This window comes from Acidisarcina polymorpha, from assembly GCF_003330725.1.
Classification (GTDB): Bacteria; Acidobacteriota; Terriglobia; order Terriglobales; family Acidobacteriaceae; genus Acidisarcina; species Acidisarcina polymorpha.
The window spans coordinates 1-57,671 of sequence record NZ_CP030844.1 but is presented as its reverse complement, the minus strand read 5'-3'; the positions used below and the strand labels follow the sequence as shown (position 1 = coordinate 57,671).

The window sequence follows — 57,671 nt, the reverse complement described above, 5'->3', positions numbered from 1 at the left end:
TCTCCTCGGTTCTTGGATTCACTCCGATGGCGATGACCGCCGTATATTCCTCTACAAAGGCCGCGCTTCATTCCTATTCCCAGTCACTGCGCTTCAAGCTCAGGCACACTTCGGTGCGCGTGCTTGAGGTTATCCCTCCCTGGGTCCGGACTGAGCTGCTTAACAGCAGCGAGGAGCCACGTGCCATGCCGCTCGACGACTTCATTCGAGACACAGTCGTCGCCCTAGCGACGGATGCCGACGAGATTCTGGTTCCTCGCGCCAAGTTCCTGCGCGACCAGCAAGGCTCTCAAGAGGCCTCCTTCGTAAATTCGTTCAATGAACAGTTGGAGCAACCTCCAGTCCTCGCATGAATGCAACGCTCCTCAGGATGTTCTACGTTCGATGCGCATCGCACCCCGCTCTGGAAGTACAAACTTAGTCAACGATTAACAGGGAGAAATCATGAATGACCTATTAACGACGGCAGTCAACGCACACGGCGGCTTGGAGCGGTGGAGTGAGATCAAGTCAATTCAGGTGGCCGCTCAAATAACAGGCGCAATCTGGTTTGTAAAGGGCCAGGGAGACTACCTGAAAGACATCGTCATGTCGGTCGACACTCGCAAGGAGCGAGTGGTCACTGACTTTCCGGGCCAGGATAAGCGAATCAAATTCGAACCGAGCCGAATCGTCATGGAAAAAGCAAATGGAACGCTCATTCAAGTGCGAGACGATCCCGAGGCGTCTTTCGTGGGCCAACAACATGAAACACCGTGGGATGACTTTCATGTTGCCTATTTTCAGGGCGAGGCTCTGTGGACCTACTTGAACACTCCTTTTCTGTACACCCATGAAGGCTTCGTCAGCGAGGAGATTGCATCGATTGAGGTGGACGGAGAAACATGGCGCAGGCTCAAGGTCACCTTTCCTGACAATGTAAAGAGTCACACCCGAGAGCAGATCTCCTGCTTCGGCCCTGACGGATTGCTTCGGCGGCACGATTACACCGTTGACATTCTGGGTGGAGCAACCGGCCTCAACTATGCCTCCGAATATCGAGACGTGGGTGGCATTATCATTCCCACGAAGCGACGGATTTATGCATATGAGAGTGACTACAAGCCCGTAATGGATCCGCTTTTGGTGAAGATTGATATGGGCGAAATCAAGGTTTCGTAGTCCCCTAATTGCTTCAACTCCAACCCCTTGCTTGATTACGGCTTTAAGGAACGCAGACGGGAAAATCTGATGAATCACGACGCTCTATTCGCTCCATTGCAACTCGGTACCATCAAAGTGCAAAATCGGATCATCATGGCACCCTTGACTAGAATGAGGGCAGGCACCGGGAACGTTCCGACGGCACTCAATGCAAAATACTATGCACAGCGTGCGTCGGCTGGTCTCATAATCGCCGAGGGCACAGCTGTAAGTCATCAAGGACAGGGCTATCCTGGCGCACCGGGGATTTATACGGAGGATCAAATCAACGGATGGCGCTCGGTAACGGACGCGGTTCACTCCAAAAGGGGAAGGATATTTCTGCAGATTGCTCACAACGGTCGGAATTCGCATTCCTCCTTATTACCCCAGAACAGCCTTCCGGTTGCTCCGTCCGCTATCCCACCGGACCTGCCCGCGTTTACGAATGAATTCAAGCAGGTTCCAACCGAAACTCCGCGAGCTCTTGAGACGGACGAGATTTCGACGATCGTTGATACTTTTGTTCAGGCCGCTCTGAATGCAATAGAGGCCGGCTTCGACGGTGTCGAGGTTCAGGCGGCCAATAGCCATCTCATCGATCAGTTTCTGCAGGATGGTACGAACAAACGCACAGATGAATATGGTGGCATTGCCGAAAACCGCGTTCGCTTTCTTCTCGAAGTGGTCGACAAGGTGAGCGCAGCTGTCGGCATAAACCGTTTGGGTGTGCGTCTGTCTCCGTTTGGACAATACGGTGGTATTCACGATAGCAATCCATTGCATCTATATGGAATCGCGATCAGTGCCCTCGACAAACGACAAATCGCCTATCTTCACCTCATCGAGGGCCGGGGCTCCGAGATTGGACTTGGAGACGGATTGCATGAAGAGGCTCTCAACAATGCGCAACTCTTCCGGTCCAATTTCCGAGGCCCCCTAATCTCGGCTGCAGCTTACACGCCGTCATCAGCTACCCAAACAGTCTCTAAGGGAGAAGCGGATGGCATCGCCTTCGGACGACTGTTTATAGCCAACCCTGACCTCGTGGAGCGCATACGAGATGGACTTCCAATGAACAAATACGACCGATCTACATTTTATGGAGGCGGGGAACACGGCTACACCGACTATCCCGTCGCCATATGAATGCGGCTAGTCGTTCTTCGATAGAACCAAAAGACCGCGAGGAGCACCTCCTCACTTAGGAGAAACAATGCTCGCTACATCAATTCCGCAAGGCCCGGCGCGCCTGCTGTCGGCGCAGACCTCATAGGCTCATGGAGCCTTGAGAGCTACACGGATACCGCTGAAGAGGCAGAAGCCGTGCTTCCCCTTGGCGTTAATCCTACACGCCTGGTGGCCTCATGTCCGATCTACTGATGAGTGTCCGTCGTTCGTCGCATGTTGTCGGTGATTGGAATTCAAACCCCCAAAGTGATGATGAGAAAGAATCAGAGAACTTCATCGGCTACTCCGGTGAATATCAATTCGATGAGGTCACAGCGACCGTAACTCATATTCCCAGCGTCTCCTTTGTTCCTGCACTGATAGGACAGCGATTGAAGCGTCAGGTGAAACTAGATGGCGATCGACTGACATTGACGGTCGTGACTTCGAAAGCTGGAGGGGGGTCAGTCACGTCGACTCCGCTGGTTGAAGCAGCATCGCTAAGCTCCATGACGCTGGGAGCGCTGTGCGCACTCGGCTGAAGAAAGAACTGGAAAGATCTGAGAATCAGGATTTGCTAGCACAACGAGCTAACGCTTCCCTCGATTGACCGAACTGGAGGTTCAACTTGAACGCACAGGACGTCTTGAAAGTGCATCACGAACACTTCTACGGTGCCCTTCTGTCGGGCGACCTTAATGCTCTCTCCGCGCTTTATTCTGACGACTACAGACTAGTGCGTTCCGACGGTTCTATGCTGAACAAGGAAGAGGTACTCCGTGACCTTCGGGAGGGTGGACTGGCCTTCACTTCGATCATGCTGTGTATCGAGGATGTCCGCGTCTTTGAGACGACAGCGATGGTAATAGGCGAGAGTCATGCGACCGCAGTCCGACGAGGGTTCACGACATCCACGAAGTTTCGGCTTGTTGCAGTTTACGAGCAGGTAGACTCAGCTTTGCGGCTTTCTTACTTTCAGAGTACTCAGTTGCCCGACAACATCCCCATCGAGAGCTGAAGTGGGTCTGAAATCATGAAGAAGAGAACCAAAAGGACTGGGTCCGATTCACTCCTTTGAGTCTGGCTGATCTCGGGTCCTCAAGTTACGGTAGATTCATCTTGACCATTTCATGATCACGACGGAGGCGTCCATGCAATCAGATCCGATCGAAGAGATCTCCGAAGCAGGTGAAGCCTACTGGCGTCACCGCGCCGTGATATTACAGATTTTGGTAGCTCAACTCTTAGAGAAGAATCAAAACATGCGCTTCAACCTGGAGGCGATTGATCGCCAGAGATCGAAAGTGGAAAACCCAGATAGTTAAAAAAAATAAACAACTTACCTAGTTGCAAAGCTAACTGTGCGTCGTGTGTTGACGACACCAGGGCAGCGCGCTCATTGAGCCGATCGGATCGACCAAGCACAGGCACGTTGCCGTATAACCGGCTTTCCGGGCAAGTCGGGCGCACGTATCGTAGCCGATCTCTCACCGCCTCATAAATCGCCGACGCACTCACACAGACCCCCTCAGAGCGCGTTGCGCAAACGAACGTTTACGCAAGCCGATGCCTGCTCGTTGGATCTCAGCATTCCGTGATGCAACCCCTGAAAAGATACCCCATGCGGAGGAGAACTCCTTCTAGAAAGGTGGCGTTCCGCTTGACGGAGCAGCAGGTGCTATAGGGGAGAAGTTTTGAGAGTTAACCGGCAGGGTGGGCCCCACCCTGCCGGCGGGATTCACTCTTTTTCTGGGAAGTAGAAGGCCATTGCAGCGGTGAGTACCGGAGTAATTAGACCAACGAGGATGGGAAGCATCTCCTTGGCGCTGTCGAATTGGTCCTTGGTGCCGAAGAGCGCCACGATGACCAGCAAGGGCAAGGGGCGGCATTCTCGGGGGGACCGAAGAAATGTGCGAAGCAAGGCCGGGAGGCCGTTATTTCTTTGGGGGAGCCGGGAAAGCAGAGGCCCTGAAGACCGCAGCGGCGCGACCCGTTTCGATGCCGACAGGCCCACACGTCAGAACGAACGGGGGAGGCAACAACGACATGTACTTTCAACCTGGATATAGGTCGATAGCAACCGGTAGCATTGTGTAGCTACCGGACTGCGGGAGCAGGCTGTTAGTTCTGAATTTTGTTTGGGCTTACGATGCGGGGCGGCTCCGCGAAGGGTGCCCCCCGCAACGGGGTTGTTGAAAACGTTAGGGCGGCAAAGCGGGCGGTTCCCGGCACGGGCTTTTGGCCCTGTGCCGCGCCGCATAGGGTTGATGGGTGAAGTCTGCAGGCAGGTCACTCGCCGTCGCCGCTGTATTCCGGTTTGAACTTCAGCGAGGCGTAGACATCGGGTGAGTGCTTGTCGAACCGTGGGCCTTTGTAGACGGGCTGGAAGAGCGCTCCTGCCGCGTAGGCATACAAGTACTCGACTTCGATGAGGCTGCCGACCGGGGGCAGCGGTGCGCTTCCGGGAATGGTGACGTTGCCGATTTCGACGAAACGTTGAAAGGTTGAAGAGGGCGAGGCGTCGTGCGAGGCCGCGATCTGAACGCTGCGTTTGCCCGGATTGTGCGAGAGCACGGCGCAGGTCGCGCTGGCCTTGAATTTATGCTTCAGGGCATCGCCGCCAGAGCCAGGCCGTCCTGGGGTGTAAGGGGCGTGGGCGTTCTTGAAGACGACACCCTCCCCGCGTTCGGCTCGAATCGTTTCGAGCAAGGCGCGTTTGTCGCGTTCCACAAACGCGACCGCGACACGGCCAATCGCTTTCGAAGGTCTTGCCTTGAGGATCGCCATAAGGAGCTGGAGGCGGTAGGTGGCGGAGCGGCGGGTGATGTCGCTGCCGTCGAAGCTGAGCAGATCGAAGGGCCAGTAGACATCGCCGATAGCTTCTCCATCCAAGACGCAATCGTGGCCGAGCGCAAGGACGGCCTCGGGGATGGCGGTGGAGATTGCGACCGCGAGACCGCGGCGGTTTCCCGCCGTGACAACGTTCCCGCAAGATTCGACGATCAGGCGAACGCCGTCCATCTTTTCCTGCATAAGCCAATCAGGACTGCGGAGATAGTCGGGCAAGACGGATTCGTCGACGGAGTTGAGCAATTGCGGCGTATAGACAAAGCGGCGGTTGGCGAGCTCGCCCCCGGCATAGGGGGTTCCTTGCTCGCCCTCGGTGTAGCCCATGGCCTTTTTCTCGCGCACGAGTTTCTCGAAGACTTTTCGGGCCTGGTCGAGCGGGAGCGGGGCGTCGGTTTTCACACCGGTCTGGAGGGTGGAACCGCGCCGTCCATATTGAAACTCGACGATGTAGAGATCACTCCCTTTGGGAGTGATCTGGGCGTGGTAGACCTTATCGGAGCTGCCTTCGCGGTAATAAAGCGAGACGGCGGCGGTGGACGCGGATACGGCTAGAGTGCTCATAACAGTGTTCTCCTTATGGATCGGTGTGGGGTGGTGCGCGGGGAGTCCGAAGGGACTCCCCGCCTCCGGGCTAGGCTGCGACTTTCTTTTTCGGGGCGGTCTTTTTAGGCGTAGCCTTGGCGCGGGGCGTCTGCGCCTTCTTCGGCTTGCTGGCTTTCTGGGGTTGCGGTGGAGCGAAGGCGGCTGCAGCTGCGGCCAGGAAGTCGGTTTCGCCTTGACGGGGAAGAGCGGTGTGGGCGGTGAAGCCGAGACGGAGGGCGAAGCCTGTAAGCTTGTCGTCGGGCAGTTTGGCAAGGGTGCTGGCTAGAACCTCCTCCGCGCTCTGCTGGTTGTTTTCATCGTCGCCAACGATGGCTGCCGCCACATCTTCATCGAAATAGAGGTTGAGGTCGATGAGCGCGGAAAGGAAGAGCCTCAATTGCGCCGCGCTGAACATGGCGGGCGCATTCTCGATCATCCGGTTGAGCGTGGCCAGCCGTTCTTGATGTAAGGCCGCTTTCCGGGCGCGTTCGGCCTCGTACTCCTCATGCTGCCTTTGGGACTCCCTGCGGCGCTCCTCGGCTTGGTGCTCCTGCTTTTCCTTGAACTCTTGTCTGAGCCGTTCGGCCTCCTGCTGGCGCTGGGCGGCTTGCTCTTCGGCCTCGTCCTCACCTTCGGTCTCCTCTTCTGTATTGCTTAGAGGAGCGGGCGTGGCGAGAGATATAACGGTCGGGGCCGCTGCGAGGCGCTGCGCCACGTCGGGGTTGTGGACAGGGCAGTCGTCGTCCTCGGTGCAAACGCTGACGGTGGTGCCAACGTGTTTGCCGTAGACGATCAGAGCGGTGCGGGTGAACGGGCAGGGTGGCTCGGCATCCGGGTTCTCGGGGGTGTCGAGGATTTCGTACTCACTAGGGTCTAGGACTCCAGGGCGCTGTTCACTGCGGCTGCGCCACGAGGTCTCGATCTGGATGTACTCGGGATGAGCGACAATCTCACGGTCTACATGTGCTGAGATTTTCAACCTGTAGCAATTTCCGTCTAGGCACTCATCCGATGCCACGTCGGGAAAGAGTGCGGTGTTGTATCCGCTGCGGCGGGGGCAGGTGGTGCAAGCTCCGGCAGCGGGATTGAGGGTTGCATCTTCGCGGTCGAAGGGCGCGTCGGCAAGGGGGAGATAAAGGTTGTTCTGTATCCACGAAGAAAGGAATTTCGCGGGTAGGAGATGGGCTTCGGTATCACTCCAGTCTTTGCGCCAGCACTGCTCGAAAGCCTCGGCCTGGTGTTCCTGCGGCAGGCGAGCGATCAGGTTGGCATGGCTGGCGGTGATACGCTCTTGCACGAACGCCTCGGCCACTTCGGGAATCAGTTGCAAGAGGGAGAGACGGCCATAGATATGGCTTGCGCTCTTGCCGGACTTCTCGACCAAAGCGGCCACATCGTAGCCGGGCATGTCGAGCAAGCGCTGGAAGCCCTGCGCCTCCTCGTAAGGGTGAACGTCCAAACGTTGCGAATTCTCGACCAAAGCCCATTCGAGACTCGCGGCATCGTCGAGGTCGACGATACGGGCGGGAACGGAAAACAACTCGGCGATCTGGGCGGCGCGGAAACGTCTCTCCCCGGCGACGATCTCGAAGCCCTGATGGTTCGGCCTGACGGTGATGGGCTGAATCATGCCGTTGTGCTTGATGGACTCAGCAAGCTCATAAAGCTTGGCTTCGTCGAAGGTCTTGCGGGGGTTGGTCTTGGACGCGTGGATGGTGTTGATGGCGAGAAACTGGAATGCGCTGGAATCCTGCATGATGGCCCTCCTTTGGGCGGGTTGGATCGTGCGGTCAAAGCGGCGCGGACGGGTGGGCCGTCCGCCCATAGAAAGGGGAAACTCGGGGTCTAGCTCGCCTGGGCGAGTTCGGCTTCTGCGGGTGCCTCGGCGTCTTCGACCGGGGCGGATTCGATGGCGGAGAGGATGATGGCTGAGGCCCGCTGAATGACCTCCAGGCTCTCGGCTAAGAGCGCGGCATTGCCGTTATAGAGCGAGATGTAATCGGCGCTGGTGTGTCCAGCGTCAAGTCCGATGGTGGTCGAGACAACAAAGGCGATGGCCTCGGCTTCGGTCTCGCGAACAGTCTTGGTAGTTGCGGTTCTGCGCTCGGCTTTGTGGAGAAGCTCATGCGCGACTTCGTGAACCAAGGTGCTGAACTCCTCGGCTGGCTCCTGACCGGGTAAGAGGACGATGCGTCCCCCATAGCTCACGCCCATTGCAGGGCTGATGGAATTGTCGTACTCAAGCTCGATGCCCTGCACGGCAACGAACGCGAAAAGCCTTTCGCGGTACTCGCCCACGGAACCTTTGACCTTGCTTGAAAGCTCGGGAAGCGGTGCGCCGTCGGTCTGGGAGACATCGAAGACGTACACCGCGCGAAAGCCAACCAAAGCAGGCTTCTTCTGTTCGGGTGTTTCTTTCTCGGCTGCGGAATCCTTCTTGCGCTTGATGCCGATCATCGGCGCCAGAATGCGAATGCCGCGTTCGCCCTTCCTGACCTTACGGCCTAACTGGTTCCACGCATAAAGTCCCGCTACTTTTTGAGCGTCAGGGCGTTGCCGTGCGATTTCGAGGATGTTGCCGAAGGAATAGTTATGGAATTTGCCCATGGCGGCAAGGTAGGCGGTGAGACCTTCGGAGTGTCCTGCCTCCAGTTGCTCAATAAGGCTCTGGATGTTGGCGGCGATGAGTTCTTTGGACGATGCAGGCTTCCGCTTTTCACTGGCGGAAGCCGGTAGGGTAGGGCTGAGGGTGGGGTTCATGGATGCTGCCTCCGTGGGTTTTTTGCTTTTGCTTTTCCGCGTGGAAACGCGGCATGCAAATGCCGAACGCCACCTGGCGAAGGCGGGGGTAGCAAACGGAAAGGTCTTCGAGCGCAGCTTTTTGGGGGGACCGCGGCTGCGTTTTTGGCAGGCGTGGGGGAGCCAAAACCCGGAGGGCGAAAGGCCTTGCAGAGCGCGAGGGGCTGGCCCATAGTAGGTACCGGGGACATGGTTTACACGCAAGACCGGAGACAGGGTTTACAGATATGGGAGGAGTGGCTCTTCAACGAAGGACGTAACGCAGGAAGATGCGTTTATGCCTTGGAGAGAGAGTCGTATTGTGGATCAACGCTTGCAGTTCTTATCGAGTTATCAGAAGGCAGAGATGTCTGTGACGGACTTGTGCCATGAGTACGGCATCTCACGCCCAACCGCCTATAAGTGGATCAAGCGATATAACGAAGTTGGCCCGGAAGGCTTGCTGGATATTTCGCGCAGACCCCACGGTTGTTCTCATGCAACCTCTATGGAGATCGAAAACGAGATACTTGCTCTTCGGAAGCGTTTTCCTTCCTGGGGAGCGCGGAAGTTGAAGGCGCGTTTGGAGAAGATGAACCCGAACGTTGTATGGCCAGCAGCTAGCACCATTGGCCAGATTCTTCGCCGGGCCGGACTCACGAACCCTGTTCGCAAGAGACGCAGAACCACTCCATACTCAGAACCCTTCGCTGAGGTCACCGCACCGAACCAGCTATGGTGCATGGACTTCAAGGGCTGGTTCCGCACAGGAGATGGGCACCGATGCGATCCGTTCACCATTACAGATGCCTACAGTCGCTATCTGATCCGCTGTCAGGCCATAACCCGGATGGATACGGCGCATGTACTCGCGATCTGCGAGGCAGCGATGCGCGAGTATGGTGTTCCTGACAGGATTCGTACGGACAACGGATGCCCATTCTCTGGACATGCCTTGCTGGGACTGTCCCAGTTGTCACTTAACTGGGTGCGCCTCGGGATCGTGCATGAACGCATTCAGCCGGGTAAACCGCAGCAGAACGGTCGACACGAACGGATGCATCGCACACTCAAGCAGGACACAACGAACCCGTCCGCGAAGACGCTCCAGGCACAGCAAAAACGGTTCGATGAGTTTCGCCGGGTCTATAACCATGAGCGTCCGCACGAAGCCTTGGGGAACGAAACACCCGGCAACATCTATGTGCCCAGCTCGCGGCTTCTGCCACGGTACACGAAGGCATATCAGTATCCTGCTCACTTCCAGACGCGGCGTGTCAACGACTCAGGAGATATTAGCTGGCATAAGGGCCGGGTATTCATCAGCCAAGTCTTTCGCGGCCAGGATATAGCACTCGAAAAAGTCCAGGACGCCTTCTATCGAGTCTACTTCTGCTCTTTGGAAGTTGGTGCGTTCGATGTCAACGAAATGCGGTTTCTACCGGCGCTTCGTCCCTAAAACAAGCGTTGGAAATGACGAGGAGTGGAAAGCATGGAAAACCATAAAGCCGGTTTTCCACCCGTCCCACTCCTCTTGGAAATCCCTTCGGGATTCCCACATTCCCAACGCTTCGACGGCGGGAGATATTCTTATTACAGACCGGGCTCGGCCAGCCTTTACCCAGAACCAGAGCCAATTTCCCCGCAAGGGCCTTGTAAACTCTCTTCCCGGTACGAAACGTAAACCATCTCCCGGTGCTCTCACCATTAGGGGTTTGTCTACCGAATACGGCGCGGTCACGCGCCATGATTGAAGGGGGGCTGCGGGGTTTTCCCCCGCAGAAGAGATGCTATGAAAATCGATGTAGAGGGGCCCGAGCTTATGTAATGGTCCGCCGCTCGCTACACTCTGAAGTTGCGTTCAGGAGGAGACCGTTATGGCTATTCGTACCGTTGGAATCGATGTTGCAAAATCCGTCTTTCACCTCGTCGCTCTTAATGAGAAGGGCTCCGTGGTAGTGAAGAAGAAGTTCTCGCGACCTCAGTTGCTGGTGTACACGGCGAACCTGAGGGCGGAGGTGATTGGGATGGAGGCTTGCTCCGGATCACACTATCTGGCTCGCATTCTTGCCAGCCAAGGCCACGATGTCAGGCTCATGCCGGCGGAGTACGTGCGCCCGTATGTGAAGTCGAACAAGAACGACTTCATCGATGCAGAGGCGATTGCTGAGGCGGTGTTGCGGCCTACCATGCGCTTCGTTCCAATGAAGACGGAAGAGCAGCTCGATCTGCAGGCGCTTCACCGCGTGCGCGAGCGTTGGATTCAACGCAGGGTGGCGCTCACCAATCAGATCCGTGGATTTCTGCTTGAACGCGGTCTTCCGATACGGGTTGGATCCGAACATCTTCGAAAGAATTTGCCGGCGGTCTTGGAGGATGCGGAGAATGGACTGAGCGACCGTTCACGCACGATTCTGTCAGCACTCCGAGAAGAGTGGGAAGAGCTAGAGGCAAAGATTGGCAATGTGACGGAGGAGATCGGCCGTATCTCCCGATCGAACGAATCGTGCAAACGTTTGACGGGTATTCCCGGGATCGGCCCGATCATCTCCACCGCTCTTGTCGCAGCAGTGGGCAATGCAGCAGCTTTCCGGACAGGCCGTGATATGGCCTCTTGGCTGGGGCTTGTTCCGCGGCAGCACTCCTCAGGTGGTAAGGCGAAGTTGCTGGGTATAAGCAAGCGGGGAAATCAGTACTTGCGGAAAATGCTGGTTGAGGGCGCTCGAGCCGCATTCGCACGACTAAACCGATCTCAGCATAGCTTCGGTCCCTGGATGGACGAGCTTGCAGTAAGGAAGCATTCCAATGTGGCTGTTGTGGCACTGGCCAACAAGCTGGCTCGTATCGCATGGGCCATTCTGACAACCGGTCAGCAGTACCGTCCCGCTGCGTAGAAGTGGTGGAAATGATGCAAATCGCTAGCGCGATTCACACATTCCCACCACACGGCTGCTACTGTATTTAATTTTCCCCTCGGTATTGCGCGCAGAAGAACTGATGAGAGAACAGGTCAAACCGGCCCGCTCGTAACCTGTCCCAAGGCAAGGCATTTTAATGCCGGCGAGCTTGTAAGGTAGAGAGGGGCGCGGAGTACATCATGGCCAGAAGCGAAAGCTTCACCTATAGGCCGAATACATTGCCGCAGGCCACTTCATCTCATCTGGGCTTTATGCTTGCAATTAGGCGGCGGACCATACATTGCCTCGGGAGAGGAGGCCGTCGAGCTCGCTCGAAGAACGAGCGTAAAGTTTTTCGCCGTGGCGCAGCGGCGTGAGCTGTTCTTACACCCCATGATGGCCAAGTGGAACGGGACGGAAAAGGTGGTCATGTTCCAGTTGAAAGTGCCTATCTCGATACAGCAGCCTCGGACAGCATAGAAATCTGCGTCAACATAGGTTGCCTGGCTTTGGGGAATGGCTGTTGAAGTGGGTTAAAGGCCGCACCGTTTGGTTGAAAGGTTCTACCGAGGTGGATGCGCCGAATGGCGCTCAGCCCCGTTTGAAGAACGGCGATCCGGTGATCGTCGAAGGCAAACTGATCCCGCGCCGCTACAAGGTCGATGAGGTCGATCACTTCGCGCCCTAAGCATCCGAGCCTGAATAGTGAGGAGTGCGACAACGGTTTCGTCCGTCTTGGAGCGAAATGGGTCACTACACCACCCCGAGCGAGGTTCGATGAGTGCCTCGGCCTGATATCGTCACTCGAGATTGGACCCGTACCGAGGGGGTAGCACTGCCTAGGCGAGCGAGGCTGAATTCTGCAATGTGCGTTTTGGCAAGCGACTATTCGTCGCCGGCTCCGTCTGCGGATCGTTAGACGCGCCTCAATCTTCGAGAGACGCTTGAGGCTTGTTGCGTGGATTTCGGCGATCCGGTGCTTGACGGTCGTGCCCTGGACTTCGTCTTCGACGTCGCGATAACGCAGCGTCCCTTCGAGGGTGACGGGCTAGCCCTTCTGGAGAGTCTTCGCGAAGTTGGAGAGATTGCTCCAGGCATAGACGCGGAGCCATTCGGTGCGGGTTTCGTAGTCTCCTTTCTCGTTCTTCCAGCTTTGACTTGAAAGCCACCGGCGTCGCGCTCATCTCGGAAGGTATGCAGCCCCAATTCCTTTGAGATCCCAGTTGACAGCAAAGCCTGCTCCTTCTTGCCGCCGATTGACTCTTCTAAGCCTCGAACAGCGGCGCTGGGTAGTAGCGTCTTCCAGGGTTGCTCCTCACATCCCGCCTCTGCATCTGCGATCTCGGAGGTATGGGATTGTCGCCACTCGTCAATAAGGTCATGAAGGGACTGAAGCCAAGGGAGGCGATCCGAGTCGTTGAGGGGCATCCCATCACGCATCTTCGCTCGATTGGCTGGCGGAATGGTAATCGCAGCGTCCGCGAATTGCCAACCAAGTTCTCGAGCCAGCAATCTACCCACAGTCGTCTTTCCAGTGCCGCAAACACCCATCAGAATCAAAATCATGGAAAGTCATTTCTAAAGAAATAGCGGTGAGATGTGTCGATCGAAGAGGTTTGTGGTGACGTTTCCCGCAATCACCGGCTCGTTCCGCTCAAGCAGTTGCAGGTAAGCTGTTCCTTTGGCAGCAGCCACCTTGAAACCGACATGGAGTAGCTGTCTGAAGCTTGGGTTATAGGCTGGCGAGGTTTGCTCATGCCGAAGAGCGCCGGTGAATTGGTCCGATGTCCAGGAAGAAACCTCTGAAGGTGACGGCAGCTGCGAAGGATCGATGTCGATCACCGCGGCATAAGGAGCGCACAGTTCCGCTTTGCGAGCATAAGCTTCGCGATAAATCTCTTTCGCCATAATCAGACCGTCTCCGCCCGCCTCGGCCAAGCCGATCAACTCCTCCAGCCATGTCGTGCCGGCAGTCTTGAGGTGAACTCCTGCTCCGAAGTGGATAAGGGCCTCTCGAATAGGCTTGTAGATCGAAAACTTATCGCTGCCCGAATGCACGCTCAATTTCAGGTTCGCTGGTAGCCCGAAGTGATTTACCGCGTGGGCGAGCACGGCAACGTCGTTGAAAAATTCCCGCGAAAACTGTGCCAAATCCCCGGCGTAGTCGACGCCTTTGTTGAAGCGCCCAGTGAACTTCGGAGCAATTGTTTGAATGGGTATTTTTCGGTCCGCGATCGCCGCTAGAATGATCAACAATTCTGGAGGACTTTGCGGAGTGTCCGTTTCGTCCATCGAAACTTCAGTGACGAACGTCCCTGCCCCTTTAGCCGTTTCGATTTTGGTGTAGATTTCGGACGCGTGGTCGATTGAACCGAGATACTTGTGCACCGTCCTTCGAAAAAAGCTTTCGGGAATCTCTAGTATTCCAACGTCTGGTATTTCTACCTGCCCAATCAGATGCCGATGGCGCGACGTGAATGATTCCGCAGACTCTACCGAAGCGGGTTTGCCGATCTCATCGGCGACGTCCAGGGTGAAGAAGTCGCACGGTGAAAGGAACCGATCCACGGTCGAGGCGTTGATGTGGTCCGCGTCGCAAAAGTAAGCCTTGTCCCATCCCAGAGCCAACACCGCTGAATCCGCCGCGCGGCGAGTCTGCTCGGGCTCCGAGTGAACGATGTTGTGTTCCCGATTGCTTTTGTTCCACACTGGCGCGACGTAGCATTTAGCATCCGCGGCTTTGACGCACGCGGCCAGTTGCGCCTTCGCCTGATGGGCGAACCGGTCGCCCACCCCAATCGAATATCTGGGAAGACTGAGTAAAGGAATTGTCACTCGTGGAACCTCTGCATGGAAGATTGGTTGTATTCGCACTCGCGGTGTAAAGATCCGAACCGCAGTTGACATCCTTCAGCGCATCTACTAATTTGTGAAAGTACTTAAGTTAACGATACAGTCAACGACTAATCTCGATCTGAGCAAAGACATTGATGAGAGCTCTTCAAATAACCGCGCCAGGGGCAGCACAGCTTGTCGATGTTCCGGAACCACCCAACCTGAAAGCTGACGAAGTGCTGCTCAAGGTTGCCCTGATCGGAATGTGCGGCACGGATCTTTCCACGTTTCGTGGCGCCAACGCAATGGCCGCCTATCCCAGTATTCCCGGCCACGAGGTGGCCGCAACTGTCGTCGAGGGGGCCTCCGACCTCACCCCGGGGACGCGAGTGACGGTCTCTCCCTACACTCATTGCGGTACCTGCGCAAGCTGCCGCCGTGGGCGCTTCAACGCGTGTCAGCACAATCAAACCCTGGGGGTGCAGCGCGATGGTGCGATGACGGAGTACATCGCGATCCCGCGTGACCGGATCCACACCGCAAACCTGACGCTGAAAGAGCTCTGTCTGGTTGAACCGCTCACAGTAGGCGCGCATGCCGTAGCTAGGGGGCGCGTGACAAAGAACGACACGGTGGCCGTTCTCGGGTGCGGCGGAATCGGCCTTGGCGCGATCGCTGCTTCCGCCTTCCGCGGAGCAAGAACGATCGCGATCGACATGGACGATAGGAAACTGGACATAGCCCAGAAAGCGGGCGCAAGCCATCTCATCAACACTGGAAGTCAAGACTTGCACGAGCGGCTTGTTGAAATGACCGGCGACGGTCCCGACGTCGTCATCGAAGCCATTGGTCTCTCGTCAACCTTCAGGGCGGCAGTGGAAGAGGTTGCGTTCACTGGGCGCGTGGTCTACATCGGATATGCCAAAGAGCCGGTCTCCTATGAAACCCGCCTCTTCGTGCAAAAGGAACTAGATATCCTCGGTAGCAGAAATGCTTTACCTGAAGATTTTCTCGAAGTAATTCGCATGCTGGAAGCGGGCGACTTCCCCGTAGAAGACGCTATCAGCGCCATTGTGACACCCGAGAATGCAGCGCACATGCTCGAGGCTTGGAGCACGAATCCAGGACGCTATACGAAGATTATGGTTCGCTTCGACAAGTAGGCGCTTCCTGGAAAAGCCGGAGATGCGCTGCATCAAGCCCCTCGCCAGTCATGAACATTTTGACCTCTTCAGGATCTCAACCCGCAGGCGCCCGGCCCTCGATCTTTCCCTCCGAGAGCAGGTTGCCGTTCCTCCTTACGACTGCAGTTTTCTTCATCTGGGGCATGTCAAACAACCTGACCGACATCCTGGTGCAACAATTCAGAAAGTCTTTTGAGTTGAACCTGGTGCAGGCGCAGCTAGTGCAAACTGCGGTCTTTCTCGCATATGCCGCCATGGCGATCCCCGCCGCCGTCCTTATGCGCCGGTTTGGCTACAAGGCGGGATTGTTGGTAGGTCTTATCGTTTTCGGGATAGGCACTCTTCTGTTTTGGCCAGCCGCAATATTGGGCCAATATTTGCCCTTTCTAATCGCGCTATTTGTCGTTGGAAGCGGTTCCTCAATCCTGGAAACGGCAGCCAATCCGCTCATAGCACGATTCGGCGCCCCGGCTACCTCCGAACAGCGGTTAAATTTCGCTCAGGCGTTCAATCCTCCAGGTACGATCACGGGAGTGCTGATTGGGACGTGGTTTATATTCTCCGGAGTAGAAAAGACTCCGTTGGAGATCGCTGCGATGAAGGCGCAGGGCGTATATTCTTCCTATCTTCACAGCGAAATATCCCGAGTCGTGCCAACCTATGTGGCTCTCGGTGCTGGCGTGCTTCTCCTCGCCGCTCTGATCGGCATCGCCCGTTTTCCTGCAATCCTCGACTCAACCGAGCTTGGAACATTCTCGGACCGGCTTGCCTACTCACCGCGACGCAACAGTTTTGAAAGACTAATCCATAATCCCCGGCTAATGTCGGCCGTCATTGCCCAGTTCTTCTACGTCGGCGCGCAAGTGAGCACATGGAGCACCTTTATCCCATACATGAAAGCCTACACGGCGGTCACTGACAAAACTGCCGGTTATTTCCTCACTGGGACTCTGGTAGCTCTGGCAATCGGAAGGATCGTTTCGACAGCGCTAATGCGCTTCATCAATCCGGAAAGAATGATGGGGATCTATGCGATCGTTAACGTCGCTTTACTCGTTTTTGGGATCGCTCGACCGGGTATGTCCGGATCCTGCACGATTCTGATGACCAGCTTCTTTATGTCGGTGATGTATCCGACGATTTTTGCTCTGGGCGTACGAGATCTTGGCGAAGACACCAAGTTGGGAAGTAGCTTCCTGGTCATATCGATCATTGGAGGCGCAATCTTTCCTCCTCTTACGGGAGCGATCGCGCGTGCCACTGGCGACATTGCTTTGGGCTATATCCTCCCTTTGGCGGGATATATAGTTGTCGCCGTCTACGCTTTTCTTGCTCCGTACATCGGTCGAGGATTGCGTGCCGGTAATTCTTGACTCAACACGCCGAAAATCGGAGCAAACGAGGATCAAAATCAAAGGGCGCTAAACGTTCGCTGCGGATCTTCTCTGCGCCCCCGTCTTGGCGGGAGTGGACGATGACCTGGCTGTCCTCTCGGTAGAAGCGCGAGCGGCAAGCTTTGGCTGAAGAATGACATCTTGAAACTCCATGGGAGTTTCGCTGCCCAAAATCTCCAGAATGAGTTTAGCCGCTCTTCCGCCGATTTGGTTACTCCTCTGGTCGATGCTTGAAAGAGGAACTCGAATTTCGGCGTCGTAATGCAAATTGCCGCAGCCGATAACAGCCAAATCCTCCGGCACGTTGATACCCTGGCTTAATGCCTCTTTGATTACGCCCATGGCAATAACGTCGTTATAGCAGAAGACGCCATCGGCCATTTCCGGAAGCGCCATCATCTGTCTCAGAGCCGCAGCTCCATTGAGCTTGCCGTCCACATCCACTCTGGGTGCGCGAATGATATTCTCTTCCGGAATTGCCAATCCGTGCCGCCTGATCGTATCCAAAAAGCCTTTAAGGCGTCGTATCCCCACGCTGTTTTCAGGCCCCCGGATGTGGGCAATTCGCCTGCAACCGACATTTACCAGGTGTTCGGTCGCGAGTTTCCCAGCTGCGTAATCATCTGACCCGACGAAGTAGCTCGGGAAGCTCTTGAAACTACGGTCCACCAAAATTAACGGAGTCTCGCCTCGCTGAACATTTCGTAACGCAGTTGGATCGGTCTGGCAAGAAGCGATAACGAGAGCGTCCAGTCGATGCGCGAGCATGTGATCAATCTCTTGGGCCTCGAGTTCAGGATCTTCCTCTGAGGACGAGATCAATAAGAAATAGCCGCGCTGTCTGACCGCCGAAGACAGTCCCTTGGCTACGTCCGCAAAGAAGGGATGAATCAGGTCTGGAACGATAAGGCCGATCAAAGACGAGTGGCCGGTTACAAGGCTGCGCGCCGTCAGGTTTGGGCGATAGCCTAGCTCCTTCACCCGATCGAGAATGCGAGCGCGAGTTGTCTTGCTTATATCGGGGTGATTTCGCAGCGCCTTCGAGACAGTAACGGTAGATACCCCAAGGTCCCGAGCGATTCCTTTCATGTTCACGGCCATAGAACGAACTATACATGCGGGCGTTGTCCGATGGTGCAATCTGGGTGTAGCGGCATTTGCAGAATTTCGGGTTTGACGACGATCAACGAAATCGTTTACTGTAACGTTGATTATTTATAGGCTTTATTCTCTATCGAGCGTCCGTGGGAGGTCTCATTTGCACCAATCAGCGACGACTTTGAAGGTATCGTCCTCATACCAGATGGAATACCGTCAGCTCGGCAGCACCGACCTGCGTGTATCGATAGTCGGGTTCGGGGCATCGCCCCTGGGGAATGTTTTCCGGCAGACCGACCCCGTCGAAGGGATGTCAGCTGTGAGACTCGCAATCGATGAAGGCATAAACTTCTTCGACGTCTCCCCTTACTACGGTTTGACTCTGGCCGAGACCCGGCTTGGCGAAGCTCTGGAAGGACATCGCGACAAAGTTGTGCTTGCCACGAAGTGCGGGCGCTTTGGGGAAGATACCTTCGACTTTTCTGCGAAGCGTACCATCCTGAGTGTCGAGGAATCGCTACAACGCCTGCGTACAGACTATGTCGATATTCTGCAGGCGCACGATGTGGAGTTCGGCGATGCGCAGCAGATCATTGAAGAGACCATCCCTGCAATGCGCGCGCTGCAGCAGGCGGGGAAAATACGATTTGTGGGAATCACAGGATACTCCTTGAAGAACCTGATGGAGATCGCTGAGAAAGCGCCAGTCGACAGCATCCTGACATACTGCCGTTACAACCTGATGATTTCAGATATGCATACCGAGCTCATCCCTTTTGCAACCAAGAACAACATCGGTATCATCAACGCGTCAAGCCTGCATATGGGGATACTTACTGAGAGAGGTGCGCCGGATTGGCATCCAGCGCCGCACGAAGTGCGCGGAGCGGGAAAGCGGATTGTCGACTTCTGCAAAGAACGCGGCATCGATGCGTCCGAGGTTGCTCTACGCTTCTGCCTTGAATATCCCCACGTAGCCAGCACGCTGATTGGCATGTCAACCCGGAAACACGTACAGGCCAGTATCCAGTCTCTCGCGACAAGGAACGACCCCTCTCTCATTCAGCAGTTGCAGGAGTTAATTGAGCCTGTGTACGGCTACGTCTGGCCTTCTGGCCGTCCAGAGAATTATGGATAGAACGAGGAATGCGCACCATCACCTCTGGCAATCTACTTTTCAAGAATACAAGTCAATATCTTTGGAGAGGGTGTCCTGCAAAGGAGCATTTTTGCTGCATGATTTAAAGAACCGGCGGCCTACGCCAACATCGCTGAATCTTACGCATCAATTTGAGGAGTGACTATGGATCGGCGCGCATTCTCTTTATCCCTGGCCGGCTTATCTTTGACAGGAGTATCAGCTAGTCCCTATCGCGCAGCAGCATTAGCGACTACCCAGGAAGGCACGAATTTCACTGGCGCCACTACTTTTACACACGTCGGAAAAGAAGAACAACCCTTTCTTCCACATGCAGAAGCGGAGCTTGCGAATCAGAAGGGTAATGGCTACCTTGACCATATGTGGTTTGGGGGTGACTTCCCGAATTACACAAGGTTGCGCCTTCGCATTTATGTCGACGGAGAACAAGCTCCATCCATCGACATGGAATTGGGTCTTGGCGTGGGAGTTGGATTTGCCGATCCTGCAGCACCGTGGGGGACAGAATACAGCGGGATCACGGGCAATCCGAGCGGCATATTTCTGAACTATCGCATTCCCTTCTCGAAGAGCATCCGTGTCACCGCGGAACTCCCGGCTGGCGTCCCTCGCAGCACAGTCTTCTGGTGGATTATACGCGGCCTTGAGAATCATCATGTCGAGGTTGGAGGATTCATTCTGCCGGAGAGGGCTAGATTGAGGTTGCACAAGATCGAAGATCAGGAGGTGCAGCCTTTGGATGAATTCGATCTTTGCCGGGTACCAGAAGCGGGGATGGTTTTCCAAGTCACGATGGCGGCGCGAAGCACGAGTCTCGAGTTCATGGAGGGACAGATGCGCGCCTATATCGGTGGAGCGCGCGAGCCGCAATTCCTCTCCTCAGGCCTTGAGGACTATTTTCTCGGAACCTATTACTTCAACCGTGGTCTCTACCACCTGCCGCAGGCCGGGCTAACGCACCGGGACGAAAAGGACAGTTCCTTTTCCGGATATCGATTTCATGTGATCGACCCCATTCTATTTTCAGGCGGACTTCGTCTTGCGTGCCGTTGCGGAGAGAAACGCAGCGACAAAGTATTTGGTCCCTATGGCAAACCTTTCAAGACAACCTATACCACCTATACCTGGACCTACGAATGGTGAACGGAGGACTATCATGTCGCTATGAACCAGGTCTTTATGCAGGCGTTTGGAGCTATCAATGAACAGAAGTATGATTTGTGTTGCCGCAGCCGCAGCTTACTTTGCATCCTCTTTTGCCGGCCAACTTCTCTTCGCCCAGGGATCTCCTAACGATACCTTCCGAGATGCGGTCTCTCTTGTGAACCAACACGGTCACGTGATTGTTCTCTCGGGCGCCGAAGGAGGGGCCTCTATCGCCGTGTGGCCGGCGATGCAGGGCAGAGTGCTCACCAGCTCCGCCACAGGGCCTGACGGGCGGGGTTTTGGATGGGTCAATCGCGATTTGATCGAGTCGGGGAAGGTCCAGGAACACATCAATGCAGTGGGCGGAGAAGATCGTCTCTGGCTGGGCCCTGAGGGCGGCCAGTTCTCCGTTTTTTTCGCTCACGGGCAGCCTTTTGATCTGGCCCACTGGTATACCCCTGCGCCGATCGACACGGAACCCTTTGACGTGGTTCGACAAGAAAAGAGCTCAATAACTCTCCGCAAAACCTTCCACCTGAGTAACTACTCAGGGACTAACTTCGACGTAGAGATCAACCGGGAGGTTCGGCTGCTCACGACCCCGGAGGTCTGGAAGGACTTAGGGATTGAGGCTGCAGACAATGTCAAGGTGGTCGGCTTCGAGTCGAATAACAAGCTTACAAATATGGCGGCCACAGGCTGGAGCAAGACTACCGGCGTTCTCTCGCTATGGGTGCTTGGCCAGTTCCAGTCGACACCGGACAGCACAATCATCCTTCCAATACGAAGCGGACCTACAGCAGAGCTCGGGATTCCAGTGACGACCGACTATTTCGGGCCAGTGCCTGCCGATCGAATTTCGGTGCGAAGCGATTCCGTTTTCTTTAAGGCCGATAGTAACTATCGAGCCAAGCTAGGGCTTAGCCCTAGACGGTCCAAAGGCTTGATGGGCAGCTATGACGCCACGAATCATGTGCTCACCATCGTGCAGTTCACGCAGCCGCCAAACGTGACGGAATACGTGAATTCCGCATGGAAGATACAGCAGGATCCCTACAGTGGAGACGTCGCAAACTGCTACAACGACGGCATCCCGGCGCCCGGCAAGCCGCAATTGGGCAAGTTCTTTGAGATGGAATCCTCGTCGCCAGCGGCGGCCCTGGCGCCGCACGCTTCGGTCGAGCATACACAGCGAACGATTCATCTGGTCGGGGACTCGACGACACTGGACCATATTGCGCAAGCAACCCTGGGCGTTCGCCTCGCTGAGGTTGTGGCGTTTCATCCGTAGAGACACATTACCGATCTTAGTTATTGGGTGCGGCTTGTTGGGGGACGAGTTTTACGTCGGCAAGCCGCTCCGCTTTGATTGCATCGGATTTGCTGAATTCACGCCTGGCATCTTCGGGTTTACTCTCCGCGCGATAGAGCACTCCCAGCTGATAATGCGCGCTACCGTCATCATCCCGAAGAGCCGCTTTCCTGAGAGCAGCCTCTGATTGTTGATAGTGCTTCAGCAAGTAGTATGCTTTGCCGAGCTGCAGATAGAGAAAGGTACGGTCAGGTAATGCAGCGACGGCTGCCAGCAGAAAGGGTAGCGCATTCTGCGGTTGATGTTGCTCGACCAGGATACTTCCCATTTCTCCGTTCGCTTCTGGATTAGCAGAGTCGAGTTGAAGTTCCTTTTTCAACTCTTCGATCGCATGATCGGAATCACCACCTTCCCAGAGAAGATGCCCGATCTCGAAGTGAACGCCAGGGAGAGAGGGATTCATCTGTACTACCCTGGCGTACTCCGCGAGCGCTTTTTCATTCTCTCCTCTCATGGCATAGACCTGTGCAAGCAACTGATGGGTGCGGTAGGAATCGGCATCCTGCTTGAAAAGGCGATCTAACGTCTCCACTGAGAGACTTCTTAGAGTCTTCGCCAGCAGGTATCTTGCCTGCAGATCGCCCGGATGGGATGTTAGCCACACGCGAATTTCCGTTTTCGCCGAATCGAAGTCCCTTCGATAGAAACTATCGCGTGCTTTCGCGTAAGGATTTTGATTTACTTGAGGTCGGGCGGTAGCCTGGAGGAATTGCTTCCACTCTGCCTCCCAATCCGGCACGCCTAACTCAGCATCGATAGCAGCTTTAGCGAGACTGCGAGAATTGCTCTCTGGCAACTGGTGAAGCGCCTGACTTGCGCGCTCGAGTTCTTCGCGCGGCAACTTGATTCCAGGGTCCTCGACGATCACAGAAGATGGAGGCAACCCCAGGCTGGCTGCGGTCTCATCCGGAGAGATCCGAAGAGCATGGTCTAACAAATCCAGCGCTTTTTGATAGTCGCCCGTAAGCAATGCGATCCTGGCTAGACCCGCGTGAGCGCGAGCGGAGAGAGGGTTGTTTTCGAGGTCAGCATGAAATTCGTTTTGAGCGTCCGTCAAGGAATTTTGCATGAGATAGACCTCTCCTAAGCCGAGGCGAGCCTCTTCGCAGCGTGGATCTTTATCGAGTGCGAGAGTGTAGTGCGCAATCGCTTTCGTCCAGTCCTCTTCCTCGCGATATTTGTCTCCATACGAAACATTTAGCAAGGGGCTTCCAGTGGCCTGAGACAATACCGCATCAATTTCCTTGTCTGCCGCTTTCCTGTAGGCTTCTCCGAGCACAAAGAGGATGTCAAGGTCAGTGGGGAACAGTTGATTGGCTTTCTGAAATTGATCCAATGCTTTGTAAGTGTCTCCCGCATTCCATAGAGCCGTTCCCAACCATCGCTGCGCCTGTTGATCTTCCGGTTGTATGGAGATTGCCCTCTTCAAGTAGGGAACCGCTTTCAACGGCTGGTTCAGATTAACCAGGTCCACTCCAAGCCATAGATTGGCGACGAGCAAATCTGGCTTCAGCCTCTCGGCAGTCTGAAATGCATGCGCAGAATCGGCGAATTTGGCCTGGGCGTAATACACCAGTCCCAGGTTTGCAGATACCTCTGCAATGCCTGGTTGAAGATGGTTTACCGTCTCATATTCCCTTGCGGCTTCATCTAAGCGGCCCGCTTGTTGGGCTTCATGAGCCGCTCGAAAATGATCGAGGGCTTCCGTGCTAACGTTTTGCGCAAGGGCCAATGGAAGATTGCCACCTGCCATAACAATCAAGACAACCAGGAAGGAGGTCGGCCCGGCGCACAGAATGGCACCATACAAATACGTTTCGAGCTGATTCACAGTGTTGACCAGATATTCAGTGACAGTCATAGACATACTGATACGAGACTTGCGGGGACATTCGTTGTGCCACGAAGAAGGTAATGTAACTACGAAGACTCGGCGGTAACCACCTCAGCTTACTTGGCATGAGCGTTGGCCCAACCATGGTTTGGCACTATTCCGGCTCCTTCCTGAATGGTAATCAGTTGGTCGGCTTTTATAGCTGAGAACTTATCGTGTCCTCCCGCAGGCCAATGAATGTCAACGTCTGCGATTCGTTCGGGACCGAGACCAAAATGAAGCCGCGGGTCGTTGCACGATAAGTAGCTCGACTGACTCAAGAGCTCCTGGCACTGTAGTTTGCGCCCAAAACGAACAAGCACTCTCGATCCGATGGCACTTCGGTTCGATTTCGTACCGAGCAGCTTAATTTTGAGCCAATGGCTTCCCGATGGAACATCGTTCCGCAGAAGAGATGGTGGCTCATTCATATTCATGACGAGGACATCAAGATCACCATCGTTGTCGAAATCGCCGAAGGCACAACCTCGGCTGCTGTGAAGCTGGCCGGAGACCGGATACGCAGCGCCCGTGAGTTCCTCGAAGATACCGTTTCCCAGATTGCGAAAGATGATTCGAGGTCCCTTATTCGCATACTCTGGAATCCTGGCCTCCATTTCCGGATATACGCTTCCGGTGACTACGAAGAGATCCGGCCAGCCATCGTTGTCTAAGTCCACGATTCCCGCTCCCCACGAGACATAGCGTGTCTCCACGGCCAGGTGGCTGGGGTAGGTGACATCATCGAAATAGCCTTTGCCATCGTTGTGAAAAAGGCCGCTCGCATCACCGGAGAAGTGAGTTTTCAGGATATCGGTATGACCGTCGAGATTGATGTCACCTACCCCAACGCCCATTCCTGCTTGCTCGTAACCATCTCCGCTCAATGCCACACCTCGCATCGTTCCTTCCTCCCGGAAGGTGCCGTCGCGATTGTTCATAAACAGAAGGCTGGGCGTCGAATCGCATGCCACAAAAATATCGGGCCAGCCGTCCTGGTCTACGTCCGACGTCACAACCGTCAAGCCGTAGGACTTCGTTGACTTTGAAATTCCAGATTCGGCGCTAACGTCGGTGAATGTCCCGTCCCCGTTATTACGGTAGAGCGAGTGATGACCGGGTTGAAGGCCTCGCGGTCCGCAATAGACTGGGTTCCCTTTAAAATTGCACGATGGGTTCTGGGCTGGAAGGGGAACGGTCTTGATATCGAACTGCACGTAGTTAGCTACAAACAGGTCCAGATGTCCGTCCCGGTTGTAGTCGAGAAAGCTACACCCTGTGCCCCATCGTACTGCTGCACTCAGAAGGGCGGCCTCTTTCGTCACATCGGTGAAGGTCCCGTTCCCATTGTTCCTGAAGAGGTAATTGCGTCCGTAAGCAGTGCAAAAGAGGTCATCGAATCCGTCATTGTTGTAATCGCCGACGCAGACACCGGACGCCCAACCGACTGAAGTGAGATTGGCCTTTACTGTGATATCTGTAAAGGTCCCATCTCGATTGTTGTGATAGAGGCGGTTTGTGGCACCAGGCGGCGCACCCTCGATCTTTGTGCCGCTCAGAAGGAACACGTCCATCCAGCCATCGTTGTCATAGTCAATGAAAGCGCAGCCACAGCCATTGGCTTCTAGAATGTATTGCTTCTTGTCCACCCCGCCATAGGGCACTATCTGAGTTAAGCCCGAGGCATGTGCTACATCCACAAAGCGGGAGAAGGGCTTGCCTGATAGTTTCTCCCTAGGCTGAGATCTGAGATCTCTAGATGCGGAACCGCTTTGTTGTGCGGTGAAACGAACGGCGGTAGTGGTCACAAGTCCAGTCAGAAAGGAACGTCGTGTCAGAGGCATGGCAATTCTTTAAAGAAGGAGCGTGCGCTTCGGATCGGTGGTCGACATTAACCGGACAACAAGAATTGACTCAGAAACAAGTTTACGCCCACAACGTATCAGGCGAGTTCAAGAAAAGTGGAGACCGCCCTTTGAGGGGCAATCTCCGATAGAAAGTTACAAGAGACTCTTGTCCGGCGGTACCGCGATGAAGGTGGTATGCGGCCGACCCTCTAATACATTAGTTTTAATCCAAACTGGATGAGGCGGGGATTGTTATATTGCGAGGTGACTGTTCCGAATCCAGCACTCCCTAGAGTCGTATTCGGCCCCCCAAATACTGGTGTGTTGAAGAGATTGAATGCCTCCGCTCGAAACTGGACATTCAAGAAGCCGTCTTTCAAGAACTGAGTGTTCTTGAATAAAGAGGCATCGATCGTGTCAGTTCCATCAGTTCGCAAGTTGGATGTCGTTCTGCTGACATTGCCAAATGTGTAAGGTGCCGGCTGAACGAAGCAGGACGCATTGAACCAGCCGCTTACCACTCTTTGATACTTTGAACCGGAGGTGCCGTCTCCATTCGGGCAGGCAGCGAAATTGTAGTTCGGTCGAGATCCTCCGCCGAACGAGCCGGTGAGATTGCTGGCTGTGCCGAACGCGAGCGGAGTTCCCTTCTGGGCCGTCCAGATCCCATCCGTTCCCCAACCCGATACGATGCCGCCGACGACTCCGTGAGCGCCGCTAAGGAGAGCTTTCCCTTTGCCTACAGGAAGGTCCAGCACGTAACTCACAATCAACCTCTGTGAGACATCGAAGGTTGAAAGAGAATATTCCCCCGCCAGGTTGTAGTTATTCTGAATTCCCGCGGTTCCATCGAGCCAGGTTGTCTGCGTTTCTGCTCCGTTGTTGAAGTTTTTTGACAGCGTATATGCAAGCAGGATGGTCTGTCCGGAAGAGAAGTTGCGCTGTGCTTTCAACTGAAATGAGTTGTAATTCGAAGATCCGATATTGTTATTTCCGACGCTTAGACCGTTGTACTGGGGATAGGGCAAGAGCAGCTGGCCGGCGCTGATTGTCGGACCGGAGAGGTTCCCGTTGATTGGTGTTGGCAAATTGTAAAATGGATTCGGCACCTGGTTAATGAGTGCGGAACCCAGAGACATGTACTGAGGCGGGAGCTGGTCGATCTGCTGGTAGTCGATCGGCAAATGCGTTCCCTTGGCACCTGCATACGCGGCATCCAGGAAGACGCGCCCAGGCAACTCGCGTTGGATATCGAGATTCCATTGCTGAACGTAAGCATATGGGTTGTTAGCCAGTTGTACTCCAGGCCCCAGACCGTTGAAGTAGGCGTTGATGTCTGCAGCTCGGCCCGGAGCCTTGATCAAGCCGTTCGGAAGTGGATTACTCAGATGATTGTAGGGAGTGATGCCCCCATCTAACGAGGATGTGACGTTCGTGGTGTACTCATTAATCGGATCAGCGACGGGGGTCGTTGCACCATAGGTGAGGATGTTAGGCAGCCAGAATAGCCCGTAGGCACCGCGAACCACTGTCTGAGGAGTTGCCTGGTAGGCGAAGCCGAATCGGGGAGCGAGCGCTCCAGCAAAAGCGTCGAAACCTGTTCGACCTCGCCGTTCCGGGGTGTCGACGAGTGCCAGTTGCCCCTTGATATTCAGACCGGACTGAGAGGCATCTGTGTTGATGGCATCTGGCTGGAAGACGCTGATCCTGTTATGTCGCTCGGTAAAAGCGCTATCGTACGAGTAGCGTAAACCTGCATTTATCGTGAGGTTAGGAGTGACCTGCCAGTTATCCTGCACGTAGAACCCCTCGTAATATTTCTGTGCTGCGGGGAAGTTGAGACTCACGAAATTTCCAGAGGCCATATCGCCTAATAGATAGGAGGCAAAGTCAAATCCGCCGACTGGACTGTTTGGACTACTAGACGTGAAGTTGGAATTGAAGTTAAAGTTGCCGCTGACTCCGTTGCCCTGGAGGTAGTTCACCTGACTAAGCCGGTAGTCGAGACCGAACTTCATCGAGTGGTGCCCTCTTACCCAGCTTATGTTGGGAAGCACGTCGAAATCGTTCGTATATTCCTCAATCAACAATCCGGTCGCGCTGTTCCATCCGGTAATTTGGGAGAGGTTGATGCCGGGAACCGTCTGCAGTGGCACCGACCCTGCTAGTCCAGCCCATCCGGTGCCGAGGCTCGATAAGTCGAAACCTGCGGTCTGTGGAGTTACGATAAGCGCCGCTCGCAGGTATCCGACCGCAAAATCCCCGACTAAATTGGGCGTAAAGACATAGGTGTCATCGAGTACGACTTGTTGATTGGTATTCGTATTCAATCCCTGCCCGCCTCCATCTGGCTGAATCACAACGCCGGTGCCAAAGACATTATCCGCAAGCTTGTTCCAACCTTCATAGGCATACCGGCCGAAGAACCTTTGCTTTTCACTGATCGTCCAGTCGATGCGGCCGATATATTCGTTCATGTTGCCGCCTGAGCTTTCATTGCCCGCCCAGTTGTTCGCCTGGGTGTTTGGGGTTCCGGTGGTGTTCGGTAGGGGCCAATACTTCTCGAGGATGAGAGCGGTCGGGTCCAGGTTGCCCGCGGGTATGATGTTGTTGGGGAATTGCTGCCGGGTATACGTTCCATTGACCTGGGTCGTCGTGGTTGGATCGTAGATAGGGATCAAATTCCCGCTTGCGTCACGGAGGTTAGAAAAGTCTCCTGTGCGTTCCGCTGCTGTGGGCACAGTTAACAGATAGGGAACTCCCTGCCTAATCCGAAATCCATCGTAGCTTCCAAAAAAGAACAATTTTTCTTTACGAATGGGGCCGCCCAAGTTTCCGCCAAATTGATTCTGGGTAAACTGCGGGTTGGCAATGCCTTCCCTGTTGTTGAAGAAGTTGTTGGCATTCAGGACCTTGTTGCGGATGTATTCGTACGCCTCGCCGTGCAGTTTGTTGCTTCCAGACTTAGTAATGAAGCTCACGATTCCGCCAGCGAACCGGTCATATTCGGCTGGAAGATTTGCGGTTTGCACCTTGAACTCGCTTAGCGCGTCCTGAGTAGGAACGATTGCCAATTCGTTATTGTACCCAGCGGCATTCATTGGAACGCCATCCCAATAGGCCGCGCTTTGGTTTGCCGCTCCGCCGTTGATTTGGAAGTTCCCGGGCGCAAACGAGTTCCCTGTCACAGGGTTCTGGCCGGCGCCTGCTTGGGGAATCACGCCGGGAACCAGCTCTACGAGAGCGATCGGATTTCGGCCATTCAACGGTAGTTCGTTGGTGGCGCGCTCTTGAACAACCTGGCCGAGCGAGGAAGTCTCAGGTTGCAAGAGCGGGGTCTCTGCCGTCACCTGAACCTGCTGCGCAACGGATCCGACCTGCATAGTGATACTGAGGCGTACTGTGTTGTTGATCTCTACAACGATGGGCGACTGAGAAATTGCCCCGAAGCCGGCGTGGTCAACCTGCAACCTGTAGTTACCTGGAGGAAGGTTAACGAATCTGGCTATTCCAGAAGCATCAGATTTTTCGACGATCACGGCTGCCGTGCTGATGTTTGTCAATGTCAACGTAGCGTCCGGCAGTGAAGCCCCCGCCAAATCCATCACGGAGACGGTAATTGCACCGTTTACGAATGCTTGCGCAAGGATGTCTGAGGGTGGGGTCGCTAGACCGACGAGAAACAAGCAGGCCCAAGCTAACGCAGTCCACGTATCACTCCATGCCAAACTAACCCTCTTGTTTTTAGCCGAGCCTGGCTCGCTGAAAGTCCTGTTATGTTCTGCCACTTCCACCCTCCCTCAAACTCATTGCATTCACGAACGTTCACTTTTTCGGTAAAGTTAACGTTGTCTAATCTTCCGCTCAAGGATATATTTGGTGGCTACTACGGTTGTCAAGTATTTTTAAGAACTTTTCAGTTCGAGGAACATAATGGCCACTTCAATTTGTCGATAACGGCGAAGCGGTGCTTTACGTCTCATTCGATCGTGTAAGCAGGGGTTCGTGATACAGGTCTCTTTCAAGATCACGAAGCCTTCCACCGCAAAGACAGCAACGTCGAATTATTGTTCTTTGCCCGGCGAGCTAGATCTGGAGCCCATACCACCTAACGGAGAGAATCGCATGTCTTGTGCATCACGGGTCTGGCATTGCAGTACGATTACTCAAAATCGGTTGTTTTTTCCCCGTTCATTGAGCAAAATTACTTCTTTAAAGCGTGCACTTCTAATCAGCCCAGCATTGCTGGGTGCGCTCGTGATTATATTTGGCGACCGCGCTACCTTTGCACAAGCCAGTGACCCGGGAACCGGCTCCGCTATCGATCTGCTGAGTCCCAATGTTGTTTCCCGGATGGTGTCGCCGGAGAATCCCACCGGCGAGAAGGGAAAGGGGGCCATGGCTACCCCGGATCCATCCGATCCCGATCTCTCCTTTTCAAAGGCGGCTGCAGAGCTCGGTCGCGGTTGGAAGGTGCGTCCCTTCATCAAAGTGCCGGCTCACTCGACGGTCACCATCATGGACGTTTCCGGTCCTGGCACAATAAAACACATTTGGATGGCCAGTAGCCAGGATTTTCACGGTGTCGGGCGCGCGAGCATCTTGCGATTCTATTGGGACAATGAGCCGACTCCATCAGTCGAAGTTCCACTATCGGATTTCTTTGCTATCGGACACGAGACTTTTGCCCCTGTTAATTCGGCTATGGTTGTCGACAACCCCATGGCCTCAATGAACTGCTACTGGCCAATGCCCTTTCGCAAACACACGCGGATCACATTCACGAACGACGGCGATAAGGAACTACCGTTATTGACTTATCAGATTGACTACCAGCTAGGCCCCGTCCCGGAGTCCGCTGGATACTTTCATGCGCAGTGGCGGCATGCGCTGGTCGACCGCAGCAATCCGGTGTTTACCATTCTTGACGGTGTTCGGGGTGAAGGAAAGTATGTCGGGACATTTTTGTCTTGGATGCAGCTTGCTAAAGGATGGGCAGGCGAAGGAGAGGTTAAGTTCTTCATCGACGGCGACACCTCTTTCCCCACCCTCGCCGGCACTGGAACAGAAGACTACTTCGGAGCGGACTGGGGGTTTCCTGCAACATATTCGACGCTTTACCTGGGAAATGTTCTCGAACATAAAAGCAAAGAATATGATGTCGGCATGGAATGGAGCCTCTACCGCTGGCACGTGCTCGATCCGATAGTCTTCCACAAAGACTTAAAGGTCGTTATTCAGGACCTCGGCTGGTGGCCTAATGGAACGTATCGACCTCTGGACGATGACTTCGCTTCCACTGCCTACTGGTACCAGCAAGAGCCGCACGCTCCTTTTCCACAGCTGCCTTCCGTGGAGGCCCGAGCTACACGATAAGACAGCTATATTTTGCAGCAGTCCGCGAGTCCCGGTCGGGGCGACGTTATAGCGGCATACCCAACGATGCATCTGCCAGGATTCTAGTCCGGATCAGCAGATTCGTCCCTATGTACAGCTTGTAGTTTTGTCGCAGTAGGACGGTTTGCTAACCTTTGCACTGACTGTGAGGAGTTGGCGAACGATGAAGCAGGCATTGAATCCATTGCTGGCCAGGGTGTTGAAACGCTTGCACTATCCGTTGGATGTGATTGTGCTTTGTGTCCGCTGGTACGGTGCCTATCCGCTGAGCCTTCGGAATCTGGAGGAGATGATGGCCGAGCGCGGGATCTCTGTCAATCACTCGACGGTGCACCGCTGGGCGATTAAAGTGCTGCCGGTGCTCGAGAAGGCGTTTCGGCGCTCCAAGCGCAAAGTTGGGCGAAGTTGGCGGATGGACGAGACCTATATCAAGGTGAAGGGTGAGTGGAAGTATCTGTATCGTGCCGTAGACAAGGCAGGTGACACCATCGATTAGCTGCTGCGGGCGCATCGCGACAAAGCCGCAGCACGCCGATTCTTCGAACAGGCAATGGAATGGAGCGGCATACCAGGGAAGGTGACAATCGATAGAGTGGCTCGAATATGGCGGCTCTCGAGTCCGTCAACGCCGGGCGGCGCAAGCCGATCGTCATCCGCCGGGCCAAGTACCTGAACAACATCGTCGAACAGGATCACCGAGCGATGAAATGTCGAACCCGACCGATGCTCGGCTTCAAAGACTCCGCTATGCTCGCATCCTTCTCTCAGGCATCGAACTCATGCACATGATCAATAAAGGGCAGATGAAAAGCAGCAGGCAGAAGATCTCCTTATGTATTTTCTGCAGGCTCTCAGCGTAATTGCTAATGGGTCATAGAAACGCTCCGAAGCTTAACTTTCTTGGATACGAGGTCGCGTCGAACCGCTTTGAATACATTTTCGACGAACAAGACGCTCAAAAGATAAGAACGATGGCAGGTAAAACCACGGCCATGTGTTGTCGCTTTACCCACGATTCCACCAGTGAGGCTAGAAAGTTATGAGAAAGTCCCGGGCAGCCCGGCAGCGCGCCGAACTGCCGAAGGAAAATTTATCTCTATCACCTGGCCGGCAGCCGTGACCGGGTATCTGGCGAGAAGGCATTCTCTCTCGGGAAAGCACTCTACTCGGCCGCAGCAAATCCTTTGTCGGTGACCGCATAAGTCCAGCTCTGATTGCCTGCCGAGACGTGGCGCAACAAATCCTGCGAGATGAGACATTTTAACGATGTCTCCCATTTCTCTTTGTCAGCGGGTTCGGTAACGACTTCGGCGTATTCGGTGAGGTTGGTTCGAAAACCATATAAAATACGGTCAATCCTTACATGGCAATCGGAGGGGTTGGCGTTGGCATGAGCGACCGCTGCCTTGAGCAGCTTTCGTTCCTCTTCTGTCAGTGCATTTTCCGGAGTAGTCATAAAGTCCATTCAGCAAAATGTTGAATGCGACCAACAGCCTATACCCTTTTCGCGTCTGCTGGCACTTCCCCTTCATAAGCTCCACGTGTCATTGACGGCGGCGGCAATCTCCTGTTCGAAGCCCAGATATCGTTCGGTCGTCTGAATCGATGAGTGGCAGAGCAGGGACCATATGGGACTTTACTCCAACGGTGGCCCGAAGGCGGCCTGCTGCAAAAGAGAAAACAACTCGACGCGGCGCGCTTCCCGGTCACGAATCGATCGTTCGAGATGAACGGTCCCCTCCTCTAATTGCAGCGCTTGGGCATATTCCCTCAGATCGGCTAGTTGGGCAAGAGAGACGTCTGACAGATCATCAATCAGGGTGGCGACGTGAGCCGCATGGGACGCATGAGACATAAACACTCCAACAAAGAACCATTCTTATCATTAAACTGAAATTCATTAAACCGAGATGCTCCGCTGTCACCAGCCCTGCGGTCATTTCCGAGCAATTCGTGTTAAAAGCTCCAGGTGTCATTGACGGCCACGGCAATCTCTTGCTCAGACCCGAGATAGCGTTCGGTGGTCTGGATCGACGAGTGGCCAAGTAGGAACTTGATCTGCTCGAGGTCGCCGCCCGACTTCCGGCACAGCTTCGCACAGGTCCGCCGCAGGTCATGGGTGCCGAAATTCGCGATGCCGATCTCCTTGGCGCACCGTTCGACGACCGACCAGACCGACCAATCTCCGAGAGCCACTTTGCCCGGTTTGCCGGACTTCGAAACCGGCCGGAGCAGGGGTCCATCTTGAATGTCAGCAGCGGCAGTCCAGCGGTCGATGCTCTGCTTGACCCAAAAAGGCACGGCCACCGTCCGGACGCGCCTTCCCGTTCCCACCAGGTCGACGATCACCGCCCGGCCCTCGCGCTCGACGATGTCCTCAAACTGGAGCACGGCCAGCTCCTGACGGCGTAGTCCACAGCCGAGCAGGAGGGCCAGAAGAGCATGGTCGCGCTTGCCGATCAGCTTCTCCTGGTCGGGCACGGCGAGCAGCTCTTTCGCCTGGTCCCGGCTGAGCCAGTTTCCCGTCTGGGTGCCCTGCTGGCGGACATTGGGGAAATCGGTGATCGAGGCCGCGGTCTCGGAGTCGAGGATCCCATTGCGCCGGGCTTCGGCGGCCAGCTGGCGGATCGCCGAGAGCTGGACATTAATCGTCGAAGCCGAAAGATTCCGCTCGAGGAGCTTGGCCCGGTAGGCGACCAGGCTCGCCCGGGAGAGCGGCTCTTCGATCGAATCCAGGAACTTTCCCAGCTCGTCGAAGGCCCGCGAGTAATTGCGCTTCGAATAGGGAGAGGCAACGCCGGCCAGCACGATCGCCCGGAGCCAGTCGAAAGTTACCGGAGCGGGCGGCGCGATCGGGACCAGGGCGGGGCCGGTCATAGGAAGAGCGGCAGCTGCTCGCTCGCCGCCGGATGGAGCTCCCGCCAGAGGCGCCGGAGAAGTTCGGGCACATCGCGAAAGAGCACTTGAGTGCGTTCGACTAAGGCATGGCAGGCCGGACAGAGGGTGACCAGAAGTTCAAGTGAGGAGACCCCCGGCTGGCGATGATGGACGGCGAGGACGGTCGAGATCGACGTCGCCTGGCAGCCCTGGCAGGTATGACGGTCCCGGGCGAGCACCCGATCGCGTAGTCCGGCAAAGTGTCTTTCATCGGCCCGCACCCGGCTGTAACAGCGCTGGCAGAGACCGCGGGCCCAGATCGAGGCCGACCCGCAGCGGCAGAAGAGCACCCGCTGCCGGGAACGCCTGACTTCCCTTCCCGGCTCCAAGCGGGCCGCCCGAGAGACCACGGGGAGCGGGTTTGAGGTCAGGATCCTGCCAGCCGGCTGCGGGAACCCCGGTGGGAGGGTCGAAAGCGAGCTGGCGGAAGGCAAAAGCTGGAATTCTGCCATAAAAGCAGTATAAGCATATCGGCCATGACAATTGAGATTGTTGCTGGGTAATAGGGACTTGCTTACGCTTTGCGGAAGGTGTCGAAATTTCGAATATGGCGCGTGGCCGCGCCGAAGTGGTGCGAGCGGAAGTACGGGAGCAAGCCGCCGTGGGCAAACAAGGTCAAAGAATGGCTCTTGGGCACCACTCTCGCTGGCGAGGAGAGCGCCTAAAAGCAGAGTGAAGAATGGCTCTTGTGAGCACACCCGGTGACAGCTGTCGCTGTCGCCAGATGCGGCCCGGCAGCCGCCGCAATGCATGCCTCTCCAATGAAGTCGCCGGCCGTGAAAACGGTGATCGTGGCTTCTTTTCCGGCTGCGGAAACAATCGTGAGCCTGGCCCGGCCCTTTTGAAGGTAAAAGACCGATTCGCAGCGACTTCCCTGCGAAAAGAAGACTTCGCCTTCCATCAAGCGCACAATCACATGGCCGAGACCGGCGGTGGCGAGATAGGCTGCTGGGTCAAATGCAGTTTGTGCCGGATTCTTCATGAATCCTCTTCCACACCGTCTCTCTCACGGTGTACCCCGCAAGCTTAGACTATGTCGGGTAGGAAACAAAGCTCTTTACAGCTCCGGTTCAAAGTATCAAAGAGTGGTAAGCGGCTGGTTCAATGCGTCCTGCTTCGTTCAGCCGGCACCTTACACATTTGGCAATGTCAGCAGAACGACATCCAACTTGCGAACTGATGGAACTGACACGATCGATGCCTCTTTATTCAAGAACACTCAGTTCTTGAAAGACGGCTTGAATGTCCAGTTTCGAGCGGAGGCATTCAATCTCTTCAACACACCAGTATTTGGGGCCGAATACGACTCTAGGGAGTGCTGGATTCGGAACAGTCACCTCGCAATATAACAATCCCCGCCTCATCCAGTTTGGATTAAAAGACAAAGCCAGTGACGCTCTTGTCCAGTCCGGCCGGCTCTCATACAACATATTCGCCGAACAGGGGTCACGAGTCCACCACACTTCAGGCAGGTGAGCCATTCAGTACAGACTTCGTCCTCGACTTGCATCAAGATGATGGAATGCTAAAGATAAGGAAAGAACCTACGGCAAGGGAAAAGGCGACCCTTCTAAGCGTTATGAAGGAAATGGACGAGCCGCGATTAGCGGAGTCTGTCCGCAAAGAATTGATCGGAGCGGAGGAATTCCGAACTTTCGTTCCCGTCAAAACACCTGCGCTCAGTCATGCAAAACGACATTGAGTAAGCGCTCCGAACTCAGTGCAGCCCCTATCACTAAAACTGTCATTTCTAGCTTTTCAGTTCGTTTTGAGGTGGTGCTAAGTACGGCACGTGAGCAGTATTGCTCAGCCCCCGCCATCTTCTGGCCAATGATTGTTTAACACCTCGGCGAAGTGAATCTAAGAAAACAAGGCTCCTCCCGGAGCCGTTTTCTTGTGCCTGTAGATTGAAACTGATTCATGAACAGATAGCACTGACCAACCGAACCACTAAGCTGCTTTAAAGTTAAAAAGTCTCGCTCAAGAGCCATAACCCTAGGTTTTGTACCCGGTCACTATGCCCCAAAGTCTCAGGTACGATGGCCTTCTGTTCCGGTCTGGTTTGGAACGTGGATTGGGCTGAGTGTCAACGCATCCCCGAGCAAGCGTCTTAGTACTCCGATCAAATGATTCGGCTGGGAATCGATTATTTCCGATGGATAAACGTTATCCGTATCCATTCTGTTCTCGATCTTAAGGACCAGAAGATGTGGATACCTCTCCCGAAGCCTCTGGTCAAGGCCTTTTTGTTCGATGGTAGAATTCCGCCTATCAAGATGAGATCAAAGTGCTCCGTTTCAAGCAGTGCCAAGGCGGCGTTATCCGAATCAACGGCTGCCACCTCATAGCCGGCGTTGTTAAGCAACGCCACTCGAGTGGTCTGCAGGGGCCCGCCGAGAGCGAGAGTGGGCATGGTTCCGGAGACTCTTCCGCCTTTCGCCGCGCCCCAAGCACGAAGAGATTGCTTCCCCAGGCGTGATCGCTTCCCGTTGTTCCCATTGGGTTGAAAGGCGCGGTTGAAGTCCGACATGGTGAACGTCGTCACTTGGTTCGCCACTCCTAGCTCCTGGGTGGCCGCGTAGAAAGCTCCAATCGCCGGGCTGATCACGGGTTCCTTGGCCATCGCCAAGCGTTGTGGTGTCCACAGTGAGGAGTTCGACCTCGATGGCGGAACTGAATGTGAGATTCCCCGGCCTCGACACCGCGACCGCGGACGACGTGAAGAGAGCGATTGACAAAGTTGTCGCCGATCCATCGACCGTCTCCGCAGCTCAAAGCAAGACTGTGAAGCCAGGAATGCGCACCGACGAGGTGAAGAAGTCCCTCGGCGACCCTTGAGCATCCTCATCGTGGATGACGGACGGCAAAGAAACAAACACAAGCGATTTTAGGGAATGCCTGGTGAGAATGTGGTGCGAGATCACCGATCCTCCATACGAATGTCCCACGAGCACAAAGGGGCCGTTGAGGGTTGCAAGGATTGAAGACAGGTACTCCGCGCCAGCTTGGAGGCCGCGCAGTGGCAAAGCGGTGCAATCGTGGTGTAACCCTTGCGCTGTAATTGCCGGGCAACAAGACTCCACAGGGAAGCGTCAGTAATCGCACCATGAACAAGTACGATGATTGGTTGGGAGTTCATGAGTGGGCGGCTTAGGCCCATTGCGTCTTTCCAGCGATGCTCTTTGAACGAGCATCGAACAGATGGGACGATCTCCTTTACGCCTCCGGATTCCAGGATTGCTCCTGGAACTGTGGTTCCAGCGGTGGGTTGGCGACGGTCGCGGCGTAGTTCGTGATGGTTGAAGCAGCAATGATTGTCAAGATCTCCAGGATGTGTTCTTGCTTGAAGCCGGCATCCAGGAAGGTTTGCATCTCTGCAGCAGAGATGTGTCCACGCTTCTCGATGAACTGGCGTGCGAGGACGGAAAGAGCTGCGTGTCTTGGTTGACTTGGCAGTCGACGCTCCCGGATGGCCTTAACGTCTTCGTTCGACACGTGATTCCGGAGGGCCAAGGTGCTGTGAAAGGCAACAGCCCAGGCGGAGGCATTGGCAACCGCGTCCGTAAGCAGGACGACCTGTATCTCGTCTTCGGCGAAACTGCCACTGTGCACATTTGCAAAAACGGCAGCAAAGGCCTTCATCAAGACAGGAGAGTTCGCAATCGCGCCCGCGACGTTGGGGATAAAACCGAACCCGTCCTGCAACTGCTGCAGGGCAGGCTTCGACGCTGCAGGGGCAGAGCTGGGTGTATGAATGGGAAAGGTATGCATGGATACTCCTTGAGTTGACAAAATCCTGACCGGATCAACAGGTTATTCGGACTTTTCTGCGAGAGCAGTTACGGTGGGAATTAGGTCGATCCCGCCTTTGGCCTGTTCCGTCCCAGGAACACCGAAGTGGATCCAACCGCTGTTCAGACTGTCGACCATCTCTATATAGGCACCGGAGCGATCGCCAGGCATGCCGTTCTGGGCTAGTGTGTCGACCCACTGTTCCCGAGGCACGGCGACCGCAGTGACGGGCCGACCCGTCGCCGCTGCAAGCGCGGCAGCTGCGTCCTCGCTCGAGTAAGAAGCGGGGCCGGAGATTTCAATAAATCGATTACGATGCCAGGACTGCAGCAGTGTTTGCGCACCTATGACGCCGACATCCTTTGTGGCAACCATCGCGTAAGGACGCTTGAGCGGCTGATAGAAGGAGAAATAATTGCCAGAGGAACGAGCACCGGAGAGGCTGTACACAAGGTTCTCCATAAACCAGGCGGGGCGAAGAAACGCACCGGGAACCCCTGTGTCTGCCAGCTCCTGTTCGAGAATGCGATTTGGAGTGATCAAACCGAGACCTGAGGGCTGCTCAGCACCCCAGGAAGAAAGAAAGACAGCCCTGGGCGGCTTGGCTGCGATGATCGCCTTCTTGATGGCCGCGATGCGGGCCACGCTATCCGGAAAGCCGGGCTCAGGAACCATGTTTGGCGGGATCATGATGAAAACGCCTTCGACTCCGCGGAAGGCTTCGATTAGGAGATCGTCGTAGTTCGAGGGGACGACTTCGACGCCTCGACCCTGCCACGCCTGCGCTTTAGAAAGATCGCGGACGATACCACGAACCTGTTCTCCGTGCTGCAGAAGCGTATCTGCGACTGCTCCGCCTACATTACCGGTGATTCCCATCACTGCAAACATGTGTGCCTCCTTGGGGTTGATGTTGGATGACTTACAAGCCCTGGCGGTGATCGCATTCCGATGCACGACCTCGGCCGCTTACTTTGCGTAGATTTCGTTCGAATTTGAGTCCTGCCAACCTTTGCCCTGATACTCCAGCAGATATGCAGTCTTCTCGGCTGCTTCCCGCCCGTAGTAGCGCTCTATGACTCGAATCGCGAGATCGATGCCGGACGAGAGCCCGCCTGCGCTGGCGAGATTGCCGTCTTCCACGAACCTGGCTCCGCGCTTCAGGTGGATATCGGGGTACCGCGCCTCAAATCGTGCATATGCGTTATGGAAGGTGGTGGCGGATCTTCCGGCCAACAAGCCTGTATCGGCCAGAACGAAAGCACCGACGCAGACCGCCATGGTGACATCGGTTGCCCTGGTGACGGATCGAATCCACGCCAGCATGGCTTCGTTCGCTCCGCCCTGTGCGGGGATGACGACGACCTTGGGTGGCGGCGCGGTTTCGAAGGTGTAGTTGGGAATGATCTTCATCCCGCCGCTTGCAGTAATCGGCTCAAGAGTCTCAGCGACGGTATAGGTTTCGAATACCTTTCCTTGATGGCCGGGAAGATCGGCGGAGTTGAAGACCTCCCACGGTCCACAGAAATCAATGATCACTACACCCTGGGAGATAGGAAAGGCTACCGGTATAACCCCGCACTGCGGTAGGGTTAGCGGATTTGATCTGTCTTTCAGTTGATGTTCGGGTGCGCCGCTGCCAGGGTCCGTGCTCGTCGCAGCTAACACTGTCTCCGTTGGGAGTGACGAGATAACCGGGCCATGACCGAAGGCCGCAGAGCGTGGGAGCAACGTTCGCCTATTCATAGGTATGAGTCTGCGCCCGTGCTAGGATGGCGTAAAGGACGTTGTTCCCTCTAATTGCGCCATGGCTAAAGAGATCGGCTTTCTACTTTATCCCGGTTACCTGCTGCTCGACTTGGCAGGTCCCATGAGTGCGTTCGCCCTGGCAGAGCGTTACAGCCAGCAAATGCCGTATCGCATGCGCATGGTGTCGGTGCCGGGCGGCCCAATCAGCAATAGCTTCGGACTGTCCGTTGAAACTTCTTCCCTGAATCGGAAGCGCTTTGACACTCTTATTGTGGTTGGAGGCGCGCGTTGGCTGCTCAAGCCGTCGGACAGCGCTGCAATTCGATCTGCATCGTCGAAGACAAGGCGTACGGCGAGCGTTTGCACAGGAGCTTTTGTTCTGGCGCAATGTGGGTTGTTAGATGGACTGCGTGTCACGACTCATTGGCGAAGAGCGGCCGAGTTACAGCGTGAGCATGGAGCAGTGCGCGTAGAAAGCGACGCAATCTTCATCAAAGATGGCCGCGTCTGGACTTCCGCAGGCGTGACCGCCGGTATCGATCTGGCGCTCGCCATGATTGAGGAGGACTACGGTGCCGCTATAGCTCTTGAGGTCTCTAGGGAGTTGGTGGTTTATTACCGCAGGCCCGGCGGCCAATCACAATTCTCCACAATGTCTGAAATTGCACCCGAAACAGACCGCATCAGGATTGCCCTGAGCTATGCGAGGGAACACCTGACGCAATCGCTCTCGTTGGAGCGGCTCGCGGAAGTTGCCCACTTGAGCCCTCGCCAGTTCGGCAGATTGTTCAAGGCTGAAACAGGTGAGACGCCGGCCAAGGCCGTGGAACGGCTAAGAGCGGAGGTTGCACGAAATCGGGTTGAGAATGACACGGAGCCAGTGGAAAGTATCGCTTCCGCTGTGGGATTTTACGATCCCGAACGCATGCGGCGCACCTTTGTGCGGCTTTATGGAGAGCCCCCACAGTCCCTCCGGCGAAAAGCGCGGCGTGGGTCCTAGTAGTCTATTTACGCATGGTTTTGCATAACGAAGGCACACTGGGATGAGTCCTCTCAAGGGACTGAGGCTCACCGCGTTCGCTCACGAGCTTACTCTTGCCTCTAAAAAGCGAGATTGTACGATCCAGGATACCGACGTGAGTGCCTTTGTGCGGGCGCCCTGTTGCAGTCCTGTGGCGGAACTAGAATCGGTCCAAAAGGATGCGAACCGCAACAGGACGGTCCTGAAAAGGAGGGGGCCTTCCGTATCCCCTCCGGCATGCGGTGCAGAGTTGCTTCTAGCCGGGACTGCATGTGGGTCGGGAAAACGGATACTGCGATCCGTCTCGTCGCCATTGAGGATGCGAATCCGATGCCACTCCTCTGGCGCACCTGACGCCCTAGATGGGGTGAAGTAACCCTCTTCGGCGCTGAGGATCTGCATTCGAATGCCGGGTAGATAACCGGGACGGTGGAAGAATACAGCTCCGCCAATGCCGGTTACCAGGTACTCATTGGGGTTCATCTGAGCAATCAGCATCCGACCCGACTTGTCGGATGAGCCAGGAGCTGCCTCACCGTCGCGCTGCGGAAATCCGAATCGGACTTCGGCAACCCAGGCTCCGCTTTGATCCGCTGTGCGGGTAGCAACATTGCCCGCCTCTCCGGGAGAAACCATCGCGTTGGCGAGAGTGGAAATGTCGATGAGCGCATCATCCGCTGGAGGCGAACTTGCCCCGAAAGAATTTCTAGCATTTAGAGGTGTACTGTTTGGATAGAAGATTACCTGTTGGTCAGCGCCTCCTGCAGCTTCGATCATCGTCTTGATCTTGCCCGCGAAGTTGAGTTTCGCCAGCGTACGATCCATGGAGCCCGCAAGGGCATAGTTTGCAGCATGTACCCTGGGCACAACTCCGTCCGGCAAGCGTCCTACCCAATCGATTCCAAAAGGGGAAAAGCCTATGGCTCCCCGACCCAGCGCCGCGAAGAAATAAGGCGCATATTCATTTCCCTGGCCGGTCTCTGGGATCCAGAGTGGATTGTCGGGCCGCGCATACGTGTCCAGAATCCCCAGATAAAAGGATGGATCACTTGAATACAGGTCGGGGCCAATCAAGCGGCGCGGCTCGCGACTACTCGACCGACTCAAATCGCGAGTTTGGAGAACAGGTGCCGGCTGAGCTTGTCAAAGCGCTCGGAAAGCGTCCGGGACGTGGAGCGAGGTATTTCCCGGTGTGGCGGATGAATCGTTTTAGGCCTGGGCATCAGGCTCGCTACGTAAACGCAGTAGCCGAAGCGGGTAAGCGCGAGTTCAACATTCCGTTCTACTGCAACGTGTGGCTCGCTTATCCTCCCGCAGCACTGCCGGAGCGTCATATCGCAGCACCCGGTATTGGTTATCCCTCAGGTGGCCCAAACCAGTTCATGCTGCCGATATGGAAGTGAAGCCGCACCGAAGGTCAGTCACCCCGGCCACGACACACACCCGCGTCCCCGTTCTAAGCTCAATCACCGAAGAAGATGCTCCAGGATGATGCGCGGCGGCTCCGCGTGCGGAGCTCCATCGACGGTCAACAATGCCTTACCGGGAAACTCCACGTGAATGGAACCTGAAGCCGACTTGCTTCAATCTTAGGAGAAGCTTCGTCCACAGCATCGTTCGCGATCTGCGCCGGCAACAGCTTCACTCCGCTGTTACCATTCCAGCCCCCCAGACGAGCCGCGTACATCCGGAGAACCATGGACAAGGCGAGAAGATGGATCGAGCGATAGGATCGAATTTCGTACTCGCCTTTGTCGTTCTTACCAGCAAGGGAGGGTATGATGACTCCCTTCAAGTTTTCTGGGCGGTTTTAGCTTCTGCGACTTGCGCCATGAGAGAAGTCTGTTGAACAGGAAAGCTCCCTTCCGGTTTGTCTCTCTGTCTGCGTTCAGCGTGCCGCGCTCAGTACACCCACGCCCTTCGGACGCACGCTCTCCTTCCAAGAATCCGCTGAAGCGCCTCTCACGAGGTGCGGACTCCTCCCCCATAGCAAGTCTGGGGCCCCTTCCGCAGATTCTTTCCACTCGCCGAGGGAGTGGGTCGCGACGGCACACCCTCCGGGCAAGCGTGTACCGCAGACAGCGGACACAACCAAAAGAAACGGAGCCTAAACACCATGTACAACAAAGTCATTCTCATCGGCCGACTCGGACAGAACGCAGAAGCCAAAACCGCCCAGAACAAGAACGAGTACGTCATCCTCTCAATCGCCACCCAGGAGAGCTGGAAGAACGACAAAGGCGAGTACGAAACCCGCACCGAATGGCATCGCGTCTATGCCTGGAAGAATCTCGCAAAGTTTGCCAGGAACCTCCAGAAAGGGCAGCTCCTCAGCGTAGAGGGGAAACTGAAATATCGCGAGGTCGAAAGCGACGTTCAAGGCACTCCCTTCAAGCACACGATCGCCGAGATCCAGGCCATCAGCATGAAGCGGCTTTCAAAAGTAGAGGCAGCCGATGACCCCACGGACGGGGCCGACGACGAGTAGTCGTCGGCTAGAGGTGGACGGGCAAGTAGCTCGTCCACCTTGTGGTTTGATCCACAGTGACATATTCTCCTTTTGTCCGCTATCATCGACTGTGTTCCAAGGCTCTACATCCCGCATTCACGACTTCGTCGTCCGCTGCAAAGTGGAGCGCTGTCGATATGGCACTAGAGATTTAGCGCCATCCCAGAGATGATTAGGAAGTGGAAGCAGTTCTCATTTCCGCTTTCCTAGATCTACGACCGAGAGCGGGGCGCGGTATACCCTTGTACCGGGACGGGCTCTATGTCACGCATCCAGGCGCTGGACGAAATCACGATCCAACTAGGAACTCCGTCCCTACTCCGTTGGGTGGACGCTCCTTACGGAGGATCCGCAGCGGTGGTTCGCTTCCGACATCGTGGCGCTGTCATAAACCTCAGTGCATCCCGCACTTTCCGCCTTGTATTTCAACTTTCGTCAAGTCAGGTAAGCCGTGAGGGAGTAGAAGCGGACTCATCCGGCCATGTTGTGCGGGCAGGAACCGTCATTACGTCTTTCACAGAGCGGCCGGAGCGGATACGCGTTTTCGGGGTTGCGGATACTCTCCATCTGCTGTTCAGCCCTGAACTCGCAGCCACATGCGGGGCAAGACCTGCTGATGCTTCGCCGCTTACCTATCGTGAGCTGCAGGCCTCGGCTGCCCAAGCTTTGGTAGCCTCTTCCGTTCATGGGTCGGACGCCCAACTGAAGAAAGCTGTCGTTGCCCTCGCGAAAAGCGTTGCCCAAGGGCACAAGCAGACCCAGAGGTCGGCCGGGGGTCTTGCGCCTCAGGCAAGACGAGCCATGCTCGATCTGTTGAATAGACACCTCAGCGACGGCATCTCCGTTCCTGAGCTTGCAGATGCCGCTCGTCTCAGCCTCCATCACTTCATCAAAGTCTGCCGTCAGAGTGAGGGACTAACTCCCCACGCGCTGCTGATGCAAAAGCGGATCGAGTGGGCGATAGAGCTGCTACTTGATGGCAGGGCGTGCGTTGATGAAGTCGCGGTGCTGGTCGGCTTTGCTTCCTCATCGCATTTTGTCAGCACGTTCCACCGGGCGGTTGGGGTGACGCCTGCCACTCTGCGGAGTGCGGCGCGGGAGTAAACATCTCGCCCATCGTTTGGCCGCTATTTCTCGATATTTCTCTTAGGTTAGAGTTCATCTGAACTTGCGGGAGTCGGAATATGGCTATCGCGAAATGGATTGTGGCATTTGTAGCTGTTTACGGTTTTGGTGGAGTGTTTGCTGATTTCGTGGTTCCTGCCACTGCACGCATGCACATGAAGAATCCACACTGGCCGCCTCACGCCAAGTTCCATAACGGCCAGACAATGCTGATGGGTGTCTTTGCTGGCACCCTGTCGCTCTGCTGTGTCTTCGCAGTACGTCCCCTTACCTTGCCTTGGTTTTTCGCCGGAACAGCAGCCGCATCGCTCTATTGGGTGGGATTGGCTTTTGCTCAAGTTTTCCCGGGGACAGCATGGCACGACCCCGAATTCGACGCGGAGGTCTCCCACCCGGTGGGACTCGACCCGCAGCAACTGCTCGGCTACATCCTGTGCCTTCTCCTGATCGTTGCGTTGGGGTTGGCATTGTGGCTGCGATGAAGAACTCCAGACGACATCGATCAGAGAAGACCTTATGAACGTGAACGGAAGAATTGCCGACTATCCCATCGATCCTGTATTTCTTGAACGTTGGTCCCCTCGTGCTTTTACCGCGGAGCCCACCGCCGAAGAGATGCTTTTGACGATGCTGGAGGCAGCACGCCGGGCAGCCTCATCGTTCAACGCACAGCCTGGCGCTTTATCTACGCTCTGCGCGATACGCCGCACTGGAACTCATTACTGGGCCTTCTGATTCCGTTCAATCAGGCATGGGCGAAGCAAGCATCGGCTCTGGTATTCGCGGCATCGAAGACAACATCCGCTCCCCCAAGACGGGCGAAGAACATCCATCGCTGACACACTCGTTCGACACAGGAGCTACGTACGCATGCATGGTGCTGCAGGCTCAAAAACTAAACTGGTGAGCACACGGTATGGTCGGCTTCGATCACGAGCGCGCTCGTGTGGTGCTGTATGTTCCCGACGCGTTTGCATTGGAAGCGGTGTTTACCATAGGACGGGGAGATCCATCTCGTCTGGACGGAGCCTTACAGACGAGGGATAAACCAAGCGACCGTCTGCCTCTCACTCAACTGGTTTTTGAAGGACGGCAGCATCATCTTCGCCGGCGCATGACAAATAGAATTAGCAAGATCATAGAGACAACGCCCAAACCGCCGGGCCAGAGAAACCACCCTCCTCCGCTGCTGTATCCGCCCACTACCATGCAGCCAGTAAGCGTTACTGACAGAATGAGTTCCACGGCAAGAATGCATGCTGGAGCTGCCGACTGCAGAACCTTCAAATAAGGCTTTGAATCCATCATTCGTTCTCCTCGTTACTGAAGCTCTTCACATTTGAAACGACATGGACAGCTCGACCGTTTATTGGAGGCTGGGGGACCAGAGGTGCGTCCGTGCGTCTTACACCACGACTCATTCTTCGCCACAGGATCCGCAGAGTGGCGAGAACCGGAACGGAGATCAACGCTCCAACGACTCCTGCGATTTCCCCGCCAGCGAGCACTCCAAATATCTGAACGACCGGTGATATTTCGAGCGATTCGCCCATAATCTTCGGCCCGTTTACGTAATCCTGGACCACTCGCCAAATTCCCAAAAAAATAATCAGCCAGATTAGATGGGGATAGCTGGTGAGAACGGCAATGGCACAGATGGTGACGGCAGCCACAGCCGGCCCTACAACTGGGATAAATTCGCAGATCCCCGCCATGGGTCCGAGTATGAAGGCATACGGCACCCTCATGAAGCTCAAGAATACCGTGTAGGAGACCACAGTAAGTGAGGCGAGGATCAACTGCGCACGAATATAACTGCCAAGCATGACGTTTACGTCGCCTATTATCCCGCGAAGCGTACTGCGGTCTCCTGCATCACTTCCTAAATCGACGATCTCTCTGGCAAACATCTTTCCATCTTTCAGAAAGAAGAGACTGAGGATCGGAATGAGGATGAGCCACCACAGATGCTTTACCGGCTCGGCGAGCTTTGCTCCTACAGCACCTGCGTATCCCAATATTTCGGAACGATGCGCTAGGAAGAACCTTTGAATCTGAGCCTGGTGATCTTGGCTCCAGCCGTGCTTTCCGCTTACCTGCGTCACTAATTGACCCGAGCTGATTCGATCGAACAGTGAGGGCAGGCTGATCGCAAGGGATCTTCCTTCCTCCAGGATTCGTGGCCCGATGGCAAACCCTAGACAAGTCAAGATGGCAATCAACGAAAGGTACACTACGACAATTGCCTTAATCCGACCTTGAAGCCGCAGTTCTAGGCGTCCCACAAGCGGCTCTATAAAGTAGGCAAACAGAATTGCAAAGAGGAACAAGGTAAGAGTGTCGCGGGCACCGTATAGTAAGGCGAGCATAGCCGCGCAAAGGACAATTGTACAAAGAATTCGGGCTGTCGCTGGATCCCAAAGCTTACCGAGCATAAAGCCTTTCTGGAGGGAGGCGAAAATGTTCTCTCATCAAGGATTGTTGCACTCCAGCCTCAAGATCGGCAGCGGCGGCACTGGGAGCGGCGTGCAAGTTCTCTTTACCAGACCGACGCCCTCCCTTCGTGGAGAGGCCGGTCGACCCGGACCCGGTTTGGTTTCCGTCCCGCGGAATTCTCGAACTGCGAGCTAGTAGGTTCTGGTCGGAACGTCAACGCCGTGATTGTTCAGTTCCGCCGTGTTCTCGGTGTGCGTACTGACGGCTTTTTCGCCCGACGACACAATATCCTTCGCCGGCTTGTTTAAGGATTTCGTGGCCCGGCTTATTTTCTTCAGAATGTTCCCAATGAACAGAAACCACGCCCCTCATAACGCTTCGCTTCGTACTCAAGGATTCCCATTCCACCCCCTGTATATCGGCCTTGAGAACAGAGACGTAGTCGTGGGAAAAGCCCGCCGTGCGCAATTGATCTACAGCCGCTTCTGCTGCACTGTGTGGCGGTGATGAAGCTCTCTTTGCGAAAAAAAGAATCAATCCGCGTTGAGAGCAGCGTACGATCGCGTTCGGGTCTATACCTGCAGCGTTTACGCAGTAAATATGTTGCGTGGGGTCAATGAAGAGTTGCACCGCTATGTTAACTATTTGACATAGCGTTAAGCGCCGGGCGAAGCCGTTACATGAAAGGTTGAATGCCTTTGGCTGTTTAGTACATCCAACAAAAACCTGACTCCGCGGAAACGCTTGATCGAAAGAATCACGCTCAGCAGGAGATCCGGCTCGCACTCCGTTGGATCAACCGCTCCCTCAACATGAGATCCTTCGAAATTGTTTTGCTTGGAATCAAAGGCCCAAACTGTCGTTCACCGCCACCGCGATCTCCTGCTCAGAACCCAGATGACGTTCCGTCGTCTGGATAGAGGAGTGTCCCAGCAAAAACTTGATCTGCTCGATGTCCCTTGCCGCCTTACGGCAGAGGGAGGTCCCACTTTGGGTGGGACTATCGCAGACTTTCCCTCATCGAAAGCAACGTTGAGTCTGCCTGTTCAGTCCTGTTCTTTGTCAGTATTTTTCGCTCGGCCGGTTATGAACATGCCAACGACTCCAAGGACAAAAGTCGTGAAACACGCGATCGCTACGGCAATCTGACCCAGATATAAAGCCCAAGGACCGATTGCACTCAAGAAAGCTATAAAGCCCAGAATTTGGCCTCTACCTTCGATGGAGCGACCGCTTCTTTTGTCGGCCGCTTCCGACTCAATGATGAGTCTGACTTTCTTCATGGCCTGAAGCACCCGGTGCGCGTCGTCTTCGAAGCAACGCTGCGCTCCACGATCTAGGTTAGGCCTATGATCTTGAACGCCCGTTGGCACGGCTTGACGATCTCTAACCGCCAGCGTGACTCGTCGCTATTCTTCCTGAATATTTGATTCGGCCGAGGGCTTGGAATTGGAAGCAGGCCGATGAAATGACGGAGCCGAAACGCTAACCTCTATGAGCAGTCCAACGTGCGCTGCAAAATTAATCAATGCGGAAATACTGAGCTGTGTCAGTCTACCAGCGAGTAAATGGCTTATTGAAGCTGGAGAAGTCTGGAGCAGTTTCGCTAGTTCGAATCCTTTAAGGTTCTGCTGCTGAATGTAGGAATCTAAGCCCTTCCAGATTGCCATTTTTATCTGCAGCTCTAATTCCTTTGGAGAGTGTGTACCAGTACCTTCTTTCATATGCCTCATGCGGCCACTGATCGGGCCGAATTTGAACGTCTGGGCCAGGAGCCATTGTCACTCATCGAGCTTGTATAAAACGCCGTTGTATGTGGCATGTGCGTTAGGAGGTTCTGTCGCGATAAGGCTCTGTTCATTAACTTCACAGGTCGCATTCACTCGGTGCGACGCTCGATCAGGCAGCGACAGCGAAGATGTCGAACAGCTTGTTTACGAAACGGATCTTCTCTTTGACGCGCGGCTTACAGGTGAGGCAATGCCCTCGACGGATCATACGCACATGCTTCCTCGGGCCATGGCAGGTAGTGGGCCAGATAGCCCAAATTCACTCCGTTTGCGGAATGTAGTCCCATTGCTCATAATCGTCCAATGAGAATTCAGAGGCAGGCCCCTCGGACTATCTGAAGACACAGCTGGCCAAGCGGCTCATGCTGTAACAGATACCATTATACGATCTCAGTCAATGAGTCCATAGGAGGAAGGAGCTGGCCTGATGTTGTCTCTATGCGAATGAGCATACGGCTAACGGACCAGAAAAGTTAAACCGCCTGAAATCGGCCGATAGAAAACAGGCTCAGGTCAAAACCTGGCGCGACCCCAGCGACCATGTCCGCAAGTATCTCTCCGATGACACTCGAGAACTTGAATCCGTGCCCTGAAAAACCTGCGGCAATAGTCACCTGCGGGTGAGCCGGATGCTGATCGAGGATGAAGTGCTCATCGGGGGGTCATGGTGTAAAGACAGGTGTCAGCATTCAGCAGGCGGCCGGCCAGGGTGGCCGAATACATTTGGGGCAAGGCCGCCCCCGAAGAGACGGCCTTGCTGCGAAGACACCATTTGGGAGCGGCTTGACGATCAGTGACGGGAGAAGTCTACAACGATGGCAAGTAGCCATACCGCCGCAGTGACGAGCCACCAGAGCCTTCTCTTGGACCCTCCACCGCGTAAGAGCAAGCCTCCCCATACAAGATCGGCCACGAAAAAAACTCCCAGCGCCGGCAGAGCTAGAGCCCAGACGAAGGGCTCCCCGGCGATAGGAACCATCCCATGCTCCTGCGGTATTCGCCAGCCGCGAGATGCAAGTCGAAGGTAAAGAGCCCGATGCCGACTACGTTGGCGGCCATGAACGCGATGTCTAGGGGCCTCGCGGAACTGCCTGATGAGCGATCTAGGGTATTGATGGTTGACATGATATGTCCCCTTTCCAGCAGCCAGAGAGAAGCCCAAATTTCTAAACTGCGCCTGCTGAGCAGTGGCTCCGTTTGAGGATTTGAAGAAGGCGTAAGTGTTCGAGATTAAGCTGGCCACCCATTGTGGCGCTCCCGTCCCTTGAACGTAGGCTCCTACTGCGACATTGGCTACCGGTGTGTATCCAGAGAAGAATTGCGTGACGGAACCTACCTGGAAACGCTGGAAGTCATAGTATCCACCTTGCCCAACAGCGGCTCCCGCCCCTGACAGCCCATTGGTCGCTCCGTTTGCGGCTATATTGCTGACGCTGAATCCTGGCGGAGCGGGGAAGCTAGCCCCAGTGCTCGTGGTGCAATTCAGATGGTTTACGGGAAGAGGCATTCGCTGGAAGTTACTTGGGGCACTACTTCTAGGTCGTCGTCGCAGTTCCTTGCGGGAGTCCGACAAATGTCACATCAATGGAATCCCATTTATCTCTCTTTTCAATCACATCTATCTTCTGAATTCCGCAGTTTGCACATACCACGTTAATGCGACCGGTGCTAATCCATTGAAGTTCCACGTCATGGCCGTGTGTAGCGACGAGAATTGGCTTATCGTGTATTGCTTTAGGTAGGTCGGTTGGGTCGTGGTGATGATCTACCAAGACAACATAAAACACATCCGAGGAAAGAGAGTCGTGGCCGCGGCGTTGTACAAGTAGTGCAGAGATTGCGCTATCAGGCGATTTGACTTCCCTCACGACCGTATAGTCGGCAGAGTCACAGCCACCAACTGCGATCGTGCTTAGGGGAATTGCGATAAGAAGCAGTACGAAGGAGAGTAGCCTCTTCGCTTGACGAGTCGCAGTCATTGCGTTGCTCATGCTCAGCAGCCTTTCTTTTTGATAGCTTGCCCTTGTTGAATCTGTTGATTGTCCGATGGAATATCAAAGTGTGTAGCTGCCGTTCCTGGGTTGCCGCTGAGTTTGCCGTATAGACCAGCGGCATATTGACATGCTTCGTCACCAATAAAGCATGTTGCACCGTAGTTCACGTTCCCAGCGGCGACGCGTTGGTCGTGCGTTCCAGGGCCAGAAGAATTCTTGAAGTCCCATGGTCCGCCGGTGTGCACTAAACCAAAATATATTGCCAATGCATTCACTGCTCCCACTGGGGCAGCAGTCCAGAACATGGCATTAAGCACTTTTGAAACCTGTATATTTTGCTGCAGATTTCCACCAACTTGGTTAACTGCGTTATCTGTGCAGTCGTTATTTGGGGCTGAACCGCTTCCGGAGCCGCCGTGGCCACTAGCTCCACCATCTCCGCCATCGCCACCGCCATAGAAGCCACCACCCCCATTAACGCAAACCGTGTCATCATCATCACAGTTCGGGTGACTTGGATCGCCGTCTTGCAGGCCGGCTGGATCGAAGAAGCTCAGCGGATTATTCAGCACATAGGCATATCGGTTAAGGCTCTGCGGATTGGGGATATCGTACGACCCGTCGTAAGGGTCAGGCGAGAGCCAACGTCCCTGGTAGAAGGAATAGTTGCGGAACTGAGCGTGTTCGGACATAGGTGCGCCGGCGTCGTTGCTGTCCTGCTCCATGTCAGCGAAGTGAAAGTTGTCTACATCGGCCTCGCTATTGAGGATACTGGCCACGTAGCCATCACCCCAGGGCAGAGACTTGTAGGTTGCAGACGTCGTGCCGTTATGGTCAGTCCGGATGCGCTCGGTGCCGATATAATCCTGGTTCTCGAAGTAGGTAGCGTTGTCAGAGGAACGAAAGGCGATCTGTTGCCCATCCCAATACATGCGGCCATCGGTACCATTGTTCGTGGCTGCATTCCAGGTGGAGATGCGCCTTCCCGCATAGTCGTAAGAATATTCACTGGTTCCAGCGGGAGTAGCCACGCTCACCCTTCGGTTCAGTGCGTCGTAGGTGTAGGACGCGGTTGAGCCGCCATCGACGCTCACGATGTTGCCCTCCGCGTCGTAAGTGTAGCTATGATACCCGTCTCTGGTCATGTTACCGGCCGCGTCGTAAGTATAGCCGCCGCTATTGATTTTGTTACTCGTCGCGTCGAAGGAGGCGCTGAAGGAAGGTGCGCCGTTTTGCGACCATCGGTTGCCATACCGGTCATAGCTGTAGGTGTAGTTCTGATTGGCGACTCCATTCGTCACGGTACGGGCGCTGAGCCGGTTGAACTCGTCATAGGAGTAATTGGTAGAGAGACCCAGAACGGTATCGCCCACGTAGGAGACCTGCGAGCCCTTGATGGTCTCGCCCTGACCGAAGGCTTGTGTCCCCCCGCTGGCACAGTATGCGGCCGCCGGGCCTCCTCTGCACAGCCACTGCCCGTCTGGCCGCCCCATGAAGTCGTAGCCTTTGTAGAGATTAAGGCCGTTACCTAAAGTGTAGCTGACCGGGCCGTTTGGTCCATTGATGATGTTTGAGGCGATGGGTGTCGATCCGCCGGTTCCACCGGTCAGGTTATAGCTGTTGTTGTTGATCGAGGTCACCTCGCCGGCCGGGGAGCGAGTGTAGGCGACTTGTCCACTGACAGCGTCTCCTTCGGAGGTCAGGTTACCCGCCCAATCGTAGGTAAAGCCCAGCGGACGCGACTCCTGCTTCGCCGTGCCACACGTCGACGGAGCACAGTTCCACATATTCACTATCTGGCCCCTCACGTTATAGCTGAACTCTGAAGCGGCAGGATGATTCGTAGTTGCCGTTCCGACAAAGGCTCCCATGACGGCCAGCCGGCCCCTAACGTACTGCAGATTGTTCGTCGTGCAGCAAATCGTGTCGTAAACGAAACTCTTGTTTGATGTAGATGCGGATGGAACACCGTTGTCCACGTACCCAACAGAAACCACCCGTCCAAGTGCATCATACTGGGTCGTCGTCGTTGTGAGGATGGCCGGGTTGGTTTGGTTCGCTTCTGGTCGAGTTCGGGTTACCTTGAGTCCCGTAGCGTTGTAGGCATACTGATAATTTGTCGCGCCTCGCTCCGGCTCGGTGACCGACACAGGGCGACCCAGGGAATCGGTAATGAATGTGCGGGTCTGCGAGCCTTGGGCGACCATTGTCACTTGATTGCCCCCGCTAGCCGTGGGGTAGGAGTAGGAGGTCAGAAAGCCCGTGGCGGGGATATCCTGGCCGCAGGCAACCGGAGCAACCCCCTCTAGTGTGGAAGAGGAGACCTCGCAGGCCGACGTGACCCGGCCCAATCCATCGACCTGGGTGATGCGGCTGACACCATTTTCATCGGTCGCCAGAGTGGCTCGTCCGGCATAAGTGTACCGAATAAGGTCGTTACTATCCCAGTGGGTAATCTGCGTGACTCTTCCTAGTGAGTCGTACGCATAGACATCGTCCGCCCCACCCCCGCCGCACTTGGGCGGAGCCTGGAATTCGGAGCCCTGATATGGGTAGGACACGGAGCCTACGTTCCCATTTGCGTCATAGCAAGTATCCTGGAGATACCAGGGATTAGCGCTCTGGCCATTCATAATGGCTCGCCGGTTTGGACGCCCATAGCCGTCGTAGAAGATCACGGTTTCAGCCGTTTCCGTGGCGCTCAGCGTCTTTGACACGCTGCTGTGGCCCGGCGAGTAAAAGTTATACGTTGCCCCGTCGCCGGGATTGTCGATCTCCAGCGGCCGCAGCAACGCATCGTATGTCTTATAGGTTGTCACCTGTGAGCTAAGATCGGTGGTCGTTAACAGAACTCCAGTGGCTGCGTCGTAACTTGAGCCAGTATAAAGAGACACCCCGCTCGTCGGGGTTGGCGGGGTGACCCTATTCAAGAAGCCATGTGTGGGGGGATCGTAGCTGAAGGTCGATGTTCCGTTCTGCGTAGTCACACTCAAAGGGTTCCCGGTGTCCTCATAGGACAGCTCAGTGGTTAGCGGCGTCGAGCTGTTCGATTGAGTGATCGTAGTGACATTTCCTCGCTGAGCACCGATCAGGCCTCCACGTTGGGGAAGTCCCGAAGTTTGCGATAGAGCAGCATGTCCTGTTCCCGTCGTCTCATCGTACAGGTAGGAGGTCCGACTGAGTTGGTTTCCGCTTCCATCGGTGACGGTATCCGACGCTAACAGACTCGCAATGCCAGACGCGGGATAAGTCCACACCTCCTTCCGCAACAGCGCTCCCCGACTGGCTCCGCCGAAATCATAGCTGTCGAGTTCCGTCTGAAGGCCAAACTGGTTGTAAGTAGAAGTCCAGCCGTGCTGGATCCCATCCAAGTTCTCATAGGTGTCAATTTTCGTAATTGGCAGGGTCAGAGCGGCCGTGGCGCATTGTTGCGTTGCAGCACCGTTGTAGCAGTTCAAGAGCTCTTCTCGTGGTAAACCGTTGATTGCGCCGTCATAGACTGTCTGATGGGTCTCATAGAAGGAGGTCGGCGACCCAGAGGTCACGAAGTTAAAGGCAGAATGATTCCCGTAGCCGTCGGTGATATCGGTTCGGCTGGTGTTGCTGGTTATCAGGCTACGTACGTAGACGCGACTTCCGTCACTAGTGGTGCGGGTAATACCGGTCGGCGTGCCGTCCGCGCAGTTAATTCCGTTATTAGCGCCCGTATAGGCGTAGGAGATAATCCCACCCGCCGGCAGGGTAATCGATGCCAAGCGTCCGGTGACGTTCGCGCTATGGCCCGGCGTCGGTTCATAGGTGAACTTGTAAGTGCTGGCGTCCCCAAGGGTGATGTGGTCAACAAGGTCTGCTGACAGGTTGTACTCTCCCGGACCACTGCATCCAAATGCCGTCTGCACTTGATATGTCTTGTAATAGATGGTCGCGCTTGCTGAAGGCGGGCTAGTGCCGTTTGGATTCGTACCATAGGTAGGATACGAGAACACCTTCGGGGAAGAGGCAGTACCGCTACCGGTAATAGTAAGAACTTGTGCTCCGGTGGTATCAGTGAAAGCACCGCTCTTGCTGGCCGTCACTTGGTTGCCGTTCGTATCGCTCACTGAAGCGGGACCTGAGGGCGCTACCGGCACTGCAAATGTATTTCCCTTCCTATCGAGAACAGGTCCTTGGGGGATACTCAAGCCACTTGCATTCTTGGCGAGCCGATAGCCGGACCCATCGATGGCTCCCCCGATGTTTCCAGAAGTCGTTATTCCGCTGGGGCAGGTTTCCGACCGAATAGCACCCGAAAATGCATGATTAGCGCCAAACGGATCGTGATAAACCACGTTTGAATAAGTGAAAAACGTACACGTATCGCCAATAGCACCCGATAAGTAAGAGTAACTTATATATCCAACCGCCGCGTCTGTATCAGCCTGCCACCCGAACGACTGAGCAGGCGACCAAGTGCTCACATCGTTGACGACCGTTGGCGTCCAAACAAGACCCTCATGAGAGAGGTTGTAATAAAAGGGCACGCCACGGCCGGATTTATTCACGATGGGAATTAAGAAGTGCACATTTAAGCTGCCCCGGTCGATGGAGTCGAACCCGAGATTATCGAACGAGCCGTAGGGATAGAGGCCAGTCGTCACTTGCGACCAGGCAGGGATCAGGCTGAAAACAACCACGAGCAGAAGCAAGGCCTTGCGAATCATTAAAACCATCCAAGTGTGCAGAAGTAATTTGGCTTTATTGGATCTGAGTGCGATTGACAGAAATCTCAAGCTGCAGCTTCCCATTCACGAATCGCTTGATCGTGTAAGGAATCTGAACTCCATTCACCAACTTGTAGTTTGAGTAATGAACCTGGATAGCAATCGGGGTTTGAGAACCCGTGTCGGGCTGAACTTTATAGGCGATGACCGCAGGCAAAGAGGAGATGGAGTCTAGACCAATGTCGGTGGTGCTGGCTTTCATTGCTTCGGTCGTGATGCTCATTGGCGTGTCACCAAAGACCAATTGGCTTTGAAGATGATGAAAGGTACCGGATCCGACGATTCCCGTACCGAAGTCCGCTATGCCCAGACTTGACGGCATCAGCCCTAATTGAAGCGACAGTGCCGGGAGGAACCAAATCACTGGTTTCCAACAGTTGTTCAGGTTGCTATCGTGCAAATCTCCGTTGGATCCAGACCACGAGCAGGCCATCGCAGAACCCAAGCCGGTCTGAGACTCAGTCCTGCTGCCTAGAGAAGAAAGCGACAGTTGCATCTGAGCGGCCCCCGAGGAAGCAGCAGTTAAGGTCACTGGACCGGAGTCCTCCAGGCTTCCCGCATACCACTTCGCGTTTCCGGAGAGTTCAACGCTGGTGACCGATTTACCCTGGGAGAAGGCCTGCTTCAGCTCGGCAAGAGCACTGGCTGCGCTTGTGCCGGAGGCGCCAACGGCTAGATGCCCAGACACCGAAGCGACTAGGAAAAGAACAAGCACACTTCGAGTGCAAGACAGGCATGTGTTCACAATTCCTCCTGGAGAGGCGATGGCCCGGTAGTCAGGCTGTTTAGGATTGGGGAAGCTCAATGGAAGGCAGCGAAATCCAACAGCGCAAACGTAGCGCAAGGCGCGAGTTCGTGCCTATACCACTTTAGTGGAAGTTACCCTGATTTTATTACTCAGGTAATCACTAGTAACCTACTGCATATTTCCTGACTAGCTAGCGGATGATTGTGAAGGTATCGCCCAACCGCGGACTACGCTCGGCTCGAATTCCATAGCGTGTTCGCTTTTTCTTCGCTATATACTGATCTCATGTTTCAAGGGCCGAGTTCGTCCCTCCACGATTTTGTGATCACGTGGAAGCTGCGCAGATAACAACAGACATCGCCCAGCTGAACGTCACGTACAGCGAGATCGCCAATGTGGTGGCTAGGTATCAGGGATTGTGCTTGGTTGGGGCGAAATTTCTTAATCAGCAGATTCCAAACCATTGCAAACATAGAAACCAGATGGACTCAGTCTGTCATTAAGGTATGCGAAACAGAATCGTGTCGTGTGGCCCGTTCCAAACTGGTCTTTGTAACGGGCGCAGCCAAGCAGATAGAATTGCCCACTTCGAGGATCTTGCTCAGAAGTGGCGTGGGGCAATGCTCCTGTAATCTGCGCTTCGATCAATCCATGGACATCTCCCATCGCCATTCTCATTCGCGTCTCTTGGCTGGGGGCGAGAACAAATCCAATTGGCCAAGTATCCCCAAGACCCTTCGCTGCCGATGTGTGAGATGCGAGTATCTGCTGGTCGTCTATTTCACATGCCTGGTCCCAGTTCTTGGTTAGCCAACTTGTGGCAGTGGGTACGGCAACCATCATGACCCAGCCGTCAGTGGCGACAGATACCCCTGTATTCTTGATCACCAAATCGCCATCAACGGCAAATCTACCGTCAGGCGGAAGTGTAAAGGTCGTTGGGACAAATGATTCGGCATTCACCCAGGGTCGCTGACTTTTCCTGAGTGTTTCCCTGGCTGTGTCGGCGGCAGATTTGGTGGCATCAGCAGATCGGCTCGCTTGATCGGCCTGGAGTTGCAATTTCTTGACAGCGTCCTCTACTCCACGATTGATCAGGCCGGCACTGGTTGCGAATTCTTCCGCAGCTGTGGCGTTTCTCTGGGAAGCTTCGGCAATCTGATGGGCGGCACAAGCCTGCTTTTGCGCAGCCTCAGCTATAGCCTTAGTATCTGCTCCGCCAGTATGCATCTCGTACCACTGAAATCCAACAGCGATGGCACTCGCAATGGTGCCAAGGGCAATGAAGACTGTGAGGAGGATCATTACCGCATCCGAAAAATCCATCGGCCACGCCCAAGCCCAAAACCTTCGCCATTTGGATCTCGCTGGAGCCTCGGTGCAACTTGTGTCTGCACCGCAGCCTACGTGTTCTCCGCCTTTTTGTGCGTCTATGAGGGGTGGGAGTTTGCCTTGGGAAGTACTGGGTGCAATGGGATTCTCTTTCGTTTCTCCTGGCGAGTGATCTTCCATGCCGTTCTCAGTTCTCCGGGGTGGGAAATTGGTATGTTGAACGCATAGCCTTTGGATTTCACGACCTTAGCACCCCGACCACGCTCACGGATACCATCGTACGTTACGGCTGACGCAAAGGCTGAGTTTGCTTTGCCGAGTCTTGCAGTGTTTCGCCACTGGTAGTCACCGGTAAGGTTGATGTGCTCCCAGCCGAGCGGAGACAAGTGCTTCCGGAGCACCGGGTCCGCGAAGCCAACCGCCGACCCTAGCAATCGCGTTTTCGACCAGAGCCGCGTGGGCGGCGGCGATGGAATGTTACCTCTTGAAAACTTCCGGGCATGGCTGCATCGAGCGCAGCACTCACCGGCGCGGCTTCGTGTTTAAGGATGTTCCAATCGGTTTCTTCCAGTACGACTAGCGCCAGCTTGCGGCCCGTCAGATTTTGCTGATATGAGAGGTTCTTATCCCCCGTCACCAGGTTCTGTCGCAATAAGGCGACTTGTTATTCTTTGGACGGACGGAGAGGTGTTGAAGAGCCATGAAGCAGACGAT

At 55.1% G+C, this 57,671-nt stretch carries 50 protein-coding genes and 3 pseudogenes (1 of these 53 running past the window's edge); 25 read left to right on the top strand and 28 right to left on the bottom strand.

The genetic code is table 11. The features are described 5' to 3' along the window. The 6 genes and pseudogenes from ACPOL_RS32705 to ACPOL_RS33890 form a co-directional block, all read left to right on the top strand. Nucleotides 1-353 carry the 3' portion of an SDR family oxidoreductase gene (locus tag ACPOL_RS32705; protein ID WP_114211525.1) on the top strand. Its footprint begins 406 nt before the window's first position, so 353 of the gene's 759 nt are visible here — the last part of the coding sequence; its start codon lies beyond the left edge, outside the window; the stop codon is at nt 351-353. A gap of 91 nt (nt 354-444) precedes the next feature. Then, nucleotides 445-1,161 (top strand): hypothetical protein, encoded by a 717-nt coding sequence (locus ACPOL_RS32700; RefSeq protein ID WP_114211524.1) that lies wholly within the window; start codon nt 445-447, stop codon nt 1,159-1,161. Between the two features lie 69 nt (nt 1,162-1,230). Next, entirely contained in the window at nt 1,231-2,331 is a 1,101-nt protein-coding gene (locus tag ACPOL_RS32695) for an alkene reductase (RefSeq protein ID WP_114211523.1), read from the top strand. Nucleotides 2,332-2,543: 212 nt separating this feature from the next. Then, a pseudogene (locus ACPOL_RS32690) lies at nt 2,544-2,894 on the top strand (lipocalin-like domain-containing protein); the annotation flags it as partial. A gap of 86 nt (nt 2,895-2,980) precedes the next feature. Continuing rightward, nucleotides 2,981-3,370 (top strand): nuclear transport factor 2 family protein, encoded by a 390-nt coding sequence (locus tag ACPOL_RS32685; protein ID WP_114211521.1) that lies wholly within the window; start codon nt 2,981-2,983, stop codon nt 3,368-3,370. A gap of 133 nt (nt 3,371-3,503) precedes the next feature. Continuing rightward, nucleotides 3,504-3,677, top strand: coding sequence for a hypothetical protein (locus tag ACPOL_RS33890; RefSeq protein ID WP_161557716.1), 174 nt, complete (start codon nt 3,504-3,506; stop codon nt 3,675-3,677). A 413-nt stretch (nt 3,678-4,090) separates the two neighbouring features. On the opposite strand, the gene ACPOL_RS33885 is transcribed toward ACPOL_RS33890, so the two are convergent. From ACPOL_RS33885 to ACPOL_RS32670, 4 genes are all read right to left on the bottom strand, one after another. Further along, nucleotides 4,091-4,231, bottom strand: coding sequence for a hypothetical protein (locus tag ACPOL_RS33885; RefSeq protein WP_161557715.1), 141 nt, complete (start codon nt 4,229-4,231; stop codon nt 4,091-4,093). A 410-nt stretch (nt 4,232-4,641) separates the two neighbouring features. Continuing rightward, nucleotides 4,642-5,763: an ATP-dependent DNA ligase gene (locus ACPOL_RS32680; protein ID WP_114211520.1), complete on the bottom strand. Its 1,122-nt coding sequence runs from the start codon at nt 5,761-5,763 to the stop codon at nt 4,642-4,644. A 70-nt stretch (nt 5,764-5,833) separates the two neighbouring features. Beyond that, entirely contained in the window at nt 5,834-7,540 is a 1,707-nt protein-coding gene (locus tag ACPOL_RS32675) for a ParB/RepB/Spo0J family partition protein (RefSeq protein ID WP_114211519.1), read from the bottom strand. 89 nt (nt 7,541-7,629) lie between these two features. After that, on the bottom strand, nt 7,630-8,544 hold the full coding sequence (locus ACPOL_RS32670) for an ArdC family protein (protein WP_114211518.1): 915 nt from the start codon (nt 8,542-8,544) through the stop codon (nt 7,630-7,632). A gap of 316 nt (nt 8,545-8,860) precedes the next feature. Here ACPOL_RS32670 and ACPOL_RS32660 point away from each other — a divergent pair, with 316 nt between their 5' ends. The 4 genes from ACPOL_RS32660 to ACPOL_RS34400 all read left to right on the top strand — a co-directional run bounded on the left by ACPOL_RS32660 (nt 8,861) and on the right by ACPOL_RS34400 (nt 12,621). Then, nucleotides 8,861-10,021, top strand: coding sequence for an IS481 family transposase (locus ACPOL_RS32660; RefSeq protein ID WP_114208920.1), 1,161 nt, complete (start codon nt 8,861-8,863; stop codon nt 10,019-10,021). Between the two features lie 418 nt (nt 10,022-10,439). Further along, nucleotides 10,440-11,456, top strand: a complete 1,017-nt coding sequence (locus tag ACPOL_RS32655; RefSeq protein WP_114207353.1) for an IS110 family RNA-guided transposase — start codon at nt 10,440-10,442, stop codon at nt 11,454-11,456. Nucleotides 11,457-11,982: 526 nt separating this feature from the next. Beyond that, nucleotides 11,983-12,147 carry a hypothetical protein gene (locus tag ACPOL_RS33880; RefSeq protein WP_161557714.1) on the top strand — a complete coding sequence of 55 codons (165 nt, stop codon included), beginning with the start codon at nt 11,983-11,985 and terminating at the stop codon, nt 12,145-12,147. 270 nt (nt 12,148-12,417) lie between these two features. After that, nucleotides 12,418-12,621, top strand: coding sequence for a hypothetical protein (locus ACPOL_RS34400; RefSeq protein WP_201759357.1), 204 nt, complete (start codon nt 12,418-12,420; stop codon nt 12,619-12,621). A gap of 416 nt (nt 12,622-13,037) precedes the next feature. Here ACPOL_RS34400 and ACPOL_RS32630 read toward each other — a convergent pair whose 3' ends face one another. Beyond that, the gene (locus ACPOL_RS32630; protein WP_414633418.1) at nt 13,038-14,294 is read right to left on the bottom strand and encodes a tagaturonate epimerase family protein; all 1,257 of its coding nucleotides are present in this window, start codon (nt 14,292-14,294) and stop codon (nt 13,038-13,040) included. Nucleotides 14,295-14,449: 155 nt separating this feature from the next. Between ACPOL_RS32630 and ACPOL_RS32625 the strand changes: the two genes are divergently transcribed. Both ACPOL_RS32625 and fucP read left to right on the top strand, forming a co-directional pair. Then, entirely contained in the window at nt 14,450-15,457 is a 1,008-nt protein-coding gene (locus tag ACPOL_RS32625) for a zinc-binding alcohol dehydrogenase family protein (protein ID WP_114211513.1), read from the top strand. A gap of 122 nt (nt 15,458-15,579) precedes the next feature. Further along, nucleotides 15,580-16,851, top strand: coding sequence for an L-fucose:H+ symporter permease (fucP, locus tag ACPOL_RS32620; RefSeq protein ID WP_236657659.1), 1,272 nt, complete (start codon nt 15,580-15,582; stop codon nt 16,849-16,851). 48 nt (nt 16,852-16,899) lie between these two features. On the opposite strand, the gene ACPOL_RS32615 is transcribed toward fucP, so the two are convergent. Then, nucleotides 16,900-17,961, bottom strand: a complete 1,062-nt coding sequence (locus tag ACPOL_RS32615; RefSeq protein ID WP_236657658.1) for a LacI family DNA-binding transcriptional regulator — start codon at nt 17,959-17,961, stop codon at nt 16,900-16,902. 169 nt (nt 17,962-18,130) lie between these two features. Here ACPOL_RS32615 and ACPOL_RS32610 point away from each other — a divergent pair, with 169 nt between their 5' ends. The 3 genes from ACPOL_RS32610 to ACPOL_RS32600 all read left to right on the top strand — a co-directional run bounded on the left by ACPOL_RS32610 (nt 18,131) and on the right by ACPOL_RS32600 (nt 21,566). Further along, the gene (locus ACPOL_RS32610; RefSeq protein WP_236657657.1) at nt 18,131-19,108 is read left to right on the top strand and encodes an aldo/keto reductase; all 978 of its coding nucleotides are present in this window, start codon (nt 18,131-18,133) and stop codon (nt 19,106-19,108) included. Between the two features lie 165 nt (nt 19,109-19,273). Then, nucleotides 19,274-20,272 carry a DUF2961 domain-containing protein gene (locus tag ACPOL_RS32605; RefSeq protein WP_114211509.1) on the top strand — a complete coding sequence of 333 codons (999 nt, stop codon included), beginning with the start codon at nt 19,274-19,276 and terminating at the stop codon, nt 20,270-20,272. A gap of 58 nt (nt 20,273-20,330) precedes the next feature. Then, nucleotides 20,331-21,566 (top strand): DUF6786 family protein, encoded by a 1,236-nt coding sequence (locus ACPOL_RS32600; RefSeq protein ID WP_114211508.1) that lies wholly within the window; start codon nt 20,331-20,333, stop codon nt 21,564-21,566. Nucleotides 21,567-21,582: 16 nt separating this feature from the next. Here the strand turns inward: ACPOL_RS32600 and ACPOL_RS32595 are convergent, their stop codons facing one another. The 3 genes from ACPOL_RS32595 to ACPOL_RS32585 form a co-directional block, all read right to left on the bottom strand. Further along, nucleotides 21,583-23,508, bottom strand: coding sequence for a tetratricopeptide repeat protein (locus ACPOL_RS32595; RefSeq protein ID WP_161557713.1), 1,926 nt, complete (start codon nt 23,506-23,508; stop codon nt 21,583-21,585). An 89-nt stretch (nt 23,509-23,597) separates the two neighbouring features. Beyond that, on the bottom strand, nt 23,598-25,364 hold the full coding sequence (locus ACPOL_RS32590; RefSeq protein ID WP_114211506.1) for a CRTAC1 family protein: 1,767 nt from the start codon (nt 25,362-25,364) through the stop codon (nt 23,598-23,600). Nucleotides 25,365-25,576: 212 nt separating this feature from the next. Further along, a complete protein-coding gene (locus ACPOL_RS32585; RefSeq protein ID WP_150133238.1) occupies nt 25,577-29,095 on the bottom strand; it encodes a TonB-dependent receptor in 3,519 nt (1,172 codons plus the stop codon). Nucleotides 29,096-29,624: 529 nt separating this feature from the next. Here ACPOL_RS32585 and ACPOL_RS32580 point away from each other — a divergent pair. Further along, nucleotides 29,625-30,743 carry a glycoside hydrolase family 172 protein gene (locus ACPOL_RS32580; RefSeq protein ID WP_236657656.1) on the top strand — a complete coding sequence of 373 codons (1,119 nt, stop codon included), beginning with the start codon at nt 29,625-29,627 and terminating at the stop codon, nt 30,741-30,743. Nucleotides 30,744-30,927: 184 nt separating this feature from the next. Beyond that, nucleotides 30,928-31,624: pseudogene (locus ACPOL_RS32575) on the top strand (IS6 family transposase). A 302-nt stretch (nt 31,625-31,926) separates the two neighbouring features. On the opposite strand, the gene ACPOL_RS32570 reads toward ACPOL_RS32575, so the two are convergent. The 5 genes from ACPOL_RS32570 to ACPOL_RS32550 form a co-directional block, all read right to left on the bottom strand. Then, nucleotides 31,927-32,220 (bottom strand): hypothetical protein, encoded by a 294-nt coding sequence (locus ACPOL_RS32570; protein ID WP_114211504.1) that lies wholly within the window; start codon nt 32,218-32,220, stop codon nt 31,927-31,929. A gap of 180 nt (nt 32,221-32,400) precedes the next feature. Continuing rightward, entirely contained in the window at nt 32,401-32,619 is a 219-nt protein-coding gene (locus ACPOL_RS32565) for a hypothetical protein (protein WP_114211503.1), read from the bottom strand. A gap of 101 nt (nt 32,620-32,720) precedes the next feature. Continuing rightward, nucleotides 32,721-33,641 (bottom strand): tyrosine-type recombinase/integrase, encoded by a 921-nt coding sequence (locus ACPOL_RS32560; protein ID WP_114211502.1) that lies wholly within the window; start codon nt 33,639-33,641, stop codon nt 32,721-32,723. Continuing rightward, entirely contained in the window at nt 33,638-34,153 is a 516-nt protein-coding gene (locus ACPOL_RS32555) for an HNH endonuclease (protein WP_150133237.1), read from the bottom strand. Before ACPOL_RS32555 ends, ACPOL_RS32560 begins: the two co-directional genes overlap by 4 nt. Before the next feature lie 209 nt (nt 34,154-34,362). After that, the gene (locus ACPOL_RS32550) at nt 34,363-34,683 is read right to left on the bottom strand and encodes a Crp/Fnr family transcriptional regulator (protein WP_114211500.1); all 321 of its coding nucleotides are present in this window, start codon (nt 34,681-34,683) and stop codon (nt 34,363-34,365) included. Between ACPOL_RS32550 and ACPOL_RS36870 the strand changes: the two genes are divergently transcribed. After that, nucleotides 34,682-35,050, top strand: coding sequence for an outer membrane beta-barrel protein (locus ACPOL_RS36870; RefSeq protein ID WP_479686132.1), 369 nt, complete (start codon nt 34,682-34,684; stop codon nt 35,048-35,050). The two genes, ACPOL_RS32550 and ACPOL_RS36870, sit on opposite strands and share 2 nt — an antisense overlap. Before the next feature lie 797 nt (nt 35,051-35,847). On the opposite strand, the gene ACPOL_RS32540 is transcribed toward ACPOL_RS36870, so the two are convergent. After that, entirely contained in the window at nt 35,848-36,324 is a 477-nt protein-coding gene (locus ACPOL_RS32540; RefSeq protein ID WP_236657631.1) for a DUF1501 domain-containing protein, read from the bottom strand. A 41-nt stretch (nt 36,325-36,365) separates the two neighbouring features. On the opposite strand from ACPOL_RS32540, the gene ACPOL_RS35350 reads away from it, so the two are divergent. Beyond that, a complete protein-coding gene (locus tag ACPOL_RS35350; protein ID WP_236657632.1) occupies nt 36,366-36,539 on the top strand; it encodes a hypothetical protein in 174 nt (57 codons plus the stop codon). Between the two features lie 378 nt (nt 36,540-36,917). Here the strand turns inward: ACPOL_RS35350 and ACPOL_RS32535 are convergent, their stop codons facing one another. From ACPOL_RS32535 to ACPOL_RS32525, 3 genes are all read right to left on the bottom strand, one after another. Continuing rightward, nucleotides 36,918-37,472, bottom strand: coding sequence for a carboxymuconolactone decarboxylase family protein (locus tag ACPOL_RS32535; RefSeq protein WP_114211469.1), 555 nt, complete (start codon nt 37,470-37,472; stop codon nt 36,918-36,920). A 42-nt stretch (nt 37,473-37,514) separates the two neighbouring features. Continuing rightward, nucleotides 37,515-38,384 carry an NmrA family NAD(P)-binding protein gene (locus ACPOL_RS32530; RefSeq protein ID WP_114211470.1) on the bottom strand — a complete coding sequence of 290 codons (870 nt, stop codon included), beginning with the start codon at nt 38,382-38,384 and terminating at the stop codon, nt 37,515-37,517. Between the two features lie 78 nt (nt 38,385-38,462). Beyond that, nucleotides 38,463-39,239, bottom strand: coding sequence for a DJ-1/PfpI family protein (locus tag ACPOL_RS32525; RefSeq protein ID WP_114211498.1), 777 nt, complete (start codon nt 39,237-39,239; stop codon nt 38,463-38,465). A 61-nt stretch (nt 39,240-39,300) separates the two neighbouring features. On the opposite strand from ACPOL_RS32525, the gene ACPOL_RS32520 reads away from it, so the two are divergent. Continuing rightward, entirely contained in the window at nt 39,301-40,242 is a 942-nt protein-coding gene (locus tag ACPOL_RS32520; protein ID WP_114211472.1) for a GlxA family transcriptional regulator, read from the top strand. 81 nt (nt 40,243-40,323) lie between these two features. Here the strand turns inward: ACPOL_RS32520 and ACPOL_RS32515 are convergent, their stop codons facing one another. Then, nucleotides 40,324-41,337: a DUF5597 domain-containing protein gene (locus tag ACPOL_RS32515; RefSeq protein ID WP_114211497.1), complete on the bottom strand. Its 1,014-nt coding sequence runs from the start codon at nt 41,335-41,337 to the stop codon at nt 40,324-40,326. Between ACPOL_RS32515 and ACPOL_RS32510 the strand changes: the two genes are divergently transcribed. From ACPOL_RS32510 to ACPOL_RS32485, 5 genes and pseudogenes are all read left to right on the top strand, one after another. Continuing rightward, nucleotides 41,313-41,666: a hypothetical protein gene (locus ACPOL_RS32510; protein WP_236657633.1), complete on the top strand. Its 354-nt coding sequence runs from the start codon at nt 41,313-41,315 to the stop codon at nt 41,664-41,666. The two genes, ACPOL_RS32515 and ACPOL_RS32510, sit on opposite strands and share 25 nt — an antisense overlap. 713 nt (nt 41,667-42,379) lie before the next feature. Then, nucleotides 42,380-42,751, top strand: a complete 372-nt coding sequence (locus tag ACPOL_RS32500; protein WP_114211475.1) for a single-stranded DNA-binding protein — start codon at nt 42,380-42,382, stop codon at nt 42,749-42,751. A gap of 282 nt (nt 42,752-43,033) precedes the next feature. Next, complete coding sequence (locus ACPOL_RS32495) at nt 43,034-43,876, top strand: helix-turn-helix domain-containing protein (RefSeq protein WP_114211496.1); 843 nt, start codon at nt 43,034-43,036, stop codon at nt 43,874-43,876. An 80-nt stretch (nt 43,877-43,956) separates the two neighbouring features. Continuing rightward, nucleotides 43,957-44,379, top strand: a complete 423-nt coding sequence (locus tag ACPOL_RS32490; protein WP_114211477.1) for a DUF6640 family protein — start codon at nt 43,957-43,959, stop codon at nt 44,377-44,379. 34 nt (nt 44,380-44,413) lie between these two features. Then, nucleotides 44,414-44,987: pseudogene (locus ACPOL_RS32485) on the top strand (nitroreductase family protein); the annotation flags it as partial. An 8-nt stretch (nt 44,988-44,995) separates the two neighbouring features. Here ACPOL_RS32485 and ACPOL_RS35345 read toward each other — a convergent pair. The 9 genes from ACPOL_RS35345 to ACPOL_RS32420 all read right to left on the bottom strand — a co-directional run bounded on the left by ACPOL_RS35345 (nt 44,996) and on the right by ACPOL_RS32420 (nt 57,609). Next, complete coding sequence (locus ACPOL_RS35345; RefSeq protein WP_236657650.1) at nt 44,996-45,205, bottom strand: hypothetical protein; 210 nt, start codon at nt 45,203-45,205, stop codon at nt 44,996-44,998. Next, a complete protein-coding gene (locus ACPOL_RS32480) occupies nt 45,202-46,332 on the bottom strand; it encodes an AI-2E family transporter (protein WP_114211478.1) in 1,131 nt (376 codons plus the stop codon). Before ACPOL_RS32480 ends, ACPOL_RS35345 begins: the two co-directional genes overlap by 4 nt. Before the next feature lie 1,410 nt (nt 46,333-47,742). Further along, nucleotides 47,743-48,057: an XRE family transcriptional regulator gene (locus tag ACPOL_RS32465; protein ID WP_161557712.1), complete on the bottom strand. Its 315-nt coding sequence runs from the start codon at nt 48,055-48,057 to the stop codon at nt 47,743-47,745. Between the two features lie 539 nt (nt 48,058-48,596). Then, on the bottom strand, nt 48,597-48,737 hold the full coding sequence (locus ACPOL_RS35340) for a hypothetical protein (protein ID WP_414633417.1): 141 nt from the start codon (nt 48,735-48,737) through the stop codon (nt 48,597-48,599). A 176-nt stretch (nt 48,738-48,913) separates the two neighbouring features. Beyond that, entirely contained in the window at nt 48,914-49,630 is a 717-nt protein-coding gene (locus ACPOL_RS33340; RefSeq protein ID WP_150133236.1) for a hypothetical protein, read from the bottom strand. A gap of 486 nt (nt 49,631-50,116) precedes the next feature. Further along, on the bottom strand, nt 50,117-54,817 hold the full coding sequence (locus ACPOL_RS32440; RefSeq protein ID WP_161557711.1) for an RHS repeat domain-containing protein: 4,701 nt from the start codon (nt 54,815-54,817) through the stop codon (nt 50,117-50,119). Nucleotides 54,818-54,851: 34 nt separating this feature from the next. Next, complete coding sequence (locus ACPOL_RS32435) at nt 54,852-55,622, bottom strand: hypothetical protein (RefSeq protein WP_150133215.1); 771 nt, start codon at nt 55,620-55,622, stop codon at nt 54,852-54,854. Nucleotides 55,623-56,066: 444 nt separating this feature from the next. After that, entirely contained in the window at nt 56,067-56,930 is an 864-nt protein-coding gene (locus ACPOL_RS33870) for a methyl-accepting chemotaxis domain-containing protein (RefSeq protein ID WP_161557710.1), read from the bottom strand. Between the two features lie 454 nt (nt 56,931-57,384). Then, complete coding sequence (locus tag ACPOL_RS32420) at nt 57,385-57,609, bottom strand: hypothetical protein (RefSeq protein WP_114211316.1); 225 nt, start codon at nt 57,607-57,609, stop codon at nt 57,385-57,387. Nucleotides 57,610-57,671 lie beyond the last annotated feature (62 nt).

Bases quoted from the DNA above. Each gene is read 5' to 3' on its own strand.
- ACPOL_RS32700 (WP_114211524.1), top strand. From the start codon at position 445: ATGAATGACCTATTAACGACGGCAGTCAACGCACACGGCGGCTTGGAG.
- ACPOL_RS32695 (WP_114211523.1), top strand. From the start codon at position 1,231: ATGAATCACGACGCTCTATTCGCTCCATTGCAACTCGGTACCATCAAA.
- ACPOL_RS33890 (WP_161557716.1), top strand. From the start codon at position 3,504: ATGCAATCAGATCCGATCGAAGAGATCTCCGAAGCAGGTGAAGCCTAC.
- ACPOL_RS32680 (WP_114211520.1), bottom strand. From the start codon at position 5,763: ATGAGCACTCTAGCCGTATCCGCGTCCACCGCCGCCGTCTCGCTTTAT.
- ACPOL_RS32675 (WP_114211519.1), bottom strand. From the start codon at position 7,540: ATGCAGGATTCCAGCGCATTCCAGTTTCTCGCCATCAACACCATCCAC.
- ACPOL_RS32670 (WP_114211518.1), bottom strand. From the start codon at position 8,544: ATGAACCCCACCCTCAGCCCTACCCTACCGGCTTCCGCCAGTGAAAAG.
- ACPOL_RS32660 (WP_114208920.1), top strand. From the start codon at position 8,861: ATGCCTTGGAGAGAGAGTCGTATTGTGGATCAACGCTTGCAGTTCTTA.
- ACPOL_RS32655 (WP_114207353.1), top strand. From the start codon at position 10,440: ATGGCTATTCGTACCGTTGGAATCGATGTTGCAAAATCCGTCTTTCAC.
- ACPOL_RS32625 (WP_114211513.1), top strand. From the start codon at position 14,450: ATGAGAGCTCTTCAAATAACCGCGCCAGGGGCAGCACAGCTTGTCGAT.
- ACPOL_RS32615 (WP_236657658.1), bottom strand. From the start codon at position 17,961: ATGAAAGGAATCGCTCGGGACCTTGGGGTATCTACCGTTACTGTCTCG.
- ACPOL_RS32605 (WP_114211509.1), top strand. From the start codon at position 19,274: ATGGATCGGCGCGCATTCTCTTTATCCCTGGCCGGCTTATCTTTGACA.
- ACPOL_RS32600 (WP_114211508.1), top strand. From the start codon at position 20,331: ATGAACAGAAGTATGATTTGTGTTGCCGCAGCCGCAGCTTACTTTGCA.
- ACPOL_RS32595 (WP_161557713.1), bottom strand. From the start codon at position 23,508: ATGACTGTCACTGAATATCTGGTCAACACTGTGAATCAGCTCGAAACG.
- ACPOL_RS32590 (WP_114211506.1), bottom strand. From the start codon at position 25,364: ATGCCTCTGACACGACGTTCCTTTCTGACTGGACTTGTGACCACTACC.
- ACPOL_RS32570 (WP_114211504.1), bottom strand. From the start codon at position 32,220: ATGACTACTCCGGAAAATGCACTGACAGAAGAGGAACGAAAGCTGCTC.
- ACPOL_RS32565 (WP_114211503.1), bottom strand. From the start codon at position 32,619: ATGTCTCATGCGTCCCATGCGGCTCACGTCGCCACCCTGATTGATGAT.
- ACPOL_RS32560 (WP_114211502.1), bottom strand. From the start codon at position 33,641: ATGACCGGCCCCGCCCTGGTCCCGATCGCGCCGCCCGCTCCGGTAACT.
- ACPOL_RS32555 (WP_150133237.1), bottom strand. From the start codon at position 34,153: ATGGCAGAATTCCAGCTTTTGCCTTCCGCCAGCTCGCTTTCGACCCTC.
- ACPOL_RS36870 (WP_479686132.1), top strand. From the start codon at position 34,682: ATGAATCCTCTTCCACACCGTCTCTCTCACGGTGTACCCCGCAAGCTT.
- ACPOL_RS32550 (WP_114211500.1), bottom strand. From the start codon at position 34,683: ATGAAGAATCCGGCACAAACTGCATTTGACCCAGCAGCCTATCTCGCC.
- ACPOL_RS32540 (WP_236657631.1), bottom strand. From the start codon at position 36,324: ATGGCCAAGGAACCCGTGATCAGCCCGGCGATTGGAGCTTTCTACGCG.
- ACPOL_RS35350 (WP_236657632.1), top strand. From the start codon at position 36,366: ATGGCGGAACTGAATGTGAGATTCCCCGGCCTCGACACCGCGACCGCG.
- ACPOL_RS32535 (WP_114211469.1), bottom strand. From the start codon at position 37,472: ATGCATACCTTTCCCATTCATACACCCAGCTCTGCCCCTGCAGCGTCG.
- ACPOL_RS32530 (WP_114211470.1), bottom strand. From the start codon at position 38,384: ATGTTTGCAGTGATGGGAATCACCGGTAATGTAGGCGGAGCAGTCGCA.
- ACPOL_RS32525 (WP_114211498.1), bottom strand. From the start codon at position 39,239: ATGAATAGGCGAACGTTGCTCCCACGCTCTGCGGCCTTCGGTCATGGC.
- ACPOL_RS32520 (WP_114211472.1), top strand. From the start codon at position 39,301: ATGGCTAAAGAGATCGGCTTTCTACTTTATCCCGGTTACCTGCTGCTC.
- ACPOL_RS32500 (WP_114211475.1), top strand. From the start codon at position 42,380: ATGTACAACAAAGTCATTCTCATCGGCCGACTCGGACAGAACGCAGAA.
- ACPOL_RS32495 (WP_114211496.1), top strand. From the start codon at position 43,034: ATGTCACGCATCCAGGCGCTGGACGAAATCACGATCCAACTAGGAACT.
- ACPOL_RS32490 (WP_114211477.1), top strand. From the start codon at position 43,957: ATGGCTATCGCGAAATGGATTGTGGCATTTGTAGCTGTTTACGGTTTT.
- ACPOL_RS35345 (WP_236657650.1), bottom strand. From the start codon at position 45,205: ATGATGGATTCAAAGCCTTATTTGAAGGTTCTGCAGTCGGCAGCTCCA.
- ACPOL_RS32480 (WP_114211478.1), bottom strand. From the start codon at position 46,332: ATGCTCGGTAAGCTTTGGGATCCAGCGACAGCCCGAATTCTTTGTACA.
- ACPOL_RS32465 (WP_161557712.1), bottom strand. From the start codon at position 48,057: ATGAAAGAAGGTACTGGTACACACTCTCCAAAGGAATTAGAGCTGCAG.
- ACPOL_RS33340 (WP_150133236.1), bottom strand. From the start codon at position 49,630: ATGCCTCTTCCCGTAAACCATCTGAATTGCACCACGAGCACTGGGGCT.
- ACPOL_RS32440 (WP_161557711.1), bottom strand. From the start codon at position 54,817: ATGATTCGCAAGGCCTTGCTTCTGCTCGTGGTTGTTTTCAGCCTGATC.
- ACPOL_RS33870 (WP_161557710.1), bottom strand. From the start codon at position 56,930: ATGATCCTCCTCACAGTCTTCATTGCCCTTGGCACCATTGCGAGTGCC.